Source organism: Acidovorax sp. IB03, assembly GCF_016406015.1.
Lineage (GTDB): Bacteria > Pseudomonadota > Gammaproteobacteria > Burkholderiales > Burkholderiaceae_C > Acidovorax > Acidovorax temperans.
In genome coordinates this window covers 1-54,947 of sequence record NZ_JAEFCH010000026.1, presented here as the reverse complement: position 1 = coordinate 54,947, position 54,947 = coordinate 1, and the positions used below count along the sequence as shown (strand labels likewise).

The 54,947-nt window shown below is 63.5% G+C and carries 41 protein-coding genes; 21 read left to right on the top strand and 20 right to left on the bottom strand.

Annotated features, from left to right (window positions below; translation table 11 throughout):
* Nucleotides 1-222: 222 nt before the first annotated feature.
* On the bottom strand, nt 223-1,497 hold the full coding sequence (gene chrA, locus IHV84_RS14135) for a chromate efflux transporter (RefSeq protein ID WP_198847333.1): 1,275 nt from the start codon (nt 1,495-1,497) through the stop codon (nt 223-225).
* A 456-nt stretch (nt 1,498-1,953) separates the two neighbouring features.
* On the opposite strand from chrA, the gene IHV84_RS14130 reads away from it, so the two are divergent.
* Nucleotides 1,954-2,928, top strand: coding sequence for a tripartite tricarboxylate transporter substrate binding protein (locus IHV84_RS14130; protein WP_044400611.1), 975 nt, complete (start codon nt 1,954-1,956; stop codon nt 2,926-2,928).
* A 212-nt stretch (nt 2,929-3,140) separates the two neighbouring features.
* The gene (locus IHV84_RS14125) at nt 3,141-3,413 is read left to right on the top strand and encodes a helix-turn-helix transcriptional regulator (RefSeq protein ID WP_066690372.1); all 273 of its coding nucleotides are present in this window, start codon (nt 3,141-3,143) and stop codon (nt 3,411-3,413) included.
* A gap of 44 nt (nt 3,414-3,457) precedes the next feature.
* Here IHV84_RS14125 and IHV84_RS14120 read toward each other — a convergent pair whose 3' ends face one another.
* The 8 genes from IHV84_RS14120 to msrA all read right to left on the bottom strand — a co-directional run bounded on the left by IHV84_RS14120 (nt 3,458) and on the right by msrA (nt 10,509).
* On the bottom strand, nt 3,458-5,545 hold the full coding sequence (locus IHV84_RS14120; protein WP_233100025.1) for a TonB-dependent receptor domain-containing protein: 2,088 nt from the start codon (nt 5,543-5,545) through the stop codon (nt 3,458-3,460).
* 294 nt (nt 5,546-5,839) lie between these two features.
* Complete coding sequence (locus tag IHV84_RS14115) at nt 5,840-6,313, bottom strand: hypothetical protein (protein ID WP_198847332.1); 474 nt, start codon at nt 6,311-6,313, stop codon at nt 5,840-5,842.
* A gap of 64 nt (nt 6,314-6,377) precedes the next feature.
* Nucleotides 6,378-6,998, bottom strand: a complete 621-nt coding sequence (locus IHV84_RS14110; RefSeq protein WP_233100024.1) for a DUF3299 domain-containing protein — start codon at nt 6,996-6,998, stop codon at nt 6,378-6,380.
* Between the two features lie 51 nt (nt 6,999-7,049).
* Nucleotides 7,050-7,301 (bottom strand): hypothetical protein, encoded by a 252-nt coding sequence (locus IHV84_RS14105; protein WP_198847331.1) that lies wholly within the window; start codon nt 7,299-7,301, stop codon nt 7,050-7,052.
* A 60-nt stretch (nt 7,302-7,361) separates the two neighbouring features.
* Nucleotides 7,362-8,597: an FtsX-like permease family protein gene (locus IHV84_RS14100; protein ID WP_198847330.1), complete on the bottom strand. Its 1,236-nt coding sequence runs from the start codon at nt 8,595-8,597 to the stop codon at nt 7,362-7,364.
* A gap of 2 nt (nt 8,598-8,599) precedes the next feature.
* Nucleotides 8,600-9,319 carry an ABC transporter ATP-binding protein gene (locus IHV84_RS14095; protein ID WP_198847329.1) on the bottom strand — a complete coding sequence of 240 codons (720 nt, stop codon included), beginning with the start codon at nt 9,317-9,319 and terminating at the stop codon, nt 8,600-8,602.
* A complete protein-coding gene (locus IHV84_RS14090) occupies nt 9,316-9,741 on the bottom strand; it encodes a Fur family transcriptional regulator (RefSeq protein WP_198847335.1) in 426 nt (141 codons plus the stop codon). The genes IHV84_RS14095 and IHV84_RS14090 overlap by 4 nt, the downstream gene beginning before the upstream one ends.
* A 231-nt stretch (nt 9,742-9,972) precedes the next feature.
* Nucleotides 9,973-10,509: a peptide-methionine (S)-S-oxide reductase MsrA gene (gene msrA / locus IHV84_RS14085; protein ID WP_198847328.1), complete on the bottom strand. Its 537-nt coding sequence runs from the start codon at nt 10,507-10,509 to the stop codon at nt 9,973-9,975.
* Between the two features lie 168 nt (nt 10,510-10,677).
* Between msrA and IHV84_RS14080 the strand changes: the two genes are divergently transcribed.
* The 8 genes from IHV84_RS14080 to IHV84_RS14045 all read left to right on the top strand — a co-directional run bounded on the left by IHV84_RS14080 (nt 10,678) and on the right by IHV84_RS14045 (nt 19,474).
* Entirely contained in the window at nt 10,678-11,379 is a 702-nt protein-coding gene (locus tag IHV84_RS14080; protein WP_198847327.1) for a TetR/AcrR family transcriptional regulator, read from the top strand.
* On the top strand, nt 11,376-12,566 hold the full coding sequence (locus IHV84_RS14075; protein WP_198847326.1) for an efflux RND transporter periplasmic adaptor subunit: 1,191 nt from the start codon (nt 11,376-11,378) through the stop codon (nt 12,564-12,566). Before IHV84_RS14080 ends, IHV84_RS14075 begins: the two co-directional genes overlap by 4 nt.
* Before the next feature lie 15 nt (nt 12,567-12,581).
* Nucleotides 12,582-15,821, top strand: coding sequence for an efflux RND transporter permease subunit (locus tag IHV84_RS14070; RefSeq protein WP_198847325.1), 3,240 nt, complete (start codon nt 12,582-12,584; stop codon nt 15,819-15,821).
* Nucleotides 15,822-15,846: 25 nt separating this feature from the next.
* Complete coding sequence (locus tag IHV84_RS14065; RefSeq protein ID WP_198847324.1) at nt 15,847-16,560, top strand: protein-L-isoaspartate O-methyltransferase; 714 nt, start codon at nt 15,847-15,849, stop codon at nt 16,558-16,560.
* A gap of 21 nt (nt 16,561-16,581) precedes the next feature.
* Entirely contained in the window at nt 16,582-16,923 is a 342-nt protein-coding gene (locus IHV84_RS14060) for a rhodanese-like domain-containing protein (protein WP_044402582.1), read from the top strand.
* Between the two features lie 60 nt (nt 16,924-16,983).
* Nucleotides 16,984-18,339: a TolC family outer membrane protein gene (locus tag IHV84_RS14055; protein ID WP_198847323.1), complete on the top strand. Its 1,356-nt coding sequence runs from the start codon at nt 16,984-16,986 to the stop codon at nt 18,337-18,339.
* Nucleotides 18,340-18,466: 127 nt separating this feature from the next.
* The gene (locus tag IHV84_RS14050) at nt 18,467-19,231 is read left to right on the top strand and encodes a BLUF domain-containing protein (RefSeq protein ID WP_198847322.1); all 765 of its coding nucleotides are present in this window, start codon (nt 18,467-18,469) and stop codon (nt 19,229-19,231) included.
* 15 nt (nt 19,232-19,246) lie between these two features.
* Complete coding sequence (locus IHV84_RS14045) at nt 19,247-19,474, top strand: hypothetical protein (protein ID WP_198847321.1); 228 nt, start codon at nt 19,247-19,249, stop codon at nt 19,472-19,474.
* A gap of 104 nt (nt 19,475-19,578) precedes the next feature.
* Here the strand turns inward: IHV84_RS14045 and IHV84_RS14040 are convergent, their stop codons facing one another.
* Together IHV84_RS14040 and IHV84_RS14035 are read right to left on the bottom strand one after the other, a co-directional pair.
* Nucleotides 19,579-20,934: a 3-deoxy-D-manno-octulosonic acid transferase gene (locus tag IHV84_RS14040; RefSeq protein ID WP_198847320.1), complete on the bottom strand. Its 1,356-nt coding sequence runs from the start codon at nt 20,932-20,934 to the stop codon at nt 19,579-19,581.
* Nucleotides 20,935-21,069: 135 nt separating this feature from the next.
* Entirely contained in the window at nt 21,070-22,458 is a 1,389-nt protein-coding gene (locus IHV84_RS14035) for a phosphomannomutase/phosphoglucomutase (protein ID WP_198847319.1), read from the bottom strand.
* 242 nt (nt 22,459-22,700) lie between these two features.
* Here IHV84_RS14035 and IHV84_RS14030 point away from each other — a divergent pair, with 242 nt between their 5' ends.
* The 5 genes from IHV84_RS14030 to IHV84_RS14010 all read left to right on the top strand — a co-directional run bounded on the left by IHV84_RS14030 (nt 22,701) and on the right by IHV84_RS14010 (nt 30,621).
* On the top strand, nt 22,701-24,272 hold the full coding sequence (locus IHV84_RS14030; RefSeq protein WP_198847318.1) for a DNA-3-methyladenine glycosylase 2 family protein: 1,572 nt from the start codon (nt 22,701-22,703) through the stop codon (nt 24,270-24,272).
* Between the two features lie 51 nt (nt 24,273-24,323).
* Nucleotides 24,324-24,833, top strand: a complete 510-nt coding sequence (locus IHV84_RS14025; protein ID WP_198847317.1) for a methylated-DNA--[protein]-cysteine S-methyltransferase — start codon at nt 24,324-24,326, stop codon at nt 24,831-24,833.
* Between the two features lie 189 nt (nt 24,834-25,022).
* The gene (locus tag IHV84_RS14020; RefSeq protein WP_198847316.1) at nt 25,023-25,925 is read left to right on the top strand and encodes a DMT family transporter; all 903 of its coding nucleotides are present in this window, start codon (nt 25,023-25,025) and stop codon (nt 25,923-25,925) included.
* 310 nt (nt 25,926-26,235) lie between these two features.
* Complete coding sequence (locus tag IHV84_RS14015) at nt 26,236-30,078, top strand: EAL domain-containing protein (protein ID WP_198847315.1); 3,843 nt, start codon at nt 26,236-26,238, stop codon at nt 30,076-30,078.
* A gap of 96 nt (nt 30,079-30,174) precedes the next feature.
* Nucleotides 30,175-30,621 carry a GNAT family N-acetyltransferase gene (locus IHV84_RS14010; protein WP_198847314.1) on the top strand — a complete coding sequence of 149 codons (447 nt, stop codon included), beginning with the start codon at nt 30,175-30,177 and terminating at the stop codon, nt 30,619-30,621.
* A 48-nt stretch (nt 30,622-30,669) separates the two neighbouring features.
* On the opposite strand, the gene IHV84_RS14005 is transcribed toward IHV84_RS14010, so the two are convergent.
* Together IHV84_RS14005 and IHV84_RS14000 are read right to left on the bottom strand one after the other, a co-directional pair.
* Entirely contained in the window at nt 30,670-32,562 is a 1,893-nt protein-coding gene (locus tag IHV84_RS14005) for a propionate--CoA ligase (protein ID WP_198847313.1), read from the bottom strand.
* A gap of 231 nt (nt 32,563-32,793) precedes the next feature.
* Entirely contained in the window at nt 32,794-35,940 is a 3,147-nt protein-coding gene (locus IHV84_RS14000) for an EAL domain-containing protein (RefSeq protein WP_198847312.1), read from the bottom strand.
* A gap of 365 nt (nt 35,941-36,305) precedes the next feature.
* On the opposite strand from IHV84_RS14000, the gene IHV84_RS13995 reads away from it, so the two are divergent.
* From IHV84_RS13995 to IHV84_RS13980, 4 genes are all read left to right on the top strand, one after another.
* Nucleotides 36,306-37,676: a bifunctional diguanylate cyclase/phosphodiesterase gene (locus IHV84_RS13995; protein WP_198847311.1), complete on the top strand. Its 1,371-nt coding sequence runs from the start codon at nt 36,306-36,308 to the stop codon at nt 37,674-37,676.
* Nucleotides 37,677-37,814: 138 nt separating this feature from the next.
* Nucleotides 37,815-38,282: a CopD family protein gene (locus IHV84_RS13990; RefSeq protein ID WP_066690993.1), complete on the top strand. Its 468-nt coding sequence runs from the start codon at nt 37,815-37,817 to the stop codon at nt 38,280-38,282.
* A gap of 107 nt (nt 38,283-38,389) precedes the next feature.
* A complete protein-coding gene (locus tag IHV84_RS13985; RefSeq protein ID WP_198847310.1) occupies nt 38,390-38,785 on the top strand; it encodes a VOC family protein in 396 nt (131 codons plus the stop codon).
* A gap of 99 nt (nt 38,786-38,884) precedes the next feature.
* Nucleotides 38,885-40,678: an ATP-binding protein gene (locus IHV84_RS13980; RefSeq protein ID WP_233100020.1), complete on the top strand. Its 1,794-nt coding sequence runs from the start codon at nt 38,885-38,887 to the stop codon at nt 40,676-40,678.
* Nucleotides 40,679-40,962: 284 nt separating this feature from the next.
* Here IHV84_RS13980 and IHV84_RS13975 read toward each other — a convergent pair whose 3' ends face one another.
* From IHV84_RS13975 to purL, 3 genes are all read right to left on the bottom strand, one after another.
* A complete protein-coding gene (locus IHV84_RS13975; RefSeq protein ID WP_198847309.1) occupies nt 40,963-41,559 on the bottom strand; it encodes an OmpW family protein in 597 nt (198 codons plus the stop codon).
* A gap of 156 nt (nt 41,560-41,715) precedes the next feature.
* Nucleotides 41,716-42,699: a DUF808 domain-containing protein gene (locus tag IHV84_RS13970; RefSeq protein WP_198847308.1), complete on the bottom strand. Its 984-nt coding sequence runs from the start codon at nt 42,697-42,699 to the stop codon at nt 41,716-41,718.
* 313 nt (nt 42,700-43,012) lie between these two features.
* Nucleotides 43,013-47,020 (bottom strand): phosphoribosylformylglycinamidine synthase, encoded by a 4,008-nt coding sequence (gene purL / locus IHV84_RS13965; protein ID WP_198847307.1) that lies wholly within the window; start codon nt 47,018-47,020, stop codon nt 43,013-43,015.
* A 135-nt stretch (nt 47,021-47,155) separates the two neighbouring features.
* Between purL and map the strand changes: the two genes are divergently transcribed.
* Together map and IHV84_RS13955 are read left to right on the top strand one after the other, a co-directional pair.
* Nucleotides 47,156-47,971, top strand: coding sequence for a type I methionyl aminopeptidase (gene map, locus IHV84_RS13960; protein ID WP_198847306.1), 816 nt, complete (start codon nt 47,156-47,158; stop codon nt 47,969-47,971).
* Between the two features lie 139 nt (nt 47,972-48,110).
* Entirely contained in the window at nt 48,111-50,702 is a 2,592-nt protein-coding gene (locus tag IHV84_RS13955; RefSeq protein WP_198847305.1) for a [protein-PII] uridylyltransferase, read from the top strand.
* Between the two features lie 226 nt (nt 50,703-50,928).
* On the opposite strand, the gene def is transcribed toward IHV84_RS13955, so the two are convergent.
* The 4 genes from def to tadA form a co-directional block, all read right to left on the bottom strand.
* Nucleotides 50,929-51,471, bottom strand: coding sequence for a peptide deformylase (gene def / locus IHV84_RS13945; protein ID WP_198847304.1), 543 nt, complete (start codon nt 51,469-51,471; stop codon nt 50,929-50,931).
* Nucleotides 51,472-51,586: 115 nt separating this feature from the next.
* A complete protein-coding gene (locus tag IHV84_RS13940) occupies nt 51,587-52,516 on the bottom strand; it encodes an adenylate/guanylate cyclase domain-containing protein (RefSeq protein WP_198847303.1) in 930 nt (309 codons plus the stop codon).
* A 159-nt stretch (nt 52,517-52,675) separates the two neighbouring features.
* Complete coding sequence (locus IHV84_RS13935; protein ID WP_198847302.1) at nt 52,676-53,662, bottom strand: LD-carboxypeptidase; 987 nt, start codon at nt 53,660-53,662, stop codon at nt 52,676-52,678.
* A 93-nt stretch (nt 53,663-53,755) separates the two neighbouring features.
* Complete coding sequence (tadA, locus tag IHV84_RS13930) at nt 53,756-54,838, bottom strand: tRNA adenosine(34) deaminase TadA (RefSeq protein ID WP_255523832.1); 1,083 nt, start codon at nt 54,836-54,838, stop codon at nt 53,756-53,758.
* Nucleotides 54,839-54,947 lie beyond the last annotated feature (109 nt).

Sequence of the window (54,947 nt, the reverse complement as noted above, 5' to 3'; positions counted from 1 at the left end):
CAAGAACGCCGCATGAAACCCGGGCTAAGCGCTCCGAAATTCAGGGGCAACCTCACTGCACGAATCAACGCGCCGTGTGCATCTGCGGTCTCGGGCGGTCTGCGGCGTTGCAAATACTCGCAATAGCTACGGCTATTGCTGCGTTTTGCGCCTTGCAGCCCATCCCGATCCGCAGAGCACACTTGCCGCTCGATTCGTGCAGAGGATCCCTAGAGCCGATTTTCATACCCAAACCGGCAGCAAGACCTGCAGCCCCCAGCCCGTCAACGCGGTGGCCACCACCACCGCCCAGGGCGGCACCCGCCAGCGCAGCAGCGCAGCCAGCGCCACCAGCGCCAGGGCCACATCCGCCGCGCTGTGCAGCGCACTGGTGGCCACTGGCTGATACAGCGCGGCCAGCAGCAAGCCCACCACCGCTGCATTCACCCCGGCCAGCACACCCCGCGCCCAGGTCCGCTGGCGCAGCGGCGCCCACCAGGGCAGTGCGCCCGCCACCAGCAAAAAAGCCGGCAGAAAAATGCCCAGAATGCCCAGCAGCGCCAAGCCTGCTCCGGCCCAGCCAGGCGCCATCGCCGCACCCAAAAAGGCAGCAAAGGTGAACAGCGGGCCTGGCACGGCCTGGGTGGCACCATAGCCCGCTAAAAATGCGTCGGCAGACACCCAGCCGGGCTCCACCACGGCCGACTGCAGCAGGGGCAGCACCACATGGCCGCCGCCAAACACCAGCGCACCGGCGCGGTAAAACGCATCCACTACCAAGAGCGCAGAAGCTGTGCCGTCTGCGGCGGGCGCCACGGCCACCGACCACGGCAGCACCACCAGCAGGGCGGCGAACACTGCCAACAGCGCCAGCCCCCCGCGACGCGAAAGAGGGACAGCCCAGGCGTCCCGCGCGTCGGTTACCGCACTCGGCACCGCATCAGCTTGCTTGCGGCCCCAGGCCCACCACCCCACCAAGCCTGCCCCCAACATAGCAGCCAACTGGCCCACTACACCCGGTTGCACCAAGGTAATGGCACAGGCGGCCAGCATCAACGCCACCCGCCCTGCCGTGGCACACAACCCGCGCGCCATGCCCCACACCGCCTGGGCCACCACAGCCACGGCCACCACCTTGAGGCCCTGCACCAACCCTGCAGGCATGCCAAACCCGCCCGCAGAAAACCCGAGGCCCAACAACGCCAGCGCCAAGGCCGACGGCAGCGTGAACCCTACCCAAGCTGCCAGCGCACCACCCCAGCCACCACGCATCAGCCCCAGCGCCATACCCACCTGGCTGCTGGCCGGGCCCGGCAAGAACTGGCACAGCGCCACCAGGTCTGCGTAGCTGTGCTCCGTGAGCCAACGGCGGCGCACCACAAACTCATCACGGAAGTAGCCCAGGTGGGCCACAGGCCCGCCAAACGAGGTCAACCCCAGGCGCAGGAACACCCAGAACACCTCCCAGGGAGTGGCAGGTGCAACGGGGGACGTAGACGGACTTGGTGTGACAGACATGGCGCGTAAAGACAAAAACCCACGCCCAGCGAAAGCCAGACGTGTTTGTGGGATGCGGGGCGCTACTCTGCCACAGCGATATGGCTGAGTGACGAAAAGGCGCTCCCCAGGCGCACCGGGCCACCTGCGCTACTGACACAGGCCACCAAAGACAAAGCCTGTGGCGCTTTCGCATCGATCCCCCGAAAGGGGCAGCGCACGGGAAGATACCTTTACCTCGATTAGTTGTGTGTTGTCGTACAACAAATTGAGATTAAACGACAATTTTTCTCTCAGAATCGCTCCATCCAACCTGTCTCGGGTGAAATCGGGCCATCAGTCAGCATCAGATTAAGTCAGCTTCTCCCTTGTAACCAGAGGCATCACATAGTGATTTCCCCCAGAAAAATCCCCTTGTGCTGGCTTTTTTCATGTTGTACGATGACCAACAACATTTTACCAACGGGAGACAATTCCATGACCATCCTTCGCCGCTCCGCCGTACTGGCAGGCTTTGCCCTGCTGGCCACGGCCAGCGCCTTTGCACAGAACGCGGCTGAATGGCCCAGCAAAACGGTGCGCATCATCGTGCCCTACCCGCCCGGCGGCAGTTCGGACATCATCGCGCGATCCATCAGCCAGGTGCTGTCGGAATCGCTCAAGCAAAGCGTGATCGTGGAAAACAAGGCAGGCGCCAACGGCAACCTGGGCGCCGACCTGGTGGCCAAGGCCGAGCCCGATGGCTACACGCTGCTGCTGTGCGACGTGGGCGCATTGGCCATCAGCCCGTCGGTGTACACCAAACTGTCGTTCGACCCGTCCAAAGACCTGCGTGGCGTGACCATGCTGGCCTACTCGCCCCACCTGCTGGTGGTGCACCCCTCGGTGCCGGTGAACAACCTCAAGGAACTGGTCGCCTACTCCAAGAAGAACGACCTGAACTTTGCCGTGACGGCCACCGGCAGCGCACCGCACCTGGCAGGCGTGGCACTTGAGCGCGCCAGTGGCGCCCGCTGGCAGTACATCCCCTACAAGGGCGGTGTCACCGCCATTCAAGACACCGTGGCCGGGCAAACCCAGGTGCTCATGAACGGCATGCTGGCCACCCTGCCCCAGGTGCAAAACGGCAAGCTCAAGGTGCTGGGCGTTTCCAAGTCCACGCGCATGCCGCTGATTGGCGACGTGCCCACTATTGCAGAGCAAGGTATCGCGGGCTATGAATCGGGCACCTGGCAAGGCGTGCTGGTGCCGCGTGGCACACCGGAAGCCGTGGTGCAAAAGCTCAACAAGGCGCTCATCACCGCCATCCGCGCGCCCGAAATCCGCTCGCGCCTGGCCGGCCAGGGGGCTGAGGTGGTCACCATGACGCCCGCCGAGCAAGACCAGTTCTTCACCAAGGAACGCGCACGCTGGGCCAGCGTGGTCACGGCCGCCAAGATCAAGCTCGACTGACGCACGCAGCCAGGGCCGCTGCGCCAGGCTGCGGCCCTGCACTGCACAAGAAGTGGCAAGGGTGCCGCATCCATCACAATGGAAAGCCTGCACGCCTTGCCTTGCCGAGAGCTGCTGCCCCAACTCCCCTGGCGTGGTTAGCCAGGGCTGCTTCGCTGAGTTGGGTGAGCGCTCAGACGGGCAAAGGCAATGAACTCTCACCTTTTTGCCCCATGACATCCAGCCCCCCTCTCACCCTGGACATGCCCGCCCCCACGGCTGGCGAACTCAAAGCCGCACGCATCGCCGCAGGCCTGAGCCAAGTGCAGGCGGCCGAGTTGATGGGCTACCCGGTGCAGCAGGGCAGCCGGGGCGGCCTGCAGTCACGCACCTGGCAAGCCCTGGAAAGCGAAACCGATGAGCGCACCATGCAAGGCCCCGTGTTTGCCATGTTTTTGCTGCTGACGGGGCAGCACCCCACGCATGCGCTGGTCCACAAAACCTAGCCCGCCTTAACAGGGCCCCTGCACGCCACGGACCCCGGGCTTTATCAGAACGCCACTTTCACGCCCACGGTGATATTGCGCCCCATCCGCGGCGCAGCGGTTTTGATGAACGAGGTGTGGGCGTAGGCCAAGCGGTCGGTCAGGTTGTTACCCTTCACGTACAACTGCCAGGGCGAGCCATTGGCCAGCTTGCCGTGGTAGGCGGCGCCCAGGTTCAGCATGCCGTAGCCGGGCGTCGCGGTTTCAAACGTGGTCACGCGGTTTTGGCGGGCCACTTGCACCCATTCCACCTGGCCCTCCCAGGCCTGCCAGTTGGCATCGAGCCGCAAGCCAGCGCGGGTGGCCGGGATGCGCGGCAGATTTCCACCATCGTCGAGCTTGGCGCGCACGGTGTCGCCAAACAGCGTGAGCCCCAAGTTGCGTGTGAGGGCCTGGCGCACCTGGCCTTCGATGCCGGTGAAGGTGGCGTTGGCCTGGCTGTACTGCAGCAGCTGCAGGCCATCCAGCGCATCGAGCGTGCGGCCATAGATGTAGTTGTTGACCTTGTTGTGGAACACGCTCACGCCAAAGGTGGTGTCGCCACTGGTCTTCTTCAGGCTCACGTCGATGTTTTGCGAGGTCTCTGCACGCAGATCAGCGTTGCCCCGCTCGTAGGTGCTGGTGGCCATGTGCAGGCCCCGGGCGTACAGCTCTTCGGCCGACGGCGCACGGCTGGCGCGGGTGAACGAGGTGCCCACCTGGTAGCCCGGCGTGAAGCGCCACACCGCGCCCAGCGATGCCGAGGTGCCGTTGTGGCTGCGCTCGATGCCCGTGGTCTGCGCCTCGGCCGTCTGGCGGTCGTGGCGCAGAGCACCCTCAAAGCGCCAGTCGCCCAGGCGGTATTCCTCCAGCACAAACAACCCCACCTTGCGGGTGACGGTGGGCTCCACGTAAGCCTCTTCGCCTTCGGCGCTGAACTTGCGCTGCGAGGTCTGCAAACCCACCACGCCCTTGAACCCGGCGATGGGCTCGTGCTGCAGCTCCACGCGGGTGTCATAGGCCTTGTTCTTGAAGGTGGTGCTGACGGCACCGTCTTCGACCTCGTCGTGCACGTAGTCGGTCACGCCCGCACGCAGGCGCAGGGCCGAGAAACCTGCGAACGGGTTGCGCAGCTCGCCGCGCACGTCAAAGCGTTCGCTGCGCAAATCCACCACGGGCACATCGCCATGGTCGTGATCTTCATGGTCGTGGTCATCGTCTTCGCCCGCATGGGCACCGCAATGCAGATGGTCGCCATGGGTGTGGCAGCCTTCAAAGCTGTGGTTGTGCCCCGGCAGGCCGTACTTGGCCGTCTGGCGCGTGTAGGCCGCGCCCAGGTAGCCGCGCTCGCCCACCCACGACAGCCCCACGCTGCCCGTGTCGGTGCGGTTGAAGCTGCCCGGCACCTTGCGGGTGGCCTCGCCCTCAGGCGCCCAGCCCTTGCCCACGCGGTAGTCGCCCGCGTCGCGCGCCACGCCCTCCACATGCACCGCCAAGTGGCCAGCTCCACCGGTCAGCGATAAAGCACCCGCCCCCTCGCGGGCGCCGGTGTTGGCACGCAGCTCGGCGCTGCCTTCGTACCCTTTTTGCGGAATGGCCGTGGGCACCTTGCCATCGAGCACATTGACCACGCCGCCCACGGCGCCGTTGCCGTACACCAGGGCCGATGGGCCGCGCAGCACTTCGATCTGCGTGGCCAGCATGGGCTCGGACACCACGGCGTGGTCGGGGCTGATGGTGGAGGCATCGTGCAGCTCGGCACCGTCGCTGAGCACGCGCACACGCGGGCCGTCCATGCCGCGAATGATGGGGCGGCTGGCCCCGGCGCCAAAGTGGCTGCTGGTGATGCCGGGTTCGCTGCCCAGCGTCTCGCCCAGCGTGGCCTCGCGACGGCGCACCAGTTCATCGCCTTCAAGCACTGTGACAGGCGTGGTCATGTCGCCCGCGCCCAGCTGCAGGCCGCTGGCAGAGACGGTGACGGCAGGCAGGCTGGCTTCGGCGGACGCGGCTGCCTGGGTCTGGGCCAGCGCGCAGCCCCCTGCAGCCAGCAAAGCAACGGCCAGGGCCACGGGGCGCAGGGCAAGGCGGCGGGATGCCAATGTGGAATGAATCATGAGAAACCTTGGAAATCAAAAAATCAGACGCGAACAGGGCAGCAACCGCAGTGCGCGGCGCGCGGCGTGCCACAGCCCACGCGGGCACAGACCCGCCTGCCCTGCGACGATGAAGACAAAAAAGCACGCTAGCGCCCGCCAATCAAGCGCCAGCAGCTATCAAATCAGGAGTAATGAGCGCCCTACCCACCAGCCCGTGGCACAGCACGGGGTTTAGCGGGGGGCCAAGAACGCACAGGGCCCACCAGGGGCCGAGCCCCCGGCAGCAAAAGCGGTGGGGGTCAACGCAGTGATTCAGGCCCGCAAGGCTGCGGGCGGTGCGCGGGCCTGGAACAGGGCTTGGTGCAGCACCCACCCGTGCTGCACCAAGCCCATTGGGGCGTGGTGGGCGCTGGAGAAGGCAGGCAAGCCCGGCGCAGAGGCCAGCAGACCATCGGCCAGGGCCAACTGATCCAGCTGCAGACAGTCCAGCCCGCTGGTGTGGGCGGGCAGCAGGGATTCGATCAGCGCGGCTGCGGCTGGTGCCGCCTGCGCACGGGCATGGGGGTGCGCAGCATCACCGGCATGGCCCGTATGTGCAAACCCCTGGATGGGCACCGTGCGGTGGTCGCCAGAATGCAGCGCCTGGTGCACCCGGCCCAGGGTGGGCACCCATGCCAGAGCCAGCAGCAGGCAGGCCAGCCAAGCCACCTGCCATGCGCGCGCACCGGCACCCGGGCGCACGGCGGTGCACACACGCTGGTGGGGCCGTGGCAAAGGCAGGCGCATGGCAGATGAAAGGCGAAGAGATTTCAGCAGCAAAAACAGGGCAAAGGGGCGCAGCAGCAGCCCGTTACTTCACAGGCACTGCCTCTACCAGACGGTAGAACAGGCCGTAGGGGTCGTTGGGCAGCACGTTGAACTTGCCTTCGACCACCACGGGTTCCAGCGAATAGCGCACGGGGGTCTTGGCTTTGACTTCGACCATGCTCTCAGGCCCGCCGGGAATGCAGAACGAGCAGGTCAAGGGCACCGAGGTGAGCAAAAAGTGCTTCTGTGTGGGTTTGGCATCCATGGGCACCATGAAGCCCTGGATGCGCTGCACCGTCTGGTGCATGCCTTGCTGCTGCGCGTTGAACACCGGCAGCACAGCGTTGGCCGTGGTTTTCTTGGTCAGGTCGGTCAGCACCGACCAGGGCACCACATCGCTTCGCACGGGCAGCGGCGCAATGGGGCTGTTGGGGCTGTGGTAACCGGCCCCGCTGCCCGCCACCGCTGGCTGCCCGTGGGTGCCGGGCGGCAGGGGTGAACTGAGCGCCGGAGTGCCTGCCGCGCCTGATGCCTGCGCGTACACGCTTGCCGCCCCTGCCCCGCACGCCACCACGGCACAGGCCAGCACAACGGCACGCCAACGCGCTGCCCCAAGGCTAGGCGCGTGGCTGGTGGCATAGGGGCAGGACAGCAGGCGGGGCATGGGCAGACTCTTCTTTCAATCAGCGAAAAAATCAGGCAGGAGGGACGCGCCTCAATGCGCGTGCTTCATGCCGCAGTATTTTCCGATGGCCAGGTTTTTGCAGGCCGCCTGCAGTTCTTTCATGCACACGGCTTCGCCGTTGCCGCCTTCCAGGCACTTGGCGGCGGCTTCATGGGCTGCGGCCATGGCGCGGTGGCGCTCGATGTCTTCCTTGGTCTGCTTGTCAGAGTGGGCCTGTGCCAGGGCGGCAGCGCTGGCCAGCAGCAAGGGGGCAACGCACAGGGCGGTCCAGAGTTTTTTCATGGTGATTCCTTTCAGGTGAGATCAACGAACAACAAAACACACACGGCACACCACGCGGCATCAGGGCTGCACCAGCAGATCGGCCACATCGGTGCGATAGGCCTGCATGGCTGGCAGTAGCGCTGCCAGTGCAGCCACCAAGCCCGCCAGCAGCGGCACACCGGCCTCTTGCGGCAACCACACGGCGCCCGTCACGGGCAGCAGGCCTTGGGTCTGCAAGGCCCAGCCCAGGGCATGCGCCAGGCCGTGGCCCAGCAGCAGGCCCAGGGCGCAGGCCAGGGCCGCCAGCCACAGCGCTTCGCACAGCACCAGCCCGGCCACGCGGCCCGGCGGCGCGCCCAGCATGCGCAGCATGGCCAGGTCAAAGCGGCGCTCGCGCACGGCATTCCACAGCGCGATGAACACACTCAGCGCCGCCACGGCCAGCAGCACGCCGCCAAAGGCGCGCAACACGTCGGCGCCTACGCCCAGCAGGCGTAGCAGGCGGGTCACTTCAATGGCCGGTGCGGCGGCCTGCATCGAGGTGTTGGCATTGATGGCACGCGGCAGCGACACAGCCGCCAGCGGCGTGCGGTAGCGCACCAGGGCCACGGTCACCTCGCGCTCCTGCTTCAGGATTTCCAGGTCTTCGGGGTCTTCGGCCGTGGCGGCTTCGTGCACCTGCCACACCGATTCGGTGCTGGTGAGGATGAGCCGGTCGAGCACGCAGCCGCAGGGCGCCAGCACGCCGCTGACGCGGTAGGGGTGGTCGCCATGCGCATGCCCGCCCCCGCCCAGCCCGTGGCTGCCGATGAAGGTGGCCCCCACCAGGGGCTGGCCGGCATGGTCGGGCTTGACGATGCCGCGCGCTGCGCTGGCGCCCAGCACAGCGTCCATGGGCTGCTGCCACAGCGCGCCTTCGGCCAGGGTGGCGCGGTAGTGCGCCACGTAATCCGGCGTGGTGCCCACGATGCGATAGCCCTGGTAACTGTCACCCAGGCTGAGCGGCACCACCTGGGCCACCAGCGGGTTTTGCTGCAGCGCCTGCACCTCTTGCAGGGGGATGTTGCCCGTGGGCACGTCGATGTGGAACACCCCCGCCAGGATGAGCTGCAGCGGGCTGCCCTTGGCCCCCACCACCAGGTCAATGCCTTCCAGGTCACGCTCAAAGGCCCGGTCGAGCTGGGTGGACACCAGCAGCACCAGCGTGATCGCCGCCAGCCCCAGGGTGAGCAGCAACAGGTTGAGTGCCGCAGCCAGCGGCCGCGACCACAGGTAACGCCATGCCAACGCGGCTGTTTTTGCTATATTTTTCATAGCTACTGCCGCTTATCTAACGGGCGTTGGATGCCGATTTGATTCAAAATATAACCCTGAGGGGTAGCGGCGGTGCCAGCATTCAAGTCCAGCCGCTGCAAACGCGGCACAGCGGCCAGGGCTTGCACCACGCGCTGGTCATGGGTGGCAATCACCAGGCTGGCGCCGCAGGCAGCGGCGCTGGTTTGCAGCAGGGCCAGGGCATCGGCAGCGGCTTCGTCGTCAAGGCTGGCCGTGGGCTCGTCGGCCAGCAGCAGCTCGGGCTGCAGCAGCACGGCGCGGGCCAGGGCCACGCGCTGCGCCTGCCCGCCCGAGAGCTGGTGCGGCTTGCGCCCGGCCAATTCGGCCACGCCCACCTGGGCCAGAGCCCGGGCAATGGCGGCATCGTCGCGCGGGCGGCCTGCCGCAAAGTAGGCCAGGGCCAGGTTGTCGGCCACCGTGAGGGCACTGCTCAAATGCAACTTTTGCGGCAAAAAGCCTATGCAGCGTGCGCGCCAGGCGTCCAGCTCAGCCCCGCGCTGGGTGCCCAGCTGAATACCCGCCACAAACAGATCACCGCCCGTGGCAGCCCGAAGCCCCGCCACCAGCGCCAGCCAGGTGGATTTGCCGGTGCCCGATCGCCCCTGCAGCAGCAAGGTGCCGCCCTGCGGCAGATCTACATCGGCAAACTGCAACTGTGGCCCCGCGCCATAGCGGTAGGCCAGGCCCCGGGTGCGGATCATGCGGAGGCCCCTGTGCCAGGGTGGGCGCAACCCGCGCAACGGCCACGCACGGCAATGTCTACCGCCAGCCCCTCGTGCCCGGCCGAGGCCAGCGCCTGCAGCACTTCTTGCAGGGCCGACTGCACTGGCGCTGCGGTTTGCGACAGGCGAAACTGCTGGTGGCAGTCGTCGCACTCAAAGCGAGGGGCTGCGCCCTCTTCCCCCTGCGGTGCCAGCGCATAGCGCATTACACGCGCGGCATCGACCTGCTTGTGCAGCAGGCCTGCAGCGGCAAAGCGGTCGAGCATGCGGTACACCGTGACGCGATTGACCGGGGCGCCCGCAGCGGCCAGGGCGGCTTCCACCTCGGCCTCCGACAAGGCGGCGTGGGGGCGCTCGTGGTACAGCCGTTCCAGCGCCCGGGTGGCCCGGGTGGCGCGCATGCCCGGCGGCAAAGCCCAGGCCAGGGGCTGGTCACTAGAGGGGCAGGCTGTCGAAGACATAAGGAATTGCAGCGCCTATTCGGGCTGCGTTTAACGCAAACGGGTTGCATTATGCACACCCCCAGTCACCACAAGCCCCTTTGCGCGCGGCACATGCCACTACCCACGGCAGGACATGAGCCTCGGCAACCGGTTGTTCTGCGCTCCGTCAGCGCAAAAACCAGCCAGGCCTCAGTCTTTCAGATAGCGCGCAAACGTCTTGCGGAATTTCTCCACCTTGGGGCCCACCACAAATGCGCAGTACCCGGCGTGAGGGTGGTTCGCAAAGTAATCCTGGTGATAGGCCTCGGCCGTACTGTAGTTCGAAAGCGGCGCCACTTCGGTGGTGATGGGGGCGCTGAACAGCTTGTCTTGCGACATCTGGCGGATCATGGCGCTGGCCACTTCACCATGCTCGGGCTGGTCGTAATAGATTCCGCTGCGGTACTGCGTGCCCACATCGTTGCCCTGGCGGTTCAGGGTGGTCGGGTCGTGGGTGTGGAAGAAGATTTCCAGGATCTCCTCCAGGCTGATTTCGTCAGCATCGAACGTCAGGCGCACGACCTCGGCATGGCCTGTGTCGCCCTGGCAGATTTGCTCGTAAGTGGGATTGACGGTGTGGCCATTGGTGTAGCCACTTTCCACGTCGGTAATGCCGCGCACACGGTCAAACACCGCCTCGGTGCACCAGAAGCAGCCGCCGCCCAAAGTGATGGTTTGCAAGTTCATGGGTGTTGATTCCTTTGCGGCCCATTATTCCGCGCGGCCATAACCCTTGGGGCGAGTGCAATTGACCTGCGCCCCACGACAACGGACTCGCCAGGCAGCACTGCTTGTCCCAGCGCATTGACTGCCAGAGGTCTGGTTGCTACATTACTAACCAGTCAGTCAGTAACAATGTCACAAAACACACCCCACAACCCCTTGACCAACGAAGCGGCACCCAAGCGCAGCCGGCGCAAAGAAGCGCGCCCCGGCGAATTGCTGGAAGCGGCGCTGGACCTGTTCGTGGAAAAAGGCTTCGCTGCCACGCGGGTGGACGATGTAGCTGCGCGTGCCGGGCTCTCCAAGGGCACGCTGTTTCTGTACTTCCCCAGCAAGGAAGAGCTGTTCAAGGCCGTGGTGCGCGAAAACAACGTCGGCCGCTTTGCCGAGTGGAACACAGAGCTGGAGACCTTTGTCGGCACCACCAGTGAGGTGCTGGCGTACTGTTACCAGGTGTGGTGGGAGCGCATTGGCGCCACCAAGGCGTCCGGCATTACCAAGCTGATGTTCAGCGAGGCGCAGAACTTCCCGGAAATCGCTCAGTTCTACCAGCAAGAGGTGATCCTGCCTGGCCGCGCTCTCATCCGGCGCATCCTGCAGCGCGGTATGGAGCGCGGAGAGTTTCGCCAAATGGATCTGGAATACGGCACCTACATTGTGCTGGCGCCCATGATGTTCCTCATGCTGTGGAACAACTCCATGGGCCCCTGTGCGCTGCCTGACGAAAACTTTTCGCCCGAACAGTACATCCGCTCGCAGATCGACAACATCCTCCACGGCCTGTGCGTTCGCCCTGCCGCTGGTGCAACACCCCCACCCTCTCAAAACCCATGAAACGCTGGATCACCTGGACGGCCCTCTGCCTGGTTGTTGTGCTGATGGGCTGGGGCGTGTGGCGCACGCTGGCCGCACGGCAAGTGGAAAAAAAGGCCCTGGCTGAAGCCGCTTCGACCCGCGAACAAGCTCCGCTGCAACTGGCCGCAGGCGAGATGATCACGGTGCAGCAACGCAGTCTGGAACTGGGCATTCCCATCTCGGGCGCACTTCGCGCAGTGGATTCGGCCATGATCAAGGCGCGGGTGGCGGGAGAGATTCAAAGCCTCACGCTGCGCGAGGGCGACAGCGTGCGCGCTGGCCAGGTGGTGGCGCGCATTGACCCCACCGAGGCCCAGGCACGCCTGCGCCAGGCCCAGCAGCAGGCCGATGCTGCCAAGGCGCAGGTAGACATCAACCAGCGCCAGCTGGACAACAACAAAGCCCTGGTAGACCAGGGCTTTATCTCTGCCACCGCACTCGTCAATTCGCAAGCCAGCCTGCAAGCGGCGCAAGCTACCTACCAGGCAGCCCGCGCTGCCGCTGACGTGGCGCGCAAGGCGCTGGACGACACGGTGCTGCGCAGCCCCATTTCTGGGCAGGTGGCGCAGCGACTGGCGCAACCGGGCGAGCGTGTGGGGGTCGATGGGCGTGTGCTGGAGGTGGTAGACCCCAGCCGTCTGGAGCTGGAAGCCCTGCTCAGCCCCGCAGATTCGCTGCCCGTGCGCGTCGGCCAGAAGGCGCGGCTTCAGCTCGAAGGATCCAGCCAGGACGTGACCGCCACCGTGGTTCGCATCAACCCCAGTGCACAGGGTGGCAGCCGCACGGTGCCGGTGTACCTGCGCGTGGATACCGCATCAGCATCGCAGTTGCGCCAGGGGATGTTTGTGCAGGGCTTGCTGAGCACCGGCCAGACGCAGGTACTGGCGGTAGAGCTGGATGCCGTGCGCACCGACAAGCCTCGCCCCTATGTGCAGGCCGTTCAGAATGGCCGCATCGCACACCTGCCCGTCACCCCAGGCATGCGCGCCGTGGTACAGGGACAGACGCTCGTGGCCATTGAAGGCGTGCCCGCAGGCACCGCGGTGGTGGCGGGGCGGCTGGGAACATTGCGCGAAGGCACGGCGGTGGCTGCACCGGCTGCACAGGTGGCGGCACCCGCAATGCCGTCAGCGCCCGCCCTGCCCGCTTCTGGTGCGGCCCAGTAACCGCAGGCCTCAGGTATGTGGTTCACCCAAGTCAGCCTGAAGAACCCCGTGTTTGCCACGATGGTGATGCTTGCCATCGTGGTGCTGGGCCTGTTTTCCTACCAACGCCTCAAGGTCGATCAGTTTCCCAACATCGACTTCCCGGTAGTGGTCGTGACGGTGGACTACCCCGGCGCCTCTCCTGAGATTGTCGAGAGCGAAGTCACCAAGAAGATTGAAGAAGGCGTCAACTCCATCGCGGGCATCAACGCCCTCACCTCGCGCAGCTACGAGGGTACGGCGGTCGTGATCATCGAGTTCCAGCTGCACATTGATGGGCGCAAGGCCGCCGAAGATGTGCGCGAGAAAGTGGCCACCGTGCGCCCCAACCTGCGCACCGAGGTGAAAGAGCCCCGGGTTCTGCGCTTTGACCCGGCCAGCCGCCCCGTGTGGTCCCTCGCCGTGCTGCCCGATGACCAAGCCGGTGCAAACGCCAATACGGCAGCGCCTTCCGCTGTGGAGCTGACGACCTGGGCCGAGCAGGTGCTGAAAAAACGCCTGGAAAACGTGCGCGGTGTGGGCGCGGTGAACCTGGTGGGCGCCACCAAGCGCGAAATCAACATCTACCTGAACCCACAGGCGCTGGAGACCTACGGCGTCACGCCCGAGCAGGTGGTCTCTGCCGTGCGCAACGAAAACCAGGACCTGCCCGTGGGCGCCATCCGCTCGCTGGCCCAGGAACGCGTGGTGCAGATCGACGCCCGCATGCAGCGCCCCGAAGACTTTGGTCGCATCATCGTGGCCCGCAAGGGTGCTGCGTCGGCAGGCCAGGCGGGGCCCAGTGCGCCCATCCGCCTCGACCAGGTGGCGCGCGTGAACGATGGCGCGCAGGAGGTGGAAAGCCTCGCCCTCTACAACGGACAGCGCACCCTGCTGCTGTCGGTGCAAAAAGCCCAGGGCGACAACACCATTGAAGTGGTGGATGGCCTGAACGCTGCCGTGGTGGACATCCGCAAGCTACTGCCACCAGGCGTGCGGCTGGAGGTGATCAGCGACAGCTCCCGCCCCATCCGCGTGGCGGTGACGAATGTGCGCCAGACCCTGATCGAGGGCGCCGTACTCACGGTGCTCATCGTGTTCCTGTTCCTGAACTCCTGGCGCTCCACGGTGATCACGGGGCTGACGCTGCCGATTGCATTGATTGGCACCTTCCTGTTCATGAACATGTTTGGCTTCACCATCAACATGATCACGCTGATGGCGCTGAGCCTGTGTGTGGGCCTGCTGATCGACGATGCCATCGTGGTGCGCGAAAACATCGTGCGCCATGTGCAGATGGGCAAAGGCGCCTACGCGGCAGCCATGGACGGCACGCAGGAAATTGGCCTGGCGGTGCTGGCCACCACCCTGTCCATCGTGGCGGTGTTCATGCCGATTGGCTTCATGGGCGGCATCATCGGCAAGTTCTTCCACGAGTTCGGCATCACCATCGTGGCGGCGGTGATGATCTCGATGTTCGTGAGCTTCACGCTCGACCCCATGCTCTCCAGTGTCTGGCACGATCCGAGCATCCACGCACACGGTCAGCGCACCGAGCCTGTCACCTTCTACGACAAGACCATTGGCCGGGTCACCGGCTGGTTTGACCGTGCGACCGATGCATTGGCCGAGGGCTACCAGCACATCCTGCGCTGGTCGCTGGTACACAAGCTGGCTACGCTGTTCATTGCGCTGGGCATCTTTGTGTTGAGCATTTTCATGGTGCCGCTGCTGGGCACTGAATTCGTGCCCAAGGCCGATTTCTCTGAGACCACCGTCAATTTCTACACCCCCGTGGGCTCCTCGCTGGAGGCCACCGAGGCCAAGGCGCGGCAGGTAGAAGGCATTTTGCGCGAGCTGCCGGAGGTGCGCTACACGCTGGCCACCATCAACACCGGCTCGGCCCAGGGGAAGATGTACGCCAGCATCTACGTGCGCCTGGTAGACCGCAAGGACCGCAGCCGCAGCGTGGACGCGATGTCCACCGTGCTGCGTGAACGCCTGCAGCGCGTGCCCGGCATTACCGTCACCCACGTGGGGCTGCTGGACCCGGTGGGCGGGCAAAAGCAGATTGAGTTCTCGCTGCAGGGGCCAGACCTTCGCGAACTGGAACGCCTCACGGCCGAGGTGAGCGAAAAAATCCGCCACATCCCAGGCCTGGTGGACCTGGACAGCAGCGCCAAGCCCGACAAGCCCGTGATCGCGCTGGAGGTCAAGCGGGACGTGGCTTCGGACCTGGGCCTTTCCGTGGCACAAATGGCCACGTCGCTGCGCACGCTGGTGGCTGGCACCACGGTGGGCAACTGGCGCGCGCCCGATGACCAGACTTACGACGTCAACGTGCGCCTGGCACCTGAGTCGCGCACCGCTCCGCAAAACCTGGAGCGCCTGCCCTTCGCCCTGAGCGCTGCCGATGGCACCACGCGGATCGTGCGGTTGAACCAGGTGGCCCAGGTGAGCGAATCCACCGGCGCCAACCAGATCAACCGGCGGGACCTGACGCGCGAGGTGGCCGTGAATGCCAACGTGGCACAACGCTCTGCCGGCGAGGTGTCGGCAGACATCCGCAAGGCGCTTGACAGCGTGGTCTTCCCCCCAGGCTACCGCTACCAGTTTGGTGGCTCCACCAAGAACATGGCCGAGTCTTTTGGCTACGCCATCTCGGCCCTGGTCATGGCCATCATCTTCATCTACATGATTCTGGCCAGCCAGTTCAAAAGCTTCTTGCAGCCACTCGCGCTCATGACCTCGCTGCCCCTCACCCTCATCGGGGTGGTACTGGCGCTGCTCATGTTCCGCTCTACGCTGTCCATGTTCTCCATCATCGGCGTGGTGATGCTGATGGGCCTGGTCACCAAAAATGCCATCCTGCTGGTGGACTTCGCCATCCGCGCCCGCGAAGAGCATGTCAATGACGCAGGCCAGACCGTGCCCGGCCTACCCCGTGCCGAGGCCCTACTGCTGGCTGCGCGCGTGCGACTGCGCCCCATCCTCATGACCACGCTGGCCATGATTTTCGGCATGGTGCCCCTGGCGTTTGCCCTTTCCGAAGGGTCCGAGCAGCGCGCGCCCATGGGCCAAGCGGTGATTGGGGGCGTCATTACCTCCTCGCTGTTGACGCTGGTGGTGGTGCCCGTGGTGTATTGCTACATGGATGACCTGGCGCGCTGGGCCCTTGGCAAGATGGGACGCGGCCACAGCACGTCTGGGCCATCTAAAATTCGGGGTTTGTCCTGACCCGCACTCCCACTGGAGACCTTCGATGAATTTGCCACTGAACACGTCCGCCAACATCAGCGACCCCGTCGCCCAGGCCCGCTACAACATGATCGAGCAACAGATCCGGCCCTGGAACGTGCTGGATGCCGACGTGCTGGAGCTGCTGTCCGTCGTGCGCCGCGAAGACTTTGTGCCAGCCGCTTACCGCAGCCTGGCATTCGCTGACATCGAAGTACCCCTGCTGGGCAACGACGCGGAAGAGGCCGTGCGCCAGGGTCACAGCATGCTGCAGCCCCGCGTGGAAGCCCGCATCCTGCAAGACCTGCGCGTTCAGCCCACCGACCGTGTGCTGGAAATTGGCGCAGGCTCTGGCTACATGGCGGCCCTGCTGGCCCACCGGGCCGAGCGCGTGGTGTCCCTCGAAATCAACCCCACACTGGCCAGCATGGCCCGCGAAAACCTGCGCAACGCCGGCATCCAGAACGCCGAAGTGCGCCAGGGTGACGGCGCCCGTGATGCCGTGCCAGACGGCCCCTTCGATGTGATCGTGCTGAGCGGCTCGGTCGCGCAAGTGCCCAAGAACCTGCTGTCCTTGCTGCGCGACGGCGGCCGCCTGGGCGCCATCGTGGGCTCTGACCCCGTGATGCGCTTCACCGTGATCCAGCGCAAGGGCGACCGGTTTGAAACCACCTCCCCCTGGGACACCATCGCCCCCCGCCTGGTGAACTTCCCCGAGCCTTCAAGCTTCTCGTTCTAAACCCTGTCTTCGGAGTTCTGCATGATCACTCGCGTCCGCCCAGCCCAACTTGCTGCTTGGTTTGCCGCCAACGCCGCCGGCACCCAGCCCCTGGTACTGGACGTGCGCGAGCCCTGGGAACTGCAAACCGCCAGTGTGCGGGCCGAGGGGTTTGAGCTCAGAGCCATCCCCATGGGAGAAATCCCCGCCCGCCTGGGCGAATTGCCCAAGGACCAGCCCATTGCCTGCCTGTGCCACCACGGCATGCGCAGCATGAACGTGGCGGCTTTTCTGGAGCAACACGGGTTTGAACACTTGGCCAATATTTCAGGGGGCATCGATGCCTGGTCGGCAGAAGTCGACCCCGCAGTGCCCCGCTACTGATGGTTTGGCCCTGGGGCCAGCAGTTTTCATCCCTTTTGTGCAGACACTCTGAGGACCTTCATGACCGCTTTTCGGCCCACTCACCTGACCCTGGCGCTCGGCGCCGCCTTGAGCGCCCTGCTCTGCGCGCCTGTGCACGCTCAGAGCCTCATGGAGCTGGTGGAATCTGCCCGCACTTATGACACCACCTGGCAGGCCGCCCGCGCTCAGCTGGAAGCCGCCGCCCGCCGTGCAGACCAGGCCCAGGCCGGTCTGCGCCCCAGCGCCGCCCTCACCTCGGGGGTGACGCGCGCACAAACCGACGTCAGCCGCCCCGGCCCCGACGTGGAGCACACCGCCAACACCCAGACCCTGGGCGTGAACGCATCGCAGCCGCTGTACCGCCCCGCCAACCGCATCGCCGTGGAACAAGGCGAGCGCGGCGTGGACGTGGCCCAGGCACAACTGGACGCGGCCACCCAGGACCTGCTGGTGCGCGTAAGCCAGGCCTACTTTGATGTGCTGGCCGCGCAAGACACGCTGACCTTCGTGCAGGCCCAGAAAGCCGCAGTGTCTGAACAACTGGCCGCGGCCAAGCGCAACTTCGAGGTGGGCACCTCCACCGTGACCGACTCACGCGAAGCCCAGGCCCGCTACGACCTGGTGATTGCGCAAGAAATTGCGGCTGAAAACGACCTGCGCGTGAAAAAACTGGCGCTCGACCAACTGGTGGGCGTGACCAACGCGCAGCCCGTGCCACTGGCCCAGCCTGTGCCCCTGCCCCGGGTCGAGCCAGCCAACGTGGATTACTGGGTCGAGACCGCTCGGGCACAGCAGCCCGGCGTGCGGCAGGCCGCCATCGCACTCGACATTGCGCGCCTGGAAACCAAAAAGGCCGAAACCGGCCACCGCCCCACGGTGGACCTGCAGGCTGGCTACAACATCACGCGCAACCCCAATGGCACCCTGACCGCCCCCGGCGTGAACAGCCGTACCAACGTGGCCAGCATCGGCGTTGCGCTCAACCTGCCGCTGTTTGCCGGTTTTGCAGTGCAAAACCGCGTGAAGGAAACCCTGGCGCTGGAAACCAAGGCCGAAGCCGACTTGGAAACCGCCCGCCGCAATGTGGCCCAGGCCACACGCTCGGCCTTCTTCGGCGTGCAGTCTGGCCAAGGCCAGGTGCAGGCGCTGGAAGCGGCCGAAGCCTCCAGCCAGAGTGCGCTCGATGCCAACAAGCTCGGCTACCAAGTGGGCGTGCGCATCAACATTGACGTGCTCAATGCTCAGAGCCAGCTCTACCAGACTAAGCGCGACCTCGCCCAGGCCCGCTACAACGTGCTGCTGGGCACACTCAAGCTGCGTCAGGCGGCAGGCACACTGGGCCTGGAAGACGTGCAGCGCATCAACAGCCTGCTAGCCCCCGCCAAGCAGCCCTGAGCGGGCAGCCCTGCCGCCACGGCAGCGGGCTGGGCCGGGAAAACACTGTTAACAGCCCCTATGGCCTGCATGGGCCTTTGGCCCCCATAATCGCCGAGGAATTGTTACGTAAAAACACCTCGCATCCATGGCAAAGAACCCTTTCTACCTGGTGTGCTACTACGGCCAGGTTCCACCGGATGCTGCGCAGCCAGAGGCCCTGAGCAACTTGATCCAGTCGGCTAGAGCGCTTGCACAAAGCCACGGCCTGACCGGGTTGCTGGCATTGGCTGATGGGTACTACCTGCATCTGGTGGAAGGTGAACGGTCTGCGGTGCAAAGCCTGGTGCACCACATTGGCGGCTTTTGGGGCAGCACGTCCCCCACCGTGCTGCTGTCGCTGGCCATCAAGCGACAACGCTATGCCCAGTGGAGCGCCAATGTGGTCGAGCGCCCTGCCCCCGCCACAAACATGCAGCAGCGGCTGGCGCGCTTGCACCAGTTCATCGCACAGGATTCCATGGCGGCCATACCGGACCTGTTTCGGTACTTCCTCATGCCCAGCACGGCACTGCCGGCCCCCAACGAGCCCAGCGCGCCAGCGCAGCCGCGCCGCAAAGTTCGGCAGGTGGCGGTGTTCAGCAGTTCGCTGCTCTGGTTCAACCCCATCTTCAGCCAGGTGGCAACCCGCTTTCGCGGTCATCCGCAAACCCTCAAGGCCTCCAGCACCGGGAGGGAGGTAGACATGTTCCCCATCGATTACGTCGATGTGGAGGCAGGCCCGCTGGGCGCGGTGCGCATGGTGGGCATCACCCTGGATCTGCTGGACTCCACCTTGTCATACCCCCTGCTCAGCAAGGTGGAAGTGGCCGTGCTGCTCACCCGCAACCACGCCGCCAGCAAAGACTTGTAGCTGGTCGAGCACGCCATGCGGCATCCGGCGATGCTGTACTCCATACCCCAGGTGCTGCTGGTGAACTCCAGGCTCAGTGATGACCTTTCGCAGCATTTCGCCGCCCTCGCGGCCGAGGCGCGCCTGCCCACCACGGAATTGGGGGCGTCTGTTTTGTCGGGCGAGCCCATCTGGGCTGCCATCGCCACCATGCTGCAGACCACTCCACCCGCCCCAGAAGCGCACCGTTGGGCGACCGCTTAGGTACTGCGGCGCACTGAGGGGGCCCAACTTACCTGCGTTGGCGTGTCAAGGCTGGCACGGCGGTGCGGCCGCAGCACCTCCAGCAGCCTTCAGTCTTTGGCCGATCAAGCTGCAACGCCCAGCAGGTCAGCCACCTGGCGGGCCGTGGCGCGCGCAGCACCCCGGTGGGCCTGGGCAAAGGCAGTGGCGGCGGCGCGGGCTTTCTCCAGGTCGTGCGGGTGCTGCACCAGGGCCAGCGCCTTGTCTACCGCAGCAGGCAGCCCAGGGGTGCGCCAGGCGGCACCTGCTTCACAGGCCAGTTCCGTCGCTTCGGCGAAGTTGAAGGTGTGCGGCCCCACCACCACCGGGCAGCCGCAAGCGGCCGCCTCGATCAGGTTTTGCCCGCCCAGGGGGGCAAAACTGCCGCCCAGCAGCACCACATCGGCCAGCGTGTAATAGGCGGCCATCTCACCAATCGAATCGCCCAGCCACACGTCTGCAGCCACGGGCACATCCCCCTGCCAGGCACTGCGCCGGGCCACACGCAGGCCAGCGTCCTGCAGCAGCCGCGCCACTTCGTCAAACCGGTTGGGGTGGCGGGGAACGATCAGCCATTGAACCTCTGGAAGCGAAATATTTGCTATGTTTTTCGAAGCAGCCTGCGCTTGATCTGATTGGCCTACAGGGCGTTTTGACTTGAAAAACTCAAGCCACATGGCTTCCTCACCCTCGCGGCTGCTGGCCAGCATGACGACCGGGCGGCCCGCGAGCATGCGCCAGCGCTGGCCCATCTCGATCTGCGCCGGCTCGGGTACCACGTCAAATTTCAGGTTGCCAAACACCCCGCGCACCGGCGCACCCAGGTCTTGCAGCCGCTCGGCATCGGCCTGCGACTGTGCCCACACGGCCGTCAGCGCCCGGTAGGCCGGCAGCGCCAAAGGGGCCAGCCGCCGCGCGCCGCGCCAAGACTTGTCGTTCAAGCGGGCGTTGGCCAACACCAGGGGCACGCCCCGGCGCTGGCATGCAGCGATCAGATTCGGCCAGACCTCCGTCTCCATCAGCACGCCAATGGCGGGGCGAAACTGGCGCAGAAAACGCGCCACGGCGCCGGGCGTGTCCCACGGCAGCCATACCTGCACATCGCCAGGCTGCAATAGCTTTTCGCCCTCGGCCCGGCCCGTGGCCGTACCGTGGGTGAGCAGCAGGCGCATGCCCGGCAGTTGCGCACGCAACTCGCGCAGCAGGATGGCTGCCGCCCGCGTTTCGCCCAGAGACACCGCATGAATCCACACAAAGCGCCCCAGCGCATCCATGCCGCTGTGCCCGACCAGGCTGTCCAGGGGCTGGGCATAGCGGCCAAAGCGCTCGTGCACGGCCACGGCGTACCCGGGCTCCGCACGCGCGCGGCGGCGCAACTTGCGGCGCAGCAAGGGCTGGGCTCCCCAGGTAATGGCGCTGTACAACGCGCGCGCAAAGCTCATGGTGCAACGGCCTCACGCACCCAAAGCCAACGCCGGGCAAATCCTCGGCTGGGCCGGGACGGGGAAAAGAGGAAGTTCATACGCAAAAGGCGCACGGAGTGGCCTCGTCCGTATGCAGACGAAACCCATCCGAGGTCAATGGCTGGCGGCGCCAATCTGTGCACCGGGCTTGACCTTCTCCAGCAGGGCCAGCATGGCCGCCTCGATGCGGTGCAGCGCTTCGGGCGTATGGCCTTCGAAACGCAGCACCAGCACGGGCGTGGTGTTGCTGGCGCGGATCAGGCCGAAACCATCGGGCCAATCCACACGCAGGCCGTCAATGGTGTTGATCTGCGCAGGTGCGGCAAAGGCGCTGGTCGCCAGGGCTTGCAGCTCGGCCGTGAGGCGGTGCGGCTCGCCCTCGGCGCAGGTCACATTCAGTTCGGGTGTTGAGTGGCTGGTGGGCAGAGCGTTGAGCACGGCGCTGGGGTCTGCGCTGCGGCTCAGGATTTCGAGCAGCCGGCAGCCTGCGTAGGTGCCATCGTCAAAACCGAACCAGCGTTCCTTGAAGAAAATGTGCCCGCTCATCTCGCCACCCAGCGGCGAGTGGGTTTCCTTCATGCGGGCCTTGATGAGCGAATGGCCGGTCTTGAACATCACCGGCACACCACCCGCCTGGGCAATGGCGGGCGCCAGGCGCTGGGTGCACTTCACGTCAAAAACGATCTCACCGCCGGGCACGCGCGAGAGCACGTCTTGCGCAAACAGCATCATCTGGCGGTCGGGGAAGATGTTGGTGCCGTCCTTCGTGACGATGCCCAGCCGGTCGCCGTCGCCGTCAAACGCCAGGCCCAGTTCCGCATCGCTGGCCTGCAAGGCGGCGATCAGGTCGCGCAGGTTTTCTGGCTTGCTCGGGTCGGGGTGGTGGTTGGGGAAATTGCCATCCACCTCCGAGAACAGCTCAATCACCTCGCAACCCAGCGCGCGGAAGATGGCCGGGGCCGATGCACCCGCAATGCCGTTGCCGCAGTCCACCACCACCTTCATGGGGCGGGCCAGTTTCACGTCGCCCACGATGCGCTCGCGGTAGGCACTCAGCACATCGGCCTGGCGCACGCTGCCGCCAGGCTGCAGTTGCCAGCTTTCTTCTTCCATGGTGCGGCGCAGGGCCTGGATTTCCTCGCCATAGATAGCGCGGCCTGCCAGCACCATCTTGAAGCCGTTGTAGTCCTTAGGGTTGTGGCTGCCCGTGACCTGGATGCCGCTGGTGCACAGCGTGTGCGCCGCGAAGTACAGCATGGGCGTGGTGACCATACCCACGTCGATCACTTCCAGGCCCGCCTCCACCAGGCCCTGGATGAGGGCTGCAGCCAAGCCGGGGCCAGACAGCCGCCCGTCGCGCCCCACCGCCACCACCCGCTCGCCCTGCGCACGGGCCGCCGTGCCAAACGCCCGGCCCAGGCCCAGGGCCACCGATTCGTTCAGGGTAGAGGGCACGATGCCGCGAATGTCATAGGCTTTGAAGATGGCGGGCGTTGTTTGCACGTAAGGGCCTTTCAAGGAAAAAGTTCGGGGAAACCAGGGCCTGACCGATCAAGCCGGCCCCGGAAGCTGGGCGGCCATGATGCCCGGCAAAAGACCGCTGGATTGTAGGTGCGCGGCGCAAGTGCCCGTCCCTGAAAGCCGCCGGTGCGCCCACCAGCCCCTGCGAATCCCCCGCCCGTAGCGCCCAAGGCACATGTCCGAAAACAGCCAGTGCTTGCGCACCTGCGGCCTATGATGGCCCCATGACCGCGCCCCACTTTGCCCGCACCGACGCTGCCCCGCCCACCGAGCAGGACGAAGGCCGCTACATGGCCTTGTGCGCACGCGATGCACGGTTTGACGGGCGCTTTTTCACAGGCGTCACTTCCACGGGCATCTACTGCCGCCCGGTGTGCGCCGTGCGCACGCCCAAGCGCGAGAACTGCCGCTTCTTTGACCTAGCGGCCCAGGCGGAAAAAGCCGGTTTCAGGCCCTGCCTGCGGTGCAGGCCCGAGGTGTCACCAGCCTCGCTCAACTGGTCCACACAAGATGCCGGGCATTTGCTGGTGCAGCACGCCCTGCGCCTGCTGGATGCCCCCGATGCCCTGCAAGGCGCCCTCCCCCTGGCCGAACGGCTAGGCGTGAGCGACCGGCACCTGCGGCGCCTGTTTGAGGCGCAACTGGGCTTATCGCCCCTGCAATACCTGCAAACCCGCCGGTTGCTGACGGCCAAGCAGTTGCTGACCGACACCCCCTTGCCCGTCACCGAGGTGGCGCTGGCCAGTGGCTTTGGCAGCGTACGCCGCTTCAACGCCGCGTTTGCCCAGCACTACGGCTTGAGCCCCATGGCCCTGCGGCGCAGCGGCGCGGTGGCTGGCGAGGGTGCCACCGGCACACTGCGCCTGGCTTACCGCCCCCCGCTGGATGCACAGGCCCTGCTGGCCTTCTTTGCCAAGCGGCAGTTTGCCGGGGTGGAATGGGCCCAGGCCGATGGCGCGGCACCCTGCCTGCGCCGCACCGTGCGGCTCACAGTCCACGAAGCGGCAGGCTCGCGCGTGTTGACCGGCTGGGTGCAGGCGCAATTCGACCTGCCCCGCCACCAGGTGCTGCTGCAAACCAGCGACAGCCTTTACCCCGCGCTGCCCGCCGTGATACGGCGCGTGCGCGGCCTGCTGGACCTGGACGCCGACCCCGGCGCCATCAACGCCGTGCTGCACGGCGACTTTCCGCACGGCGACGGCCTGCGCGTGCCCGGCGCCTGGGATGGGCTAGAGCTGGCCGTGCGCGCCGTGCTGGGCCAGCAGATCGCCGTGGCCGCTGCCCGCACGCTGGGCCAGCGGCTGGTGGAGCGCTTTGGCGAGCCCATCGACACCCCCTGGCCCCAGCTGCAGCGGCTGTTTCCCGCGGCCGCTGTGCTGGCGCGGGCCGAGGGCGACGCGCTGGGGCAACTGGGCATCGTGCGCCAACGCCAGGCGGCCATCGTGGCCCTGGCCCGCGCGGTGGACGAAGGCCACCTGGTGCTGGACGGCAGCGCCGATGTGCTGGCCACCACCCAGGCCCTGCGCGCCTTGCCCGGCATTGGCGACTGGACTGCGCAGTACATCGCCATGCGGGTGCTGCGCTGGCCCGATGCCTTCGTGGCTGGCGATGTGGCGTTGCACAAGGCATTGGGCGTGCAAGGCCAAAAGCAGCCAGCCAAGGCTGCTACCGAGGCGTCTATGCGCTGGCAACCCTGGCGCAGCTACGCCGTGGTGCGCGCGTGGGCCACCCTGGAAGGAACCGCGCCCGCGGCCGAACATCCCCAGCCAGCATCGCAAGCGCTATCAAATCAATAGCTGGTGGCGCTTACTGCCATTGGCCTCGATGCCTTTTTGATTCATATTTTTATGAAATACACACCTGACACCGTCCAGACCCGCATCACCACCTCTCAGGGCCCCGTCTGGTTGGCCGCCACTGCGCAGGGCCTGGCGGGCTTGTGGTTTGAGGGGCAAAAGCACTTTCCGCCCGCCCTGCTCGGCCAGCCTGCCTGGGCACCCGCGCCGCAGCACCCCACCTTGCAGCAAGCCGCAGCCCAATTGCAGCAGTACCTGCAAGGCCAACGCAGGGGGTTTGATTTGCCGCTGGACCTGTCGGCCGGCACCGCCTTTCAGCAAGCCGTGTGGCAGGCTCTGCTGGCGTTGCCGTGCGGGCACACCACCACGTATGCGGCGCTGAGCCAGTCCCTGGGCCGCCCCAGCGCCGTGCGTGCCGTGGCTGCAGCCGTGGGGCGCAACCCCATCAGCGTGGTGGTGCCCTGCCACCGGGTGCTGGGCAGCGACGGCAGCCTGACGGGCTACGCCGGTGGCCTGCCGCGCAAGGCAGCCCTGCTGGCGCTGGAACAAGGTATGGCTTGAAAGCCACTCGCACCGACAGCCGCCTTTTGAGCCCCACAAGACGCCCTGCAAACCACGACAATGCAGGGCTCGCCCCGCTGAGGGCGAAAGCGGCATGTGCCTGGGCCCACTCCACAACGGGCTCAGCCACCCCGCTGGCCTTCCACCGCACAGAAAGCACCCCGCGTGACAGTGACATCCCAGGCGCCCATGTCTTCATGGTTGGGCGAATTCGTTTTTCTGGCCTCTTTGTGGGGCGCCTCCTTTCTCTTCATGCGCATGGGGGCCGCAGAGTTTGGCCCCATCGCCACGGCGGGCCTGCGGGTGGCGCTGGCCACGGCGCTGCTGTGGCCCGTGCTGCTGCGCCAGGGGCAGTGGCCCGCGCTGCGCCAGCACTGGCGCCCCATCTTGCTGGCGGGGGTGGTCAACTCGGCCATTCCGTTCGCCTTGTTTTCCTGGGCGGTCATGCACATCGCCACCGGGCTCACGTCGATCCTGAACGCCACGGTGCCGCTGTTTGGCGCGCTGGTGGCCTGGCTGTGGCTGGGCGACCGCATCAACCGCTTGCGCTGGCTGGGCCTGGCGCTGGGTTTTGTGGGCGTGGCGCTTTTGGCGTGGCGGGCACCCGCGGGCGTGGGCGTCAAGTCGGACCAAGCGGGCTGGGCCATTGCGGCGTGCCTGGCAGCCTCGTGCTGCTACGGCATTGCGGCCAGCTATGCGCGGCGCAGGCTCATGGGTATCCCGCCGATTGCCACCGCCACCGGCAGCCAGTTGGGCGCAGCGCTGGCGCTGGCACTGCCCACCGTGTGGTTCTGGCCAGCACACACGCCAGGGCTGCGGGCCTGGGCCGCCATCGGGGCCATTGCCCTGCTGTGCACCGCCCTGGCCTACATCCTGTACTTTCGTCTGATTGAACGCGCTGGCCCCAGCCGCGCCCTGGCCGTCACCTTCATCACGCCGCTGTTTGCCGTGCTGTACGGCAGCCTGTTCCTGAACGAAGCCGTGACCCCGTGGATGCTGGGCTGCGCGGTGGTCATCGTGGGCGGAACGCTCTTGTCAACCGGGCTTGTCACAAGGCTGTGGCCCCGGTCCAAACGGGTGGAGAGCGCCTAAACTCGGAGGATGGTGCCCAGAACCTGTTTGAAGCCTTGTTGGAGAAGCGCCCAGGCGCCCCGTGTCGCTGCCGCCATGCGGTTCAGCGCCTTGCAAGGCACTTTTTTGCGCGGCAGCGCCCTGCAATAGTTCAGGCCATGGGCTGTCCAATGCGCCTCTGCTCCCTTCCCGCTCTGGCTCTTGTGCATCCCCTCCACACTTTTGAACAGGCCCTGTTGCCGCCTGCGCTTTACCCTGCGGGAGCTTGGGGTCAGGGCCGCGAATCAAGGACAGGGGATGGTTTCAACGCCCGGCTACGCCCACCGGTTTCATGATTTCTCTTTTGCTGCTGGCTGGCGGCCTGCTCGTCCTTGTTGTCATCACACTGGCTTGGCTGGAGCCAGTTGAGTTGCTGCGCCCCAGCCGGCGCAGCCAGCTGATTGCGGGTCTGGTCGGTGGTGGGGTGTCTGCGCTGGTGCTGCTGAGCTTGCGCTCTGGGCCAGACGGTATGGCGGTGGTGGTGCACCCCACGGCCACGGCCTTTTTGGGGCTGTACTTCGGGCCCTTGGCGGCCCTGGTTTCCGCCGCCATCGCGCTCGCGGCCCAGCTCGCCATCCCCCAGCCGCACTGGGGCGCTGCGATCAGCGTGCTGGCAGGTGCATGCCTGGCGGGCGCTGCCACACGTTGGCATGCGCAGCGAGACGACCGCCCCGCGCGCCTGTGGATCAGCATGCTGGTGCTGGCAGCCCTGCTGCCACCCGTCACTTACGCCTGCCTGGTGGTCAGTGGCGCCGCCCCTGCGCCCTCGTCCCTGCAAGATGCTTTGGTGCGGCTGCCCTGGTACCACGGGGCGGGCATTTTGCTGCTGGGCACGGGCCGGCAGCTGCTGGCAGGGCGCGTGCACGCCATGCAGGCCCTGCGTGAGGCCCACGAAGCCCTGGCCCAGCGGGAGGAGCAACTGCGCCTCACCCTCGATTCGCTCAACGGCGGGCGCTGGGAATGGCTGGTGCAGCGCAAGGAATTTCGCTGCGAGGGGCATTTCTACAACGCATTTGGCATCGACGACACCAGTGCCCCTGACTTGTGGGAGCGCTGGTTTGCCCGGCGACACCCGGCCGATGCTGAACGCACGGCCAGCCACCTCGCCCGCGCGCGCATGGGGCTGGAGGACTCGTACGAAGCCGAGTTTCGTGTCAAAAACAACGCCGGGCAGTGGCGCTGGATCATGTCGCGCGGCACGGTGGCCGAGCGCGACGCCCAAGGCCGCCCCGTGCGGCTGGCCGGCATGGATGTGGACATTACCGCCCACCACGAAGTGGAGGACGCGCTGCGCGCTTCCGAGGCCAAGTCGAGCACCATCTACCTCACCCTGCCCGACCCCGCTGGCATTGCCAGCATCAATGACGGGCGCCTGCTGGAAGCCAACCCCGCCTTGTGCACCCTGCTGGGCCTGCCGCGCCATGAGGTGCTGGGCCGCACTTCGCAAGAGCTGAACCTGTGGGCCACCCCGCACGAACACACCCGGCTGCTGCACGCGGTGCTGCGCAACGGGCAGGCGCACCAGTTGCCCATGCGTGCGCGGCGCCAGGATGGCAGCACCGTGTCGGGGCTCACCTCGGCTCGGCCCGTGCACATCAACGGGCAAGAAGGCTTTGTGTTCGTCTTCCACGACATGACGGAAGCCGAGCGCATCAGCGAGGAACTCCAAACCCGCAACGGCCTGCTGCAGCAAGCTGGCCGCCTGGCAAGGCTGGGCGCCTGGGAGCACGACCTGACCAAGGGGCTGCTGTACTGGTCAGACATGTGCTTCGAGATCCACGGTCTGCCCGCGGAAACCCCACTGCCAGAAAACTACATCGCGCAGTACGTGGCCCCCGAATACCAGGCCGAGTTGCGCCAGAAGCTCCACGACTGCATCGACCATCGTCAGGAGCAGAGCATGGACTTGGAAATCCTGCGCGCCGATGGCCGCAGGCTCTGGATCAGGGCCCGCTGCGAGGCGGTGCTGGAGCATGGCAAGGTCGTCCGGCTGCGGGGCGTGACACAGGACATTGACGAAGCCCGACGCGCGCGCCTGCGCTTGAGCCAGTCGGAAGAGCGCTTCTCCCGCATCTTCCAGCTCATGCCCTTCCCCATGGGGCTGTCGCGCTGCAGCGATGGGCAGTATGTAGAGGTCAACCCGGCCTGGGAAAAGTTGCTCGGCATTCCCCGCAGCGAGGCCCTGGGGCGCACCTCGGTTGAATTGGGCGTGTTTACCCCGGCCGATCGCGAGAACCTCATCCGGGCGGCCGCACTCACCAGCCAGCTTAACGGCTACGAGGTCACCATCCACCCCCGAAATGCCCCCCCACGCACGGTGTTGCAGTCGATGCGCATGACGGACTTTGACGGCGAGCCCTGCTGGATGTTCTCAGTCCAGGACATCACCGACCGCAAGCGCAACGAAGAGAAAATCCGCGAGCGCGAGGAACTGCTCTCGCTCACCATCTCGGCCGCATCGCTGGGCCTGTGGGACTGGGACTTGCAAGCCGGCACCGTGACCGGCGACAGCCGCTGGCGTGTCCTGCTGGGCAACAGCGGCCCTGCTGCCAGCACAGAGCCCCTGGGCTGGACGCAGACCGTTTCGGCAGACGATGTGGACCGCATCACGGCCGAAATCGCGCGCCACGCTGCCCACCCGGCCACACCGTTTGATGCCACCTGGTGCCTGGAAGGCACGGGCAGCGACAAGCCCCGCTGGGTGCGCAACCTGGGCAAGATCGTGAGCTTTGATGCACGGGGCACCCCGCAGCGCATGCTGGGGGTGGCCATTGACGTGACGCCACAGCGCGAGCAGGAGGTGCTGCTGCAAAAGCTGGCCCACTTTGACGCACTGACCGGCCTGCCCAACCGCGTATTGCTGGCGCGCAGGCTGCAAGAGGCCATGGTGCGCGCCCGCCAGCATGGAACGCTGCTGGGGGTCGCCTACCTGGATCTGGATGGATTCAAGCCCGTCAACGACCGCTTTGGCCACGGTGCGGGCGACCGCCTGCTCATGGCCGTGGCCGGACGTCTGTCGCGTGCGCTGCGCACGGACGACTGCGTGGCCCGCCTGGGGGGTGATGAGTTCGTGCTCCTGCTCCCCGCCCTCGAATCACGCGCCGACTGCGAAACCCGTTTGCACCGCGTGATGGAAAGCGTGGCCGCCCCCTACCCGCTGGATTCCGAACGCGTGGTGGTCACCGCCAGCATTGGCTACACCCTGTTCCCGTCAGACGACGCCGATGCCGACACCCTGCTGCGCCATGCCGACCAGGCCATGTACGCAGCCAAACAGGCAGGGCGCAACCGCTTTCACCTGTTCGATGCCGTGCAGGACCGGGCAGTGCAGCTGCTGCGCGAGCAGGCCCAGCGCATGCGCAACGCACTGGACGAAGAACAGTTCAACCTGTACCTGCAGCCCAAGGTGGACATGCGCATGGGCACCGTGGTGGGTGCCGAGGCGCTGGTACGCTGGCGGCACCCCGAGCGCGGCGTGCTGGCCCCCGGCGAGTTCTTGCCGCTCATCGAGGGCACCGAACTGGAAATTGTTTTCGGCCAGTGGGTCATCGAAGCCGCCCTGCACAAGCTTGAAAAGCTGCAAGCGCTGGGCATTGAGCTGCCCATGAGCATCAACGTGGGCGCCCAGCAGTTGCAGCAAAACGACTTTGCCACCTGGGTGGCGCAGTGCCTGCAGCGCCACCCAGGCGTGCCGGGGCACATGGTGGAGATTGAAATCACCGAAAGCGCGGCCCTGTATGACCTGCACGCCGTGACCGGCACGCTCGAATCTCTGCGGGCCTTGGGTGTGGCGGTGTCGCTGGACGACTTTGGCACCGGCTACTCGTCATTGACGTACCTGCGGCGCTTGCCCATGGACACGCTCAAGATCGACCAGAGCTTTGTGCACGGCATGATGAACGACCCCGGAGACCTGGCCATCGTCCAGGGCGTGATTGGGCTGGCCCGCTCGTTTGGCTACCGTGTCATTGCAGAAGGGGTGGAGACCATCGAGCAAGGCCAGATGCTGCTGCAACTGGGCTGCCCCCAGGCCCAGGGCTATTGCATCGGCAAACCCATGCTGCTTGAAGACTTTGTGGGATGGACGCGCACCTGGCAGCCACCTGCGGGATGGCATCGCAACCGGTCGGTTTGAATCCAGCCAAAATAGCGACCTAACGCACACCCCGTAAGCGGTAGCAGCTATTGATTTAATAGCAAACAAATAGATAGCAAACCCGGGAGACTGGTTTTGAACATCCGCGAACTGCGCGCAGACGACCTGGCTCCTCTGCTCGTGCTCTACACCCACCTGCACGAACACGACGATCCGCTCCCCGCTGCCCCCGAGGTACAAGCCGTGTGGGCAGAAGCGCTGGCCAACCCGCGCATTCAATACTTTGGCGGATGGGATGGGGGCCACTTGATCTCGTCTTGCACGCTCACCATCATCCCGAATCTGACGCGCGCATGCCGCCCTTTCGGCGTCATTGAAAACGTGGTGACGCAATCAGCCCACAGGGGTCAGGGCTGGGGGCGTGCGCTGCTGCGGCACGCCCTTGCCCATGCCTGGCACGCGCGCTGCTACAAAGTCATGCTGATGACTGGCCGGAAAGACGAAAACACCCTGCGCTTTTACGAGCAGTCAGGGTTTGAACGGCACGGCAAACAAGCCTTTGTCGCCAGGCCACCGCAGTGAATGGGCCGATTGAGCACAGCGCTCTGGGCGCCGTGCCAGGTCGCCGATTCAACCTACCAGATCCTTCACCTGTTCCAGGGCAGCGGGGTCGTCCATCGTGGTCAGATCCCCCGGGTCGCGGCGCTCGGCCACGGCCTGCAGCGCACGGCGCAGCAGCTTGCCGCTGCGGGTCTTGGGCAGCACGTTCACAAAATACACGCGTGATGGCCGGGCCACGGCGCCCAGCTGGTGGTCTACCTGCTTCATGACCTCGCCTTCCAGCTTCAGGCGGGCCGCGTCAGAATCGAGCCCCGAGGCATCCTTGGCCACGGCAAAGGCCATGGCCACCTGGCCCTTGAGCTGGTCGGCCACGCCCACCACCGCCACCTCGGCAATGTTGGGGTGCGATGCAATGCTCTCCTCGATTTCGCGGGTGCCCAGGCGGTGGCCAGCAACGTTGATCACGTCATCCGTACGGCCCAGGATGAAGTGGTAGCCGTCAGCGTCACGAATCCCCCAGTCAAACGTGCTGTACAGCAAGCGACCGGGGATGCTCTTCCAGTAGGTGTTGACGAAGCGTGCGTCATCGCGCCACACGGTCTGCATGCAACCGGGTGGCAGCGGGCCTTCAATGCCCACCACGCCCTTCTGGTTGGGGCCGGTCAGCTCGTCGCCAGTGGACTCGTCCACGATCTTCACCGCATAGCCGTACATGGCCTTGCCAGGGCTGCCAAAGCGCGTGGTTTGCTGCTCCACACCGTTGGCCAGGGTCAAAATAGGCCAGCCGGTTTCGGTCTGCCAGTAGTTGTCGATGATGGGCACGGCCAGCGCGTCGCTGATCCATTGCGCTGTGGGTTCGTCCAAGGGCTCTCCCGCCAGCCACAGGGCCTTGAGACTGGAGACATCGTATTTCTTGAGCCAGCTGGGGTCTTGCTTCTTGAGCACACGCACAGCCGTGGGGGCCGAGAACATGTGCGTGACCTTGTACTTTTCCACAATGCTCCACCACACCCCAGCGTCAGGGCGAGTGGGCAGGCCTTCGTACATGATGGTGGCCATGCCCGCGATGAGCGGGCCGTAGATGATGTAGCTGTGCCCCACCACCCAGCCGATGTCGCTGGTGGCGAAGTAGGTCTGGCCGGCCTGCGCATCAAAAATATGCTTCATGCTGGCGGCCAGCGCCACGGTATAGCCGCCGGTGTCGCGCTGCACACCCTTGGGCTTGCCGGTGGTGCCGCTGGTGTACAGCGTGTAGCTGGGGTGCGTGGACTCCACCCATTCGCAAGGCACGCTGGCGTTCAAATGTTGTTCGCGCAGGCTGGCCCAGTCGTGGTCGCGCCCGGCTTGCCAGTCCATGGGGGCGAGCCCCCGGTTGACCATCAACACAGCGGCAGGCTTGTGGGCCGACAGGGCAATGGCTTCGTCCAGCAGGGGCTTGTACGGCACCACCTTGCCGCCGCGCGAACCGGCATCGGCACTGACCACCGCCACGGGCTCTGCGTCTTCAATGCGGGACGCCAGCGAGCCCGAGGCGAAGCCGCCAAACACCACCGAATGCAAGGCTCCGATGCGCACGCACGCCAGCATGGCAAAAGCGGCCTCGGCAATCATGGGCATGTAGATCAGAACCCGGTCGCCCTTCTTCACGCCCAGGCCCTGCAAGGTGGCGGCCATGCGCTGCACTTCTGCGTGCAATTCTGCGTAGCTGTAGCTGCGCTCAGTGTCTGTTTCGGTGGAGATGGCAACCAGTGCTGGCTGATCGGCCCGGGTCTTGAGATGCCGGTCTACCGCGTTGTGGCACAGGTTGGTGGTGCCGCCCACAAACCACTTGGCAAACGGCGGGTTGCTGTAGTCGCAGATCTGCTGGGGCGGGGTGTTCCATTCAATGAGCGCCGCCTGCTCGCCCCAGAAGGCATCGCGGTTGTCGATGGAGTGGCGGTAAAAGTCAGCGTAGCGGGTCATTGGTTTGTCTCCTTCATCTCACGATCCGGGCCCAAGGCACAAGGCGCACCCCGCAGCAGACGGCCCACACCGGAAAAAGCGCGTGCACTATTGGCTCCAATTTTTGAATTCATAATTATTCATAACGTACTTGCGGCAAACTGACGCAAGCCCTACCTTCATTCGTCACCACGGCGCTACACGCCATACCGCTTGCACAAGCGCTTGCTCGAACGGCCATTACCCGTGGCATCAGCCCTGGTTGTAGTCGCGCACCAGTTGTTCGAAATCTGCAGCAGGGATGGGCTTGCTCAGCAGGTAGCCCTGCCAACTGTGGCAATGGTTGCGGGCCAGGAAGGCGCGCTGCTCCTCAGTCTCCACGCCCTCGGCAATCACACTCAGCCCCAGGCTGTTGGCCAGTGCCACCACCGTGCGGGCAATCGCGGCGTCATTGGGATCCGTCAGCACGTCGCGCACAAAGCTCTGGTCGATTTTGAGCTGGGTCAGCGGCAACCGCTTCAGGTAGGCCAGCGAGGAATAGCCGGTGCCGAAATCATCCAGCGAGAAGCCCACCCCGTAGCTGCGCAGCGTGGACATCTTGGCAATGGTGTCTTCCACGTCGGCCAGCAGCAAACCTTCCGTCATCTCCAGCTTGAGATGGCGGCCTTCTGCCCCCGTTCGGGCCAAGGCCGCCAGCACCTGCGGCACAAAGCAGCTCTGGTGAAACTGGCGGGGGCTGACGTTCACCGCCAGGGTCAGCCCTGCCAGGGCGGGCTGTTGCGCCCACAGGGCCAGTCGCTCGCAGGCGGCTTGCAGCGCCCACTCACCGATGGGCAGGATCAAGCCCGACTCCTCCGCCAGCGGGATGAACTGGGCGGGTGACACAAAGCCATCGCGCGGATGCCGCCAGCGCAACAGGGCCTCGGCGCCGGTAATGCGGTCGTTGTCCACCTGGGGCTGGTAGTACAGCTCAAACTGCCCTTGCGCCAGGCCTGCGCGCATGTCCAGCTCCAGCGCCGCCCGCTCACTGACGGCGGCCTGCATCTGGGGGTCATAAAAGCGCAGGGTATCCCGGCCAGCGGACTTGGCCTGGTACATGGCCAAATCCGCCCGTTTGAGCAACTCATCCACCGTCTCACGCATACCGCTGAAGATGGTGATGCCCATGCTGAGCGAGCTGTGGTGCGTTTCGCCACCCAGCGTGTAGGGCTCGCGCAGTGCCAGCAGAATTTTCTGCGCGGCTTCTTCTGCGCGCGCGGCAGCTTCCTCGCGGGTGTCGCCCAGGTCTTCCAGCACCACCACAAACTCGTCCCCGCCTTGCCGGGCCACGGTATCGTCTTCGTGCACGCAGGCGCGCAGGCGGTGCGATACCTGCAGCAGCAGCGTGTCTCCCCGGTCGTGGCCCTGGGTTTCGTTCAAGGTCTTGAAGTTGTCCAGATCAAGCAGCAGCAAGGCACCACTGCGCTGGTGCCGCGCACTGGTGGCCAGGGCCTGTTGCAGGCGATCCATCAGCAGGCGCCGGTTGGGCAGGCGCGTCAGCGGGTCGTAGAAGGCGAGGTAACGAATCTCTTCTTCAGCGGCTTTGCGCTGGCTCAGGTCCACCATGGTCAGCAGGTGGTCGTTCCCCACCAGCACGCCCGCAATCTCGACCGTGCGCTGCTGTCCATCCCGGCATTGGATGGAATATTCCGCTGCCTGGATGGCACCACCCGACTTGCGGGCCTGCGTCAGCGCACTGCTCCAGGCCGCACGGTGGCGGGCGCGCAGCTCGACATCTGGGTAGGCCTTCAGCCACCATTGTTCTGCCGTGGAGATGTCTTCCTCGGTGTAACCGCAGATCTCCACAAATCGCTCGTTGCGAAAACTCATGCGCCCATCGCGCTGCACCAGGCACAGGCCCACCGGCAAGCGCTGCAGGATGTTCAACAGCCGCTGCTCGTTGCCGCGCAGCGTTTCTTCCATCTGCTTGCGCGCGGTGATGTCTTGCACCATGGCAATGTGATAGTCAGGCTCACTTCCCTGCGACCACATGGGTGTTACCGTCAGGTCCACCCACACTTCGCGCCCGTCTTTGTGGAAATAGCGCTTCTCAATACGAAACTCTGCAATGTCCCCAGCCTTGAGTCGCTCCATTTGCGCGAACCCCGCAGGCTGGTCGTCAGGGTGGCTGATTTCGCGCAAGCTGCGGCCCTCAAGCTCTTCGGGCGAGTATCCAATGATGTCGCAGTACCGCTGGTTGATGCGCTGGATGATCCCTGTGTGGGAATCGACTTGGGCCACACCCACGGCGGCCTGGTTGAACAAGGCGCGAAAACGCTCCTCGCTTTGGCGGCGGGCGTTGTCCGATGCTTTGGCCTGGCCCAAGGCGATGGTGCGCTGGCGCACCAGCATGGCGGTCAGCAACCCGAGCAGCACAGAAACGATGCCGCCGGCCGCGCCCGCCACCCAGGGAAGCCGCTGCTCTGAGGGCGACAGCAGGGACTGCGTGGGCAGAAAAGTCAGTCGCCACAGGCGGCTGTGCACTTCCAGCTCTCTGGTCAAAGGCCGAGCACCCGCAAGCGCATCGGCGGTGGGCGCCAGCAACGAGCGGCTAGTACCCTCTTGCGCCGGCACACGCACAGAACCGGCATCTTCAATCGCCACCGACAGCCCCTGCAGGTAGCCCTGTGACTGCAAAGCGCGAACCATGTCATACACCCGGAGCGTGACCGCGACCGCCCCGAGAAACGGACGCTGCGCCGCATTGCCTGGCTGTGGCGGGCCGAACACCGGAATGCGAATGACAAAGCCCGTACGATGGTCGCGCTCTTGAATCAGGTCGAAGGGGGCGGACGCCACCGGACGGCCGCTGTCCCGGCTGAAATGCATGGAGGCCAGGTTGGCGGGCTGGGCGCTGATGTCCAGCCCCAGCATCTCGGCATCGCTGCGCATCGGCCAGATGTAGTGCACGACGAAATACTCGTCCCGCTCGCCCGCGGGGCGGATCGCAAATGAGGCTCTGTGCGCGGGCGCCAGGGACAGATCGTTGCGAACCGACTCTTCGTAGGCGGCCTTGTCCTCGCGCGCCACGCGCTTGGTGAAGGCCAGATTGCGCACGCCGGGATAGCGCCGCGCTGCGTCCAGTTCTGTCACCACCCGATCAAAGTCAGCGCGCCCCAGCGATGGATTCAAGGAAAAAAGGCTGTGCAAGCCGAACACGATCTCGGTGTTGGCTGCCACGCGCTGCCCCAGCGCGTCTGTGAACGCCTTGGCCTCGTGGGTAAAGCGCGTCTGCTCGATGATTCCCACAGACTCACGTTGCTGAAGCACCGCCCAATAGCTGACGATGAAGCCCACCACCGCAACGGCGCAGCCCGCCAACCAGGGGCGATAACGGCCGTGCGATAGAAGGGACACCATGGAGAACCGTGCGGGGGGAATATTGATCTGGGTGATTGGACAAGTCTGGCCTGTACGCCCTCACCCGTCAAAGCGGGCATCTACCCATTCTGCTGGATCCCAAGGTAGCTGGGGCGGCGCACAAAATACATTAAAACAGGCCTCCACCCCTTATTCAGAAAGCGCCAGCAGCTATCAAAAACATAGCGAAAGGATTCTTTTGAAAATATTGATGTGGCGTGTCTTTTTTCACAACAGGTGTGAGTTGCACTCACGGAAGGTATTCCACCGGCAAAATGGGGCGTCATTTCCTGGATAACCCGGCAGGCAATGGATGGACTCCACTGTGGCGGCTTGCAGCCACTGAGCAAGACGGGAAAACGCCAATGCAAAGAATATCGGCCCAGAACGTTGTGGATCTCTTGCTCGACGCAGTCTGTATCGTCGATGCCAACAGCCAGGTGGTCTACGTGAGCCCTGCGTTTGAACGCATTTTTGGGTACACCCCTGAAGAGGCTGTGGGTCTCAAGATGTTCGATCTCGTCCACCCTGCAGACCGCCAGGCCACCGAGCAGCAGGCAAACCGTGTCATGGAAGGCAGCTTGCAGCTGCAGTTTGAAAATCGCTACATCCGCAAAGATGGTGCGTTGGTGGACATCCTCTGGACGGCACGCTGGCTCCCCGACAGCCAACTGCGCCTGGCAGTCGCCCACGACATCACCCGGCGCAAGCGCACGGAGTCGATGCACGCCACGATGTATGCCATTTCCGCTGCGGCGCACGCAGCTTCCAGCTTGCCTGTGCTTTTGGAGCGCATTCATCACATCCTTGCTGCCCGCATCAACACCCTCGCGTTTTCTGTGGCGCTGACCACCCCACAGGGTGGATTTCACCGGGTGTACGACGCACACGGTACGGCCCCCGCCCCACAAGCGCTGGATGCCGAGGCATCCGAGACGGCTTGGTACCAGCAGGTTCTGGAACAAGGCGCGTCGCTGCTCCAGCCTCTGCCAGCGCCCGAATCCGGCGGCCCGGAGATCCCTCCCCATTACTGGCTGGGCGTCCCCCTGCCCTCAGGCGACCGCCCCCTTGGCGTGTTGGCGTTGCGGGGACTGTCCACACGAGAGCGCCCTGTCGAGGCGGCCCAGGCATTGCTTGTGTTCGTCGCTCCTCAAGTTGAGATGGTGGTCGAACGCGTTCAACTGCATGAGCGCCTGCACCGCATGGCACAGTACGACCAGCTCACCGGCCTGCCCAACCGCGCGCTGTTTTATGACCGGCTCAAGATCGCCGTGGCCCGTGCCCACCGTGAGGAGACGCAGCTTGCCCTGCTCTTCATTGACCTGGACCGCTTCAAGGACGTGAACGACACCCTGGGGCACGCGATGGGCGACCTGCTGCTTCAAGGCGTTGCCAAACGCCTGATGGAAGCCGTACGCGGCTGCGACACGGTGGCACGGCTCGGTGGCGATGAATTCGTGGTGCTGCTGGAGGGGATTCGCCTGGGCGAATCCCCACAACCCATGGCGCAGAAAATGCTGTCGGCGTTTTCGCAGCCTTTTGATCTGCAAGGCACGGTCCTGCGCATACAGCCCAGCATTGGGATTGCGTTGTACCCAGATCATGGAATGCATGAAAGCGCCTTGCTCAGCCGGGCCGATGAGGCGATGTACGTAGCCAAGCGTAGCGGGGGCAACCAATCGTTTTTGCACCCAGGCAACCTAGGTGAACGCCATGGCGCCTCGCCGCTGAACTGAAGCGCAAATTGCTTCCTCCTTGGCTTGGCGCCTTATGGATGTCCTGATGCCAGTTGGGGCCATCGCTCATGTGAGGGCGCCCATGGCCTAAATTCTGCCCTGCCAGCCCCCTTCACCATGGCATCGCCAAGAACCAACATGCTCGACTCCCTTCTCCAACTCATCCACGTGCTGGCCTCCATGGTCTGGCTGGGTGGAATGTTCTTTGCCCATTTCTGCCTGCGGCCTGCCGCCCAGCAGCTGGAGCCCCCCGTGCGCATCGGACTGCTGTGCGGTGTGCTGCAGCGCTTCTTTACGGCGGTGACCGTGGCCATCGCCGCCCTGCTGGCATCAGGTATCTGGATGCTGGGCCGCACAGCACGGCAGGTGGTTCAATCGGGCGGCCAGTTTGCCCTGCCATTGGACTGGGCCTTGATGGTCGCCATTGGCTTGGTGATGACGGGCATTTTTGGCTACCTCCGGCTGGTGCTTTTCAAACAGCTCGTTCTTGCGAAAGAGGCAGGCAACTGGCCCGAGGCAGGCCGCTGGATGGCGAAGATCAAAACCTGGGTGGCCACCAATCTGGGGCTCGGCATCGCCATCGTGGCATTGGTGACCCTGCTGTAGTGCCGTGCTGGCGGCGTTTGGGCCGCCTTCGTACAAGACGCTGAGGCCCGGCTCACCGCCAGCAGGTGTCAGGCAGAATGGGGCGATCTCCTCACGCAAGGCTCCCCGTGCAATTTGGCTACACCATCATCTACGTGCCCGACGTGGCCGCATCCCTCGCCTTTTTCGAGCGTGCCTTTGGATTTTCTCCTCGGTTTTTGCATGAGTCGGGCACCTATGGCGAGCTGGACACAGGCACCACCACCTTGGCCTTCGCTGACCACGCCCTGGGCCACGCCAATTTTCCAGGTGGTCATGTGGCAGCGCACTCGTCCGAGAAGCCTCTGGGCATGGAAATCGCGTTCGTCACCCCCGATGTTCCCGCTGCCCACGAACAAGCGTTGCGCCACGGTGCCACCGAGCTGGCAGCTCCGGCGGCCCGGCCCTGGGGTCAAACCGTGTCGTATGTCCGGTGCCCTGACGGTACGTTGGTGGAGCTCTGCACACCGATCCTGGCTGGTTAGGGTGCGGGCCCTCGCTGCCCATTGAACCAACCCACACGCTGCCAAAAACCACTGTATCCCTCTGCGCAGAGGGGCGATAACGTGGCATCCTCTTGATCTATGGGAATTCACTTCGAATCAGCCGCCACGGCCACTCGGCCTCAAGAAGCCGACCGCCCTGGCCATGCACCGGCGGGCCGCAGACATCCGTCACGCACCAAAGGCCTGCAGGCCATGGTCATCGGCTTCATCGCCATGGCACTGATCGTGACGGGCGCCTTGATAGGCCTGGCCCTCTACATCAAATGGCAAGATGCCTTGGTCGCCCAGGAACGCCAAAGCGCCAATCTGGCCCGAGTGCTGCAAGAGCAAACGCTGCGGGTTCTGCATCCCATCGACCTAGCCACGCAGCGCATGCGCGATGCTGTGGCCAACGGCAGCCTCCAGCCCTCAGACTTCACGCGGCTGGCCAATGAAACCGGGCTGGTGCCAGACATCCTGACCCAGTTGTCACTGGTCGGAGCAGATGGCCGGTTCGTGGCCAGCAATCTGGACCCTGATGGCCAAAAAACCGGCCCCGTGGATCTCTCGGAGCGCGAGCACATCCAGATCCACCTCGAGCCAGGGCGCAACCCCGACCTGCGCAAACAGCTCACGCGCAATGGCCTGTTTGTCGGCAAACCCGTGCTGGGCAAAGTCTCGGGTAAATGGACACTCCAGCTGTCACGCCCGATCGTTTCCCCAAAGGGCCGCTTACACGGGGTCGTGGTGGCCTCCGTCAACCCCGATTACTTCGAAACGGTGTTCAGCGATGTGGACTTGGGCCCCGGCGGAGCTGTAACGCTGTTGGGTGATGACAACACCTTGCGCGCACGTGTCTCTGGAGGTCAAGCCACCGGCATGGGCCAGGTGCTCAAGCTGGCCAGTGACCACCCTCTCCTGGACGTCAACAAACCCGAAGGCACCTACACCCGCGTGAGCGCAGTGGACAACATGGAAAGAATCACCGCGTTTCGGCGCGTGCCCGGATACCCGCTCAACATGCTGGTTTCCAACACCACAGAGGCCGCGCTGGAGGAATGGCGCGGCATGCGCAACGTCACTCTGGTGGTGGCCCTGTTGCTGGGGGTTGCCATCGTGGCCAGTGGCGTGGGCTTCCTGCGCGGCGTTCGCCGACTTGAAGAATCGCACGCCGCATTGGCGGTGAGCGAAGCACAAGCCCAATCCGCCAGCCAGGCCAAAAGCGAATTCATGACCGCCGTATCGCATGAGCTGCGCACACCACTGACCAGCATTCGCGGTTTCGCGGAACTGATGGAGCTGCGGCTCAAAGAACCCTCTTTCCGCGAAGCTGCCACGCTCATTCGCCAGGCGGCAGACCATCTCAATACGCTTTTGACCGAGATCCTGGACCTTGCCAAAGTCGAGGCGGGAGCCATGCCCATCGTGCTCGCGCCCCACCCTGTTCGCGAACTTGTACAAAACACCGCCGATTTCTTTGCCATCTCAGCGGCACAGAAAGGGCTGGCACTGGCCGTTTCGGTCCCCGACGAGACCCCGGAAATGCTCATTTGCGACGGCCTGCGGCTCAAGCAGATTCTGAACAACTTGCTGTCCAATGCGCTCAAGTTCACCGAGCAAGGCGAAGTCCGGCTGGAGGTGGAGCCGCAAGGCGCGCAACTGCGCTTCCACGTGATCGACACCGGCCCCGGAATCCCGGAACATTTGCACGAGCTGATTTTTGAGAAATTCCGCCAGGGCAGCGCACAGGTCAGCAATGAACATGGCGGCACAGGCCTGGGGCTGGCACTGTCCCGGGCTCTGGCAGAGCTAATGCAGGGAGAACTGTCGGTGTCTTCGGTGCCCGGCGAAGGCGCCCGATTCACGCTGACTTTGCCATGCACTACGCCGTAACTCCATGGAAAAAACCAATACTTCCCTGGCTGTCTGAAATGGAAAAGCCTCAGGGGTTTGTACCGGCGGGCATACGCTTCACGAGCGTGAAGGCATCGGACCGTCAGGAAGCAAGCCTAGATTCACGAAGCGACCTGCGTAAAGGCACGCTTACGAAGCAATGAGAGCGGCGACATTCCGCCCTCGTCTTTTTGCAGTTTTTCCGGCCCATAAAAAAAGCCAGCGCATGCGCTGGCTCTTCCCCACCTAGGAATACACGCAACATCGCTGTTGCGTTTGGCTCATTAGAAGCGCCAGCCGAGGCCCACGCCCACCAGAACGGGATCCACCTTGAAGGTGCCGATCTTGGCGCCAGCGAGGCTGACGTCGGTCTTGATGAAGACCTTCTTCACGTCCAGGTTCAGGTACAGGTTCTTTTGCAGAGGGATGTCCACGCCGACTTGCAGGGCAGCACCAAAGCTGTTGCGGTCGATATCCACGCCGGCAGGCAGCTTCACGCTGGAGAAGCGGGTGTAGTTGATACCAGCGCCCACATAGGGCTTGAAGCCGGCAGCGTTGAAGTGGTACTGCACCAGCAGCGAAGGAGGCAGGTGCTTGAGGGTACCGATCTTGCCACCCAGAACGCTAGAGCTCAGGTCGTGCTTTTGAGGCACAGTCAAAACCAGCTCAGCAGCGATGTTGGGGGTGAAGAAGTACGACACATCGACTTCAGGAATCACCTTGTCGTTCACCGACAGACCCAAACCGGTGCTGTCTTTGTTGGCGCTATCCAGGTTCACGGCACGGGCACGCACGAGCCAAGGGCCTTCGGCTTGCTGCGCAAACGCAGCGCCAGAAGTCAGTGCGCAAAGAACGGCCACGGCCAGCAGGTTTTTCTTCATACAGAACTCAATGCAGTTGAACGGGGACGGCCCCCGTGCATGTATTGGGCCTGTTAGCGAAATGGTCAACCTTGCTGCAGGTCAAATAGTCCGTGTTTACCCGCAAGGTCATCACCCCCGCGTATAAGGCCGCGGGTTCTACGCATCCAGGACGTTTTAGCGGGCGCTGCGGCCTCTGAGGCGCTGAACGAACGTCACGGCAACCAATACCACCACACCTGCAGCCAAGCCAAAGATCGCATTGAGGCCGTTTGACACGACCACGGACCACAAAGAGCCTGCCGGCCATGCGGCTGCAGAAGCAGCCCAAGCCTCCACCGCATGATGAACGACCGGGATGCCGTGCACCAAAATACCGCCCCCCACCAGGAACATCGCCGCGGTGCCAGCCACCGACAGGCCTTTCATCAACCAGGGGGCCGCCCACAAAATGCCGCGTCCCAGCGCCTGCGCAAAGCTGCTGCCCTTGCGATGCAACCACAGGCCCAGGTCATCCAGCTTGACGATGCCAGCGACCAAGCCATACACCCCCAGCGTCATGATGAGCGCAATGCCGCTGAGAACAGCCAGTTGCTGAGCAAAAGGCGCCGTTGCGACCGTACCCAAGGTGATCGCGATGATCTCGGCAGAAAGGATGAAGTCCGTGCGCACCGCCCCTTTGATCTTTTCCTTTTCAAAGGCCACCATGTCCACGGCGGGATCGGAATTGGCTTTCAACAGACTCTCTTGCTCGGTCTCTGCTGCCTGAGGGTGCAAAAATTTGTGGGCCAGTTTTTCTGTGCCTTCAAAGCACAGAAACGCGCCGCCTACCATCAGCAAGGGGGTCACCGCCCAGGGGGCAAATGCGCTGATCAGCAGCGCCGCAGGCACCAGAATCACCTTGTTGATCAACGAACCCTTGGCCACTGCCCAGACGACCGGAATCTCTCGCTCGGCGCGCACACCGGTCACCTGCTGGGCATTGAGCGCAAGGTCATCGCCCAGCACACCCGCCGTTTTCTGGGCCGCCACCTTGGTCATGACGGATACGTCGTCCGCCATGGCCGCGCTCTTCTTGGCTGCCACCTTGGTCATGAGGGCCACATCGTCGAGGATGGTGGCAATGTCGTCGAGCAGGGCAAGCAGGCTGCCAGCGGCCATGGGAAATCCTTGGAAATGGTGAAGAGCGCCGACTATAGCAACGCGCCAAGACGTTGCTGTGCCAGACAAGGCCGCAACAACAACGGGGCCGAAGCCCCGATCAAAGTCACCCCGCCGTAAACAAGCACATCCGTGCGACTTCAAGCTTCACGGCACGCAGCGCTCGTCACAGTGCTTGGAAAGCGCACGGCCACAGCGCCAGGGCAGCCGCGCAAGGGCCGCCCCACAGCGGTGGCTGCGTCTCCCTTCCCGAATCGCACCAGCGATTCGAGAGAAGGGGGAAGCGGCGCAGCCGCTCAGGTGGATCGGTCGATTACCCCACCCACTTGCGCGCATTGCGCCAGATGCGCATCCAGCCGCTGAACTGCGACTGGTCTTCGCTGGTCCAGCTCATCTGCACGTTGCGGAACACGCGCTCGGGGTGCGGCATCATGGCCGTGAAGCGGCCGTCGGCCGTGGTCACTGCCGTGAGGCCACCGGCGCTGCCGTTGGGGTTGAACGGGTACTGCTCGGTCGCGCGGCCGTGGTTGTCCACGTAGCGCATGGCGGCAATGGCCTTGTCGGCATTGCCCCGGTACTTGAAATTGGCATAGCCCTCGCCGTGCGCCACCGCAATCGGCAGGCGGCTGCCCGCCATGCCTTGCAGGAACAGGCTGGGGGACTCCAGCACTTCCACCAGCGACAGGCGTGCCTCGAAGCGCTCGCTCTGGTTGGTGGTGAAGCGCGGCCAGTCTTGCGCGCCGGGGATGATGTCGGCCAGCTCGGCAAACATCTGGCAGCCGTTGCACACGCCCAGGCCAAACGTGTCCGTGCGACCAAAGAAGCCCTGGAACTGCGCCGCCAGCACCGGATTGAAGGTGATGGAACGCGCCCAGCCAATGCCCGCGCCCAGCGTGTCGCCGTAGCTGAAGCCACCGCAGGCGACCACGCCCTTGAAGTCTTCGAGCTTGACGCGGCCGGTCTGCAAATCGGTCATGTGCACGTCGTAGGCCTCGAAGCCTGCCTCGGTGAAGGCGTAGGCCATTTCGATGTGCGAGTTCACGCCCTGCTCGCGTAGGATGGCAACCTTGGGTTTGGCAAGGTTGAGGTATGGCGCGGCCACGTTGTCGGCGGCATCGAACGTGAGGTGCACGTGCAGGCCGGGATCGGTGGGCTCGCCTGCGGCCGCGTGTTCGGCGTCGGCATTGACGGGGTTGTCGCGCTGCTGGCAGATCTTCCAGCTCACGGCGTCCCACACCTGGTGCAAGTCCGCCAGCGGCGCGCTGAACACAGCCTTGGCATCGCGCCAGACCTGCAATTCGCCCTTGCCTGCGTCGATTTCGGACGACACCGGACGCGTCTTGCCCACAAAGTGGCTGAACTTGGACAGGCCGTGCTCGCGCAGCACCTGCATCACGTCGTTGCGCTCGGCGGTACGCACTTGCAGCAGCACGCCCAACTCTTCGTTGAACAGCGCCTTCAAGGTGAGTTCTTCTCGGCGGGCACTGACCTGGCCCGCCCAGTTTTTGGCATCGCCCGTATCCATGCGGCTGTCGCTCACGCCGTCGCCTTCGGTCACGAGCAAATCCACATTCAGCGCCACGCCCACATGGCCCGCAAAGGCCATTTCGGCGGCGGCCGCCAGCAGGCCGCCATCGCTGCGGTCGTGGTAGGCCAGGATCTGGCCCTTGGCGCGCAGGGCGTTCACGGCGTTGACGAGGTTGACCAGGTCTTGCGGATCGTCCACATCGGGCACCACGTCACCGCTTTGGTCCAGCGTCTGGCCCAGGATGCTGCCGCCCATGCGGTTCTGGCCCTTGCCCAGGTCGATCAGCACCAGCGTGGTGTCGGCCTCGGTGGCGTCGAGCTGGGGGGTGAGCGTGCCGCGCACGTCAGACAGCGAGGCGAAGGCGCTCACGATCAGGCTGACGGGCGAGCTGACTTTCTTCTTGTCCGAACCGTTGCTCCACTGCGTGCGCATGGACAGCGAATCCTTGCCCACGGGGATGGACACGCCCAGAGCGGGGCACAGCTCCATGCCCACGGCCTTCACGGTTTCGTACAGCGCGGCGTCTTCGCCGGGCTCGCCACAGGCTGCCATCCAGTTGGCCGACAGCTTCACACGCGGCAGCTCGATGGGCGCTGCCAGCAGGTTGGTGATGGCCTCGGCCACGGCCATGCGGCCCGATGCGGGCGCGTTGATGGCGGCCAGCGGTGTGCGCTCGCCCATGCTCATGGCCTCGCCCGCAAAGCCCTTGTAATCGGCCAGCGTCACGGCGCAATCGGCCACGGGTACCTGCCAGGGGCCGACCATCTGGTCGCGGTGGCTCAGGCCACCCACCGTGCGGTCACCGATGGTGATGAGGAAGCGCTTGGATGCCACCGTGGGGTGGGCCAGCACGTCGATGACGGCCTTTTGCAGCGGCACGCCGGTCAAGTCCATCGGTGCGAATTCGCGCACCACGGTCTTCACGTCGCGGTGCATCTTGGGCGGCTTGCCCAGCAGCACGTTCATGGGCATGTCCACCGGCAGCTTCTGGTCGTCGGCCGTGGCTGCGGGGTCGTGCAGCACCAGCTGGCGCTCTTCCGTGGCCGTGCCGATCACCGCAAACGGGCAGCGCTCGCGCTCACAGAAAGCTTTGAACTGTTCCAGCGACTCGGGCGCAATCGCCAGCACATAGCGCTCTTGCGACTCGTTGGACCAGATTTCCTTTGGGCTCATGCCCGACTCTTCGAGCTGCACGGCGCGCAGGTCAAAGCGCGCGCCACGGCCTGCGTCGTTGGTCAGCTCGGGGAAGGCGTTGGACAAACCGCCCGCGCCCACGTCATGGATGGCCAGGATGGGGTTGTTGCTGCCCTGCGCCCAGCAGTGGTTGATGACCTCTTGCGCACGGCGCTCGATCTCGGGGTTGCCGCGCTGCACCGAGTCAAAGTCAAGCTCGGCCGCATTGGTGCCGGTGGCCATGGAGCTGGCGGCGCTGCCGCCCATGCCGATGCGCATGCCGGGGCCACCCAGCTGGATCAGCAGCGAGCCGGCAGGGAATTCAATTTTCTTCGTCAGCTCGGCATCGATCACACCCACGCCGCCCGCAATCATGATGGGCTTGTGGTAGCCGCGCTGCACGCCGCCCACGTTCTGCTCGTATTCGCGGAAGTAGCCGTTCAGGTTGGGGCGGCCAAATTCGTTGTTGAACGCCGCGCCGCCGAGAGGCCCTTCGACCATGATCTGCAGCGGGCTGGCAATGTGCTCGGGCTTGCCCACGGTGCTACCCCAGAGCTTGGACACGGTAAAGCCCGTGAGGCCCGCCTTGGGCTTAGAGCCCCGGCCGGTCGCGCCTTCGTCGCGAATCTCGCCGCCTGCACCCGTGGAGGCGCCGGGGAAGGGAGAGATGGCCGTGGGGTGGTTGTGCGTTTCCACCTTCATCAGCACATGCTGCGTTGCGCTACTTTTTTGATAGCTGCTCGCGCTTGATCCATCAGCGCCAGAGGCCATTTTTGCCACAAATCGCTCGACTTGGTGGCCTTCCATGATCGACGCGTTGTCAGAGTACGCCACCACCGTGTGCTGGGGCGCGAGCTGGTGGGTGTTGCGGATCATGCCGAACAGGCTCTTGTCCTGCGCCACACCGTCGATGGTGAATTCGGCGTTGAAGATCTTGTGGCGGCAGTGTTCGCTGTTCGCTTGGGCGAACATCATCAGTTCCACATCGGTGGGGTTGCGCTTGAGGCCGTTGAAGGCGTTGACGAGGTAGTCGATCTCGTCATCGGCCAAAGCCAAGCCAAAGCGAGTGTTTGCAGCTTCCAGCGCAGCGCGGCCCCCAGCCAGCACGTCCACATGCTCCATCGGCGCGGGCTGCAGCTCGGTGAACAGGGCTGCAGCAGCACTGCGGTCAGCCACCACCGATTCGGTCATGCGGTCATGCAGCAAGGCGGCGACCTGGCCCAGTTGCTCGGCGGTCAGCTCGGGTGTCTTGCCCAGCAGGCCCGATTTCAGGCTGAGACGGTATTCGGTGATGCGCTCCACGCGGCGGATAGCGATGCCGCAGTTGCGCGCAATGTCAGTGGCCTTGGAGGCCCAGGGCGACAGAGTTCCCAAACGGGGAGTAACAACCAGTGCGGCACCTTCTTGCGGCCCTTCATAGGGGTCGCCATACGTCAGCAACGCCGCCAGGCGCTCTTGCTCTGCGGCCGTGGGCGGAGCATCGGTGGCAACCAAGTGCACAAACCGTGCGGCAATGCCACTGATCTTGGGGTGGATGGCCTCGAGGGCGGGCTGAAGTTGCTGAGCGCGGAAGTTGCTGAGGGCGTTGCCGCCCGCCAGCGTGGTCATGTGCAAGGTCACGGTAGCGGCCTGTTGGGGTGTGAGGGGGTCAAATGGATCACGGGCTTGCTGGGTTCAGCAGCCGTGAAGCCCGCCATTTTACCGGGCATGTCCACCAGCCCTGCGCCAAGCGAGGCCCAATGGGATAATTGACCCATGAGCATCACCATCAAAAGCGCCGAAGACATTGAGGGCATGCGGCTGGCTTGCCGCCTGGCTTCGGAAGTGCTGGACTACATCGCCCCCCACATCAAGCCCGGCATCACCACCAAAGAGATCGACCGCCTGGGCGCGGAGTGCATGGCCCAGCAGGGCACCATCTCCGCCACCGTGGGCTACCAGCCCCCAGGCTACCCACCCTACCCTGCGTCGCTGTGCACGTCGGTCAACCACGTGGTGTGCCACGGCATTCCCAACGACAAGCCCCTGAAAAAGGGCGACATCGTGAACGTGGACGTGACCGTCATCACCAAGGACGGCTGGTACGGCGACAACAGCCGCATGTACCTGATTGGCGAGTGCTCGATTGCAGCCAAACGCCTGTCGGCAGTGACTTTTGAAGCCATGTGGCACGGCATCCTGCAGGTCAAGCCAGGCGCCCGGCTCGGAGACATTGGCCACGCCATCCAGAAGTTTGCCGAGGGGCACGGCTTCTCGGTGGTGCGCGAGTTCTGCGGACACGGCATCGGCCAGAAATTCCACGAAGAACCCCAGGTTCTGCACTATGGCCGCCCCGGCACGTTGGAAGAGCTGCAACCCGGCATGGTGTTCACCATCGAGCCCATGATCAACGCAGGCAAACGCGATGTGAAGAACCATGGCAACGACGGCTGGACCATCGTCACCAAGGACCACAGCCTCTCTGCCCAATGGGAACACACCGTGCTGGTCACTCCCACGGGCTACGAGGTGATGACGTTGTCGGCAGGGTCTCCGCCACTGCCTAGTTTTGTGGCTGCCACGCGCACCTGAAATCAGCGGCAAGAGGCCTGCGCACGACTTTTGCTTTGCAGTCAGGGCGTGCGCAGACTCAACCGCGAGCCGGGTCGGCGCACCACTTTCGCACTGTCTGGCTCCGGTTCTTGTCCCTCTTCCTTCCAAGCCCTGCCCCATGACCGAAATCCAGTCGCTGCGTGCCGCCTATCGCCAAGAAAAAGCCGCCGTCATGGGGGGCATGGCAGCCTCTGTAGCCTCCACCCGGGGCATTCACAAAGTGCTGCGCAAGCTGTCTTCCCTCACGGATGGTTTGCTGCACACACTGTGGCAGCGCGCGGAGATGCCTTCTGGCTGTGCGTTGGTGGCGGTGGGCGGATATGGCCGGGCGCAGCTTTTTCCGTTCTCTGACGTGGACGTGCTACTGCTGCTGCCAGAAGGCACGCAGCTAGACACGGACAGCGCACTGAGCCGGCGCATTGAGGGCTTCATCGGTAGCTGCTGGGACGCGGGGCTGGAAATCGGCTCTAGCGTGCGCACCACCTCAGAATGCCTGGCCGAAAGCGCGGCCGATGTGACGGTTCAAACCTCACTGCTCGAAGCTCGTCTCATCTGCGGAAATGCGGCGCTGTTTGCACACTTCCAGGGCCAGTACCAGGCGCAAATGGATCCCAAGGCCTTCCTGGTCGCCAAGACGCTGGAAATGCGCCAGCGCCACACCAAGTACGACAACACGCCTTACGCGCTGGAACCCAACTGCAAGGAGTCACCCGGCGGCTTGCGAGACCTGCAACTCATCCTATGGGTTGCCAAGGCTGCAGGATTGGGCGGCAGCTGGAAAGAACTGGCCGCCAGTGGCATGGCCACCCCGTTTGAGGTGCGCCAGATTGAACGCAACGAAGCCCTGCTCTGCCTGATACGGGCGCGCCTGCACCAGGCGGCAGGACGCCACGAAGACCGCCTCGTGTTCGACCTGCAAACCACGGTGGCGGAATCGTTTGGCTACCGCTCGCAAGCACCAGATGGCTCGCGTCTGCCGATGCGCGCCAGCGAAACCCTGATGCGCCGCTACTACTGGGCGGCCAAGGCGGTGTCCCAGCTCAGCCAGATCCTGCTGCTCAACATTGAAGAGCGGCTGAACCCATCGACCCACGAACCACGCCCGATCAACGAGCGGTTTTTTGAAAAAGCCGGCCTCATTGAAGTGGCCAGCGACGATCTGTACCAGAAAGACCCGCACGCGATTCTGGAAACTTTTTTGCTCTACCAGACCTCGGTGGGCTTGAAAAACCTGTCTGCGCGCACCTTGCGAGCGCTGTACAACGCCCGTTCGGTGATGGATGCCGCCTTCCGGCGCGATCCGGTCAACCGCCAAACCTTCATGCGCATCCTTCAGCAGCCGTCGGGCATCACCCATGCCATGCGGCTCATGAACCAGACTTCTGTGCTGGGTCGCTACCTCTGGGTGTTCCGCGGCATCGTGGGGCAAATGCAGCACGACCTGTTCCATGTCTACACCGTGGATCAGCACATCCTGATGGTGCTGCGCAACATGCGGCGCTTTTTCATGGCGGAACATGCCCACGAATACCCGTTCTGCTCCCACTTGGCGGCGGGCTGGGACAAGCCCTGGATTCTCTATATCGCGGCGCTGTTCCACGATATCGGCAAAGGCCGGGGGGGCGATCACTCCCACATCGGTGCGAAGGAGGTTCGGCGCTTCTGCCGTCAGCATGGCGTGGACGTGGAGGACACACAGCTCATCGAATTCCTGGTCAGCGAGCATTTGACAATGAGCCGGGTCGCGCAAAAGCAAGACCTCAGTGACCCCGAAGTGATCTCTGCCTTTGCTCAGCGGGTTCGCAATGAGCGCTATCTGACCGCCCTCTATCTGCTCACCGTGGCAGACATCCGCGGCACCAGCCCCAAGGTCTGGAATGCGTGGAAAGGCAAGTTGCTGGAAGACCTGTACCGTTCCACCCTCCGAACCCTGGGCGGCCGCGCACCAGATGCTGCGGCCGAAATCGAGGCCCGCAAGCGCGAAGCGCTCGTGCAGCTGGCCCTCAACGCCCTTCCGTTCGAAGCCCACAAAGCCCTGTGGGAAACATTGGACGTCAGCTATTTCATGCGGCACGAGGCCGCAGACATTGCGTGGCACACGCGCCACCTGTCGCGCCACGTGGGCACCACCAAACCTATCGTGCGCGCCCGCCAATCGCTGGCAGGAGAAGGCCTGCAAGTATTGGTTTACGCGCCCGACCAGCCCGACCTGTTTGCACGCATCTGCGGTTACTTCGACCGTGCAGGTTTCAGCATTCTGGATGCCAGAGTACATACCGCCAACAACCACTACGCGCTGGATTCATTCCAGGTGGTGGCGTCATCACAACCTGGCCATTACCGAGAGCTGACGCATATGGTCGAAAGCGACTTGGTCCGTGCCATTGAAGCAGGCGGCCCCCTGCCCGAGCCCGCTCGCAAAAGGGTGTCGCGGCGCGTCAAAAGCTTCCCCATAGCCCCCCGCGTGTCGCTACAGCCAGACGAGAAAGCGCAGCGTTGGCTCCTCGGTATTTCTGCCAGCGACCGGGCCGGCTTGCTGTATCTGGTGGCACGCATCCTCGCGCAGCACCATCTGAGCGTGCAACTCGCAAAAGTCAGCACACTGGGAGAGCGGGTGGAAGACACCTTCTTGCTGCAGGGCTCAGAGCTGCAAAACAACGCGCGGCAAATCCAGATCGAAACCGAGTTGCTGCAGGCGCTCTCTGAGTAGTCGAGCGCAAAAGGCTGCAAGTCCCATCGCGCGGGTTGTGTGCGGCAGCTACTGATTACAGCGTTTCGCCTTCTTCAAAGGGATTTCAAGCCTTTTCGGCCTCTAGCGCTTGTGCAGAAAGCGTCAGCCGCTCTTATTTTGATAGTGATGCGTCGCTTCGGTGTGCAGCAAGAATGCCATGGCTCAAAAAGCTTGCAGCCCAGAGGGGCACAGCAAATAGCATCTACTAGTCGTCTGCGTCCGCGGGATCCAAGCCAGGAAACAAGACGTCGGTATATCCAAACTGGGTGAAATCTTTGACTCGCATGGGGTACAGCTTTCCCCAAAGGTGGTCGCACTCGTGCTGCACCACCCGTGCATGAAAACCTTCGGCTTCGCGATCCATCGGATCACCGTAGGGATCAAACCCCGTGTACCGAATGCGCGTCCAGCGCGGCACCTTGCCTCTCAGCCCCGGAACAGACAGGCAACCCTCCCAATCATCTTCTTGCTCCACTCCCAGCGGAGTGATCACAGGATTGACCAAGACCGTCATAGGCACCAACGGCCTATCGGGGTAGCGAGGATTGGCGACCTCTGAACCAAACACCACCACCTGCAGGTCTACGCCGATCTGCGGTGCGGCAAGCCCTGCGCCATTCGCAGCACGCATCGTCTCCCACAAATCACGCACCAGCAAATGCAGTGCATCCGTATCAAATTCAGTGACCTCTTTCGCCGTGCGAAGCAAACGAGGGTCTCCCATTTTGAGAATGGTATGTATGGTCATGGTGAAAGAATCTTCTGAAACGGCCAATCAATAAGACCGGGAAACCCAGCGGTGTGTGCGGCGAGAGCAGCGACTCGCATGAGCGATTTTTGCTCGGGGCGCCTGGCCAATCGACTCAACGCAAAGACATGCGATTGCCCGAAACCTGAAACCCAACGATGGGCGCCACAGGATCACCGAACGAAACGCCCAAAGAGATATCACCCGTGCCATGGAGAATGCAGGCGTCCCGCCGCAAACGCACCGGAGACTCGCTGCCGTCAAAGCGGATCCATGTGCCAAAACTGCTCAGATCGGTCAATAGAAAGCCACTGTTGCGCCAATCAATGCGGGCATGAAGCCGCGACACCCTGGGATCATTGATGCATAGCTGAGCATGTGTCGCTCGGCCGATATGAATGGGAGCTTCATTGGACGTAAAGGTGACATCCACTCCATGCCAGTTGAATTGAATGGCCCCCAAAATGGAATCCATCGCTGCAAACTGACTTGCAAGCCCTGATTGCACCGTGAGGGATTCATTTTCCTGGTCTTGCCGCCACTCGGCTTGATACAGCACCAGCGGCCCACCTTTACCGCGAATCTCCATGGCACCAAGTTTTCTAAACCATACCGCAGGCGCAACACCCGCCAGCAAAACCAAGGTTTCTGTCGCCCAAATTTCCCCTGGCCCCGAGCGCTCGCAAAGCCGCGCCGCCACATTGACGGCATCACCGTAGCAATCACCGTCCACTTCCACAATATCGCCCGTAGCCATTCCTACGCGAATGTCCATGCGAATGGGATGTGGCCATCGAGCTTGCCGCTGCTCGTGCGCCCGGAGCATCGCAGAACTTGCGGCTGTGGCACTGGCTGCATCTCCGAACACCCCCAGCACCCCGTCACCCAGCTTTTTGACGACGCGACCAGCGTGGCTATGAATGCAAGTGCCAATCCAATCAGTCAGTTGAGCAACCGCTTCCGCTGCACGCTCATTGCCCAACGATTCGTACAACGCAACACTGCCAGAAATGTCAGCAAAGATGACCGTCGCAAGAACAGTCATGATTTTTCAGGCTCAAAATAAATCATGACTTACAGTTTAATACAGCAACGCGATTTCATGCCAAAAATTTAACCCTGCTCAGTAAAGCGCTCAAATTTTTGATTTAAATATTATTGCCAGAATAATTAATTTGAAATTTCGCAAAATCTTTAAAACTACTCAATGAGTATGCGAGTGCCCCCAATATAAAAGAGCATCCCTTTTTTCTACCGACAGCGAAACTTTAGCCCCAACCGGCAAAACCACTTTGGTTGGCACGTGCCCAAAAGGCAGGTTTGTCAACACAGGAATACTCACCTTCGACCGAACCCAATCAACAACGGATTGAAAATTAAACCCCTTGTCGTGCGGAGCTAGCCTGTACTCAGTAAACTGACCCAACACAATAGCTTTTTGCTTTGCCAAAATTCCAGCATACAAGAGCTGCGTCAACATTCGCTCAATCCTGTAAGGGTGCTCTCCAACATCCTCCAAAAAGAGAATTCCCCCTTCAATCCGAGGCATATAAGGAGTTCCAATCAATCCCACCAATACAGCAAGATTCCCACCCCAAAGAACGGCATCTTCTATATAAATCTCTTGATCCGCAAATTGATTCTCTACATCTTTTTTGCGATACGGCAAACGCCAACCTGCGCCCTCTCCATGACCTGTCATCAAGTCATCGAAGCAAGCCTCCATGATATCGTCAGGTACACCGTCCACACCAAAATCCGTAATCAAAGCTGGACCAGCCCAAGTGATAGATTCCGTTTTTGCGAGGACCGCGTTTTGAAACGCAGTGAAATCACTTATACCTACGAATTTTGTGCCTGATGCAATAGCAGCGCCTACTTTTTTGTAGTCGATATCCGCCAGCAGTCTTGTAAAGCCGTAGGCACCACGCGTGATCAGTGCCACATCGGCGCCACTAGCGGCAGCACGATGAATCGCAGCCAAACGGGTTTGATCATCGCCAGCAAAACGCGTGTGAACTGCACGGGCATCGATATCCACTTCGACCTGGTAGCCCAAAGCCTCCAGACGGGACAAACCACGTTTGAAAGCAGCCTTATCACGGATTGTGCCAGCCGGGGAATAAATGTAGATATGATTAGCCCCCGCGTGACAAAGGCTGCGACTATTTTCGCTATTTAATTTGGACATCACACCCTGGAAAAATACCAGCTCCTAGACAACGATTAAAGTGCACCAGCACAGCAAAAGCAGCACACATCAAACAAGAACATCAAAATATCATCAACTATTTCTATAATCCGAATTTTTTTCTTTTTTTAATTCCAGCAACAAGCGAGAAAACTCACGCACACCAGCTTTATAGCCTTTATCCGGAAAAGGCGCTTGCATCGCATCATCGAACTCACCAACAGATAAACGACTCCGCCCCTCAGGAAGCACCAAAAAGCTGCATATCAACGGAGATATGCCTTCACACAGACTCATCAACAATCCTGAATGCCAACCCTCAAGCACAACATTGATTGACTTCAAACCCAGCCTGTCAACAAAATCCCCCAAAATAAGACGATGCTTCTGCAGCTGATGAAATTTCTCTCTTTTTGGTTTATCGCTCTTTCCAAAGCCAATCATATCGATAAGAACGACTCTTTCCGACTCTGGCATAGAATTCAAGAAATTCTGAAAAACAAAACTCCAGCTTGAAGGTCCATGCAAGCATAGCCATGCAGATTTATTTTCTTCAGGCCCCGAGTCCACGTAATGCATACGCAAACCGTCCAAGCTAGGTAAATCGCTTATGTATGAGGATTGATGGCTGAAATCAGGGACAGCGACAAACGCATGCTCGGGGGTTCTGAGGGCATCGTCACGCAAAGGAAATTTTTTGTTCTTTTTACTCTGGAAACGCCGATTCAAAAAAAAATCACCCAATACCGCAGCGCACTCCCTGGCAAGTACTCCACTAGAAACACTAGTGTGGTGGTTTAGTTGATGACTTTCGAGCAAATTCACAACGGATCCCACGGCCCCAGTTTTGGGCTCGGCAGCTCCAAAGACAAGCCTTCCCAAGCGAGCGTTCAGGATAGCACCACAACACATTGCACAGGGCTCTAACGTAACATAGAGGGTGCACTCAGTGAGCCGGTAATTCCCTAAAACCAAGGCTCCCGCACGCAGTGCATTAATTTCAGCATGCCCAGCGGGGTCGCAGGATCCGACAGTGGTGTTGCGACCAGTTGAGAGCAGCAGGTTATCTTTGACCAATACCGCACCAACAGGCACCTCCCCCAATTCCGCTGCAGCCTTGGCCCCAGCCAAGGCCAACTTCATCCAATGCTCATCGGTTAGGCGTTGCCCATCCATAGACCGTATATCCGAGGAGTGATGAGTGTGGGGTTACGTGAATGTGAATATCAAAGGCCCATAAGACAAACCCCCCCACTCCATAGGGAGAGGGGGGGTATGCGGGCTG

Coding starts and splice junctions, on each gene's coding strand:
- chrA (WP_198847333.1), bottom strand. CDS start 1,497: ATGTCTGTCACACCAAGTCCGTCTACGTCCCCCGTTGCACCTGCCACT.
- IHV84_RS14130 (WP_044400611.1), top strand. CDS start 1,954: ATGACCATCCTTCGCCGCTCCGCCGTACTGGCAGGCTTTGCCCTGCTG.
- IHV84_RS14125 (WP_066690372.1), top strand. CDS start 3,141: ATGACATCCAGCCCCCCTCTCACCCTGGACATGCCCGCCCCCACGGCT.
- IHV84_RS14120 (WP_233100025.1), bottom strand. CDS start 5,545: ATGATTCATTCCACATTGGCATCCCGCCGCCTTGCCCTGCGCCCCGTG.
- IHV84_RS14115 (WP_198847332.1), bottom strand. CDS start 6,313: ATGCGCCTGCCTTTGCCACGGCCCCACCAGCGTGTGTGCACCGCCGTG.
- IHV84_RS14110 (WP_233100024.1), bottom strand. CDS start 6,998: ATGCCCCGCCTGCTGTCCTGCCCCTATGCCACCAGCCACGCGCCTAGC.
- IHV84_RS14105 (WP_198847331.1), bottom strand. CDS start 7,301: ATGAAAAAACTCTGGACCGCCCTGTGCGTTGCCCCCTTGCTGCTGGCC.
- IHV84_RS14100 (WP_198847330.1), bottom strand. CDS start 8,597: ATGAAAAATATAGCAAAAACAGCCGCGTTGGCATGGCGTTACCTGTGG.
- IHV84_RS14095 (WP_198847329.1), bottom strand. CDS start 9,319: ATGATCCGCACCCGGGGCCTGGCCTACCGCTATGGCGCGGGGCCACAG.
- IHV84_RS14090 (WP_198847335.1), bottom strand. CDS start 9,741: ATGCGCGCCACCCGGGCCACCCGGGCGCTGGAACGGCTGTACCACGAG.
- msrA (WP_198847328.1), bottom strand. CDS start 10,509: ATGAACTTGCAAACCATCACTTTGGGCGGCGGCTGCTTCTGGTGCACC.
- IHV84_RS14080 (WP_198847327.1), top strand. CDS start 10,678: ATGTCACAAAACACACCCCACAACCCCTTGACCAACGAAGCGGCACCC.
- IHV84_RS14075 (WP_198847326.1), top strand. CDS start 11,376: ATGAAACGCTGGATCACCTGGACGGCCCTCTGCCTGGTTGTTGTGCTG.
- IHV84_RS14070 (WP_198847325.1), top strand. CDS start 12,582: ATGTGGTTCACCCAAGTCAGCCTGAAGAACCCCGTGTTTGCCACGATG.
- IHV84_RS14065 (WP_198847324.1), top strand. CDS start 15,847: ATGAATTTGCCACTGAACACGTCCGCCAACATCAGCGACCCCGTCGCC.
- IHV84_RS14060 (WP_044402582.1), top strand. CDS start 16,582: ATGATCACTCGCGTCCGCCCAGCCCAACTTGCTGCTTGGTTTGCCGCC.
- IHV84_RS14055 (WP_198847323.1), top strand. CDS start 16,984: ATGACCGCTTTTCGGCCCACTCACCTGACCCTGGCGCTCGGCGCCGCC.
- IHV84_RS14050 (WP_198847322.1), top strand. CDS start 18,467: ATGGCAAAGAACCCTTTCTACCTGGTGTGCTACTACGGCCAGGTTCCA.
- IHV84_RS14045 (WP_198847321.1), top strand. CDS start 19,247: ATGCGGCATCCGGCGATGCTGTACTCCATACCCCAGGTGCTGCTGGTG.
- IHV84_RS14040 (WP_198847320.1), bottom strand. CDS start 20,934: ATGAGCTTTGCGCGCGCGTTGTACAGCGCCATTACCTGGGGAGCCCAG.
- IHV84_RS14030 (WP_198847318.1), top strand. CDS start 22,701: ATGACCGCGCCCCACTTTGCCCGCACCGACGCTGCCCCGCCCACCGAG.
- IHV84_RS14025 (WP_198847317.1), top strand. CDS start 24,324: ATGAAATACACACCTGACACCGTCCAGACCCGCATCACCACCTCTCAG.
- IHV84_RS14020 (WP_198847316.1), top strand. CDS start 25,023: ATGTCTTCATGGTTGGGCGAATTCGTTTTTCTGGCCTCTTTGTGGGGC.
- IHV84_RS14015 (WP_198847315.1), top strand. CDS start 26,236: ATGATTTCTCTTTTGCTGCTGGCTGGCGGCCTGCTCGTCCTTGTTGTC.
- IHV84_RS14005 (WP_198847313.1), bottom strand. CDS start 32,562: ATGACCCGCTACGCTGACTTTTACCGCCACTCCATCGACAACCGCGAT.
- IHV84_RS14000 (WP_198847312.1), bottom strand. CDS start 35,940: ATGGTGTCCCTTCTATCGCACGGCCGTTATCGCCCCTGGTTGGCGGGC.
- IHV84_RS13995 (WP_198847311.1), top strand. CDS start 36,306: ATGCAAAGAATATCGGCCCAGAACGTTGTGGATCTCTTGCTCGACGCA.
- IHV84_RS13990 (WP_066690993.1), top strand. CDS start 37,815: ATGCTCGACTCCCTTCTCCAACTCATCCACGTGCTGGCCTCCATGGTC.
- IHV84_RS13980 (WP_233100020.1), top strand. CDS start 38,885: ATGGGAATTCACTTCGAATCAGCCGCCACGGCCACTCGGCCTCAAGAA.
- IHV84_RS13975 (WP_198847309.1), bottom strand. CDS start 41,559: ATGAAGAAAAACCTGCTGGCCGTGGCCGTTCTTTGCGCACTGACTTCT.
- IHV84_RS13970 (WP_198847308.1), bottom strand. CDS start 42,699: ATGGCCGCTGGCAGCCTGCTTGCCCTGCTCGACGACATTGCCACCATC.
- map (WP_198847306.1), top strand. CDS start 47,156: ATGAGCATCACCATCAAAAGCGCCGAAGACATTGAGGGCATGCGGCTG.
- IHV84_RS13955 (WP_198847305.1), top strand. CDS start 48,111: ATGACCGAAATCCAGTCGCTGCGTGCCGCCTATCGCCAAGAAAAAGCC.
- def (WP_198847304.1), bottom strand. CDS start 51,471: ATGACCATACATACCATTCTCAAAATGGGAGACCCTCGTTTGCTTCGC.
- IHV84_RS13940 (WP_198847303.1), bottom strand. CDS start 52,516: ATGACTGTTCTTGCGACGGTCATCTTTGCTGACATTTCTGGCAGTGTT.
- IHV84_RS13935 (WP_198847302.1), bottom strand. CDS start 53,662: ATGTCCAAATTAAATAGCGAAAATAGTCGCAGCCTTTGTCACGCGGGG.
- tadA (WP_255523832.1), bottom strand. CDS start 54,838: ATGGATGGGCAACGCCTAACCGATGAGCATTGGATGAAGTTGGCCTTG.